Annotated in this window: 49 protein-coding genes, 1 tRNA gene and 1 other RNA gene (1 of these 51 running past the window's edge); 35 read left to right on the top strand and 16 right to left on the bottom strand. The window is 73.2% G+C overall.

Annotation, left to right across the window (positions count from 1 at the left end; all coding sequences use genetic code 11):
- Together dhaL and dhaK are read right to left on the bottom strand one after the other, a co-directional pair.
- Positions 1-433, bottom strand: partial view of a dihydroxyacetone kinase subunit DhaL gene (gene dhaL / locus ACWXWW_RS14330; RefSeq protein ID WP_282980301.1) — the 5' portion only. The gene continues 200 nt to the left of window position 1, outside the view; only the first 433 of its 633 coding nucleotides appear in the window; it begins with the start codon at positions 431-433; the stop codon falls past the left edge of the window.
- Between the two features lie 4 nt (positions 434-437).
- Positions 438-1,424 (bottom strand): dihydroxyacetone kinase subunit DhaK, encoded by a 987-nt coding sequence (gene dhaK / locus ACWXWW_RS14325; protein ID WP_271174528.1) that lies wholly within the window; start codon positions 1,422-1,424, stop codon positions 438-440.
- A gap of 170 nt (positions 1,425-1,594) precedes the next feature.
- On the opposite strand from dhaK, the gene ACWXWW_RS14320 reads away from it, so the two are divergent.
- From ACWXWW_RS14320 to ACWXWW_RS14280, 9 genes are all read left to right on the top strand, one after another.
- Positions 1,595-2,047 carry a nitroreductase family deazaflavin-dependent oxidoreductase gene (locus ACWXWW_RS14320; protein ID WP_455970486.1) on the top strand — a complete coding sequence of 151 codons (453 nt, stop codon included), beginning with the start codon at positions 1,595-1,597 and terminating at the stop codon, positions 2,045-2,047.
- 58 nt (positions 2,048-2,105) lie between these two features.
- Positions 2,106-3,410, top strand: a complete 1,305-nt coding sequence (locus tag ACWXWW_RS14315; protein ID WP_455970484.1) for a cell division protein PerM — start codon at positions 2,106-2,108, stop codon at positions 3,408-3,410.
- A gap of 9 nt (positions 3,411-3,419) precedes the next feature.
- Complete coding sequence (purN, locus tag ACWXWW_RS14310) at positions 3,420-4,010, top strand: phosphoribosylglycinamide formyltransferase (RefSeq protein WP_271174525.1); 591 nt, start codon at positions 3,420-3,422, stop codon at positions 4,008-4,010.
- 31 nt (positions 4,011-4,041) lie between these two features.
- Positions 4,042-5,649, top strand: coding sequence for a bifunctional phosphoribosylaminoimidazolecarboxamide formyltransferase/IMP cyclohydrolase (purH, locus tag ACWXWW_RS14305; protein WP_271174524.1), 1,608 nt, complete (start codon positions 4,042-4,044; stop codon positions 5,647-5,649).
- A gap of 130 nt (positions 5,650-5,779) precedes the next feature.
- Positions 5,780-7,255: an AlkA N-terminal domain-containing protein gene (locus ACWXWW_RS14300; RefSeq protein ID WP_455970482.1), complete on the top strand. Its 1,476-nt coding sequence runs from the start codon at positions 5,780-5,782 to the stop codon at positions 7,253-7,255.
- Positions 7,252-7,794, top strand: coding sequence for a methylated-DNA--[protein]-cysteine S-methyltransferase (locus tag ACWXWW_RS14295; protein WP_455970480.1), 543 nt, complete (start codon positions 7,252-7,254; stop codon positions 7,792-7,794). Before ACWXWW_RS14300 ends, ACWXWW_RS14295 begins: the two co-directional genes overlap by 4 nt.
- Positions 7,795-7,827: 33 nt before the next feature.
- Complete coding sequence (locus ACWXWW_RS14290; protein ID WP_455970478.1) at positions 7,828-8,697, top strand: sulfurtransferase; 870 nt, start codon at positions 7,828-7,830, stop codon at positions 8,695-8,697.
- 94 nt (positions 8,698-8,791) lie between these two features.
- Entirely contained in the window at positions 8,792-10,702 is a 1,911-nt protein-coding gene (locus ACWXWW_RS14285) for an ABC transporter ATP-binding protein (protein WP_282980292.1), read from the top strand.
- Entirely contained in the window at positions 10,699-12,513 is a 1,815-nt protein-coding gene (locus tag ACWXWW_RS14280) for an ABC transporter ATP-binding protein (RefSeq protein WP_271174519.1), read from the top strand. The genes ACWXWW_RS14285 and ACWXWW_RS14280 overlap by 4 nt, the downstream gene beginning before the upstream one ends.
- A 183-nt stretch (positions 12,514-12,696) precedes the next feature.
- Here ACWXWW_RS14280 and ACWXWW_RS14275 read toward each other — a convergent pair whose 3' ends face one another.
- The 3 genes from ACWXWW_RS14275 to ACWXWW_RS14265 form a co-directional block, all read right to left on the bottom strand.
- Positions 12,697-13,149: a GNAT family N-acetyltransferase gene (locus ACWXWW_RS14275; RefSeq protein WP_271174518.1), complete on the bottom strand. Its 453-nt coding sequence runs from the start codon at positions 13,147-13,149 to the stop codon at positions 12,697-12,699.
- Positions 13,150-13,169: 20 nt separating this feature from the next.
- Positions 13,170-14,648, bottom strand: a complete 1,479-nt coding sequence (locus ACWXWW_RS14270; protein ID WP_455970475.1) for a L,D-transpeptidase family protein — start codon at positions 14,646-14,648, stop codon at positions 13,170-13,172.
- 88 nt (positions 14,649-14,736) lie between these two features.
- Positions 14,737-16,164: a family 20 glycosylhydrolase gene (locus ACWXWW_RS14265; protein ID WP_455970473.1), complete on the bottom strand. Its 1,428-nt coding sequence runs from the start codon at positions 16,162-16,164 to the stop codon at positions 14,737-14,739.
- Between the two features lie 121 nt (positions 16,165-16,285).
- Between ACWXWW_RS14265 and ACWXWW_RS14260 the strand changes: the two genes are divergently transcribed.
- From ACWXWW_RS14260 to ACWXWW_RS14230, 7 genes are read left to right on the top strand one after another with little or no spacing between them, the layout of a single operon-like run.
- Entirely contained in the window at positions 16,286-17,419 is a 1,134-nt protein-coding gene (locus tag ACWXWW_RS14260) for an ROK family transcriptional regulator (RefSeq protein ID WP_324014174.1), read from the top strand.
- 35 nt (positions 17,420-17,454) lie between these two features.
- Positions 17,455-18,726, top strand: coding sequence for an extracellular solute-binding protein (locus tag ACWXWW_RS14255; RefSeq protein WP_324014175.1), 1,272 nt, complete (start codon positions 17,455-17,457; stop codon positions 18,724-18,726).
- A 7-nt stretch (positions 18,727-18,733) separates the two neighbouring features.
- Positions 18,734-19,699 (top strand): carbohydrate ABC transporter permease, encoded by a 966-nt coding sequence (locus ACWXWW_RS14250; RefSeq protein WP_455970471.1) that lies wholly within the window; start codon positions 18,734-18,736, stop codon positions 19,697-19,699.
- The gene (locus tag ACWXWW_RS14245) at positions 19,696-20,550 is read left to right on the top strand and encodes a carbohydrate ABC transporter permease (RefSeq protein ID WP_455970469.1); all 855 of its coding nucleotides are present in this window, start codon (positions 19,696-19,698) and stop codon (positions 20,548-20,550) included. Before ACWXWW_RS14250 ends, ACWXWW_RS14245 begins: the two co-directional genes overlap by 4 nt.
- On the top strand, positions 20,547-21,449 hold the full coding sequence (locus tag ACWXWW_RS14240; RefSeq protein WP_455970467.1) for an ROK family protein: 903 nt from the start codon (positions 20,547-20,549) through the stop codon (positions 21,447-21,449). The genes ACWXWW_RS14245 and ACWXWW_RS14240 overlap by 4 nt, the downstream gene beginning before the upstream one ends.
- Before the next feature lie 14 nt (positions 21,450-21,463).
- Entirely contained in the window at positions 21,464-22,243 is a 780-nt protein-coding gene (locus ACWXWW_RS14235; RefSeq protein ID WP_271174511.1) for a glucosamine-6-phosphate deaminase, read from the top strand.
- A gap of 2 nt (positions 22,244-22,245) precedes the next feature.
- Positions 22,246-22,965 carry a copper homeostasis protein CutC gene (locus ACWXWW_RS14230; protein WP_455970465.1) on the top strand — a complete coding sequence of 240 codons (720 nt, stop codon included), beginning with the start codon at positions 22,246-22,248 and terminating at the stop codon, positions 22,963-22,965.
- 14 nt (positions 22,966-22,979) lie between these two features.
- Here ACWXWW_RS14230 and ACWXWW_RS14225 read toward each other — a convergent pair whose 3' ends face one another.
- Genes ACWXWW_RS14225 through ACWXWW_RS14210 form a run of 4 tightly spaced genes read right to left on the bottom strand, consistent with a single transcriptional unit; the run spans position 22,980 to position 25,439 of the window.
- Positions 22,980-24,341, bottom strand: a complete 1,362-nt coding sequence (locus ACWXWW_RS14225; protein WP_455970463.1) for an FAD-binding oxidoreductase — start codon at positions 24,339-24,341, stop codon at positions 22,980-22,982.
- A complete protein-coding gene (locus ACWXWW_RS14220; protein ID WP_271174508.1) occupies positions 24,341-24,712 on the bottom strand; it encodes a YrdB family protein in 372 nt (123 codons plus the stop codon). Before ACWXWW_RS14220 ends, ACWXWW_RS14225 begins: the two co-directional genes overlap by 1 nt.
- A 35-nt stretch (positions 24,713-24,747) precedes the next feature.
- Positions 24,748-25,179 carry a hypothetical protein gene (locus ACWXWW_RS14215; RefSeq protein ID WP_455970461.1) on the bottom strand — a complete coding sequence of 144 codons (432 nt, stop codon included), beginning with the start codon at positions 25,177-25,179 and terminating at the stop codon, positions 24,748-24,750.
- Positions 25,176-25,439, bottom strand: coding sequence for a hypothetical protein (locus ACWXWW_RS14210; protein ID WP_271174506.1), 264 nt, complete (start codon positions 25,437-25,439; stop codon positions 25,176-25,178). Before ACWXWW_RS14210 ends, ACWXWW_RS14215 begins: the two co-directional genes overlap by 4 nt.
- A gap of 167 nt (positions 25,440-25,606) precedes the next feature.
- On the opposite strand from ACWXWW_RS14210, the gene ACWXWW_RS14205 reads away from it, so the two are divergent.
- Positions 25,607-27,121, top strand: coding sequence for an FAD-dependent oxidoreductase (locus ACWXWW_RS14205; protein ID WP_455970459.1), 1,515 nt, complete (start codon positions 25,607-25,609; stop codon positions 27,119-27,121).
- 72 nt (positions 27,122-27,193) lie between these two features.
- Positions 27,194-28,669, top strand: coding sequence for an SPFH domain-containing protein (locus ACWXWW_RS14200; RefSeq protein WP_421076119.1), 1,476 nt, complete (start codon positions 27,194-27,196; stop codon positions 28,667-28,669).
- Between the two features lie 65 nt (positions 28,670-28,734).
- Here ACWXWW_RS14200 and ACWXWW_RS14195 read toward each other — a convergent pair whose 3' ends face one another.
- Positions 28,735-29,823, bottom strand: a complete 1,089-nt coding sequence (locus ACWXWW_RS14195; RefSeq protein WP_282980275.1) for a fatty acid desaturase family protein — start codon at positions 29,821-29,823, stop codon at positions 28,735-28,737.
- Positions 29,824-30,073: 250 nt separating this feature from the next.
- Here ACWXWW_RS14195 and ACWXWW_RS14190 point away from each other — a divergent pair, with 250 nt between their 5' ends.
- The 6 genes from ACWXWW_RS14190 to ACWXWW_RS14165 all read left to right on the top strand — a co-directional run bounded on the left by ACWXWW_RS14190 (position 30,074) and on the right by ACWXWW_RS14165 (position 35,269).
- Positions 30,074-31,756, top strand: a complete 1,683-nt coding sequence (locus ACWXWW_RS14190) for a Na+/H+ antiporter (RefSeq protein ID WP_455970457.1) — start codon at positions 30,074-30,076, stop codon at positions 31,754-31,756.
- Between the two features lie 89 nt (positions 31,757-31,845).
- Positions 31,846-32,202 carry a hypothetical protein gene (locus tag ACWXWW_RS14185; protein ID WP_455970455.1) on the top strand — a complete coding sequence of 119 codons (357 nt, stop codon included), beginning with the start codon at positions 31,846-31,848 and terminating at the stop codon, positions 32,200-32,202.
- A complete protein-coding gene (locus ACWXWW_RS14180) occupies positions 32,199-32,720 on the top strand; it encodes an O-acetyl-ADP-ribose deacetylase (protein WP_455970453.1) in 522 nt (173 codons plus the stop codon). Before ACWXWW_RS14185 ends, ACWXWW_RS14180 begins: the two co-directional genes overlap by 4 nt.
- 148 nt (positions 32,721-32,868) lie before the next feature.
- Complete coding sequence (locus ACWXWW_RS14175; RefSeq protein WP_455970451.1) at positions 32,869-33,846, top strand: phosphodiesterase; 978 nt, start codon at positions 32,869-32,871, stop codon at positions 33,844-33,846.
- A 67-nt stretch (positions 33,847-33,913) separates the two neighbouring features.
- Complete coding sequence (locus ACWXWW_RS14170) at positions 33,914-34,393, top strand: hypothetical protein (RefSeq protein ID WP_271174498.1); 480 nt, start codon at positions 33,914-33,916, stop codon at positions 34,391-34,393.
- A gap of 102 nt (positions 34,394-34,495) precedes the next feature.
- A complete protein-coding gene (locus ACWXWW_RS14165) occupies positions 34,496-35,269 on the top strand; it encodes an alpha/beta fold hydrolase (protein WP_421076125.1) in 774 nt (257 codons plus the stop codon).
- A gap of 46 nt (positions 35,270-35,315) precedes the next feature.
- On the opposite strand, the gene ACWXWW_RS14160 is transcribed toward ACWXWW_RS14165, so the two are convergent.
- Positions 35,316-36,041: an AAA family ATPase gene (locus ACWXWW_RS14160; protein ID WP_455970449.1), complete on the bottom strand. Its 726-nt coding sequence runs from the start codon at positions 36,039-36,041 to the stop codon at positions 35,316-35,318.
- 194 nt (positions 36,042-36,235) lie between these two features.
- Here ACWXWW_RS14160 and ACWXWW_RS14155 point away from each other — a divergent pair.
- Positions 36,236-36,324 (top strand) — tRNA-Ser (locus tag ACWXWW_RS14155).
- Positions 36,325-36,378: 54 nt separating this feature from the next.
- Here the strand turns inward: ACWXWW_RS14155 and glgA are convergent.
- Complete coding sequence (gene glgA / locus ACWXWW_RS14150) at positions 36,379-37,566, bottom strand: glycogen synthase (protein ID WP_455970447.1); 1,188 nt, start codon at positions 37,564-37,566, stop codon at positions 36,379-36,381.
- A gap of 111 nt (positions 37,567-37,677) precedes the next feature.
- On the opposite strand from glgA, the gene glgC reads away from it, so the two are divergent.
- Positions 37,678-38,916, top strand: coding sequence for a glucose-1-phosphate adenylyltransferase (glgC, locus tag ACWXWW_RS14145; protein ID WP_282980264.1), 1,239 nt, complete (start codon positions 37,678-37,680; stop codon positions 38,914-38,916).
- A gap of 12 nt (positions 38,917-38,928) precedes the next feature.
- On the opposite strand, the gene ACWXWW_RS14140 is transcribed toward glgC, so the two are convergent.
- The 3 genes from ACWXWW_RS14140 to ACWXWW_RS14130 are packed head-to-tail and all read right to left on the bottom strand — an operon-like array spanning position 38,929 to position 43,344.
- A complete protein-coding gene (locus tag ACWXWW_RS14140; RefSeq protein ID WP_455970445.1) occupies positions 38,929-41,151 on the bottom strand; it encodes a transglutaminase TgpA family protein in 2,223 nt (740 codons plus the stop codon).
- Positions 41,138-42,376 carry a DUF58 domain-containing protein gene (locus tag ACWXWW_RS14135; RefSeq protein ID WP_271174493.1) on the bottom strand — a complete coding sequence of 413 codons (1,239 nt, stop codon included), beginning with the start codon at positions 42,374-42,376 and terminating at the stop codon, positions 41,138-41,140. The genes ACWXWW_RS14140 and ACWXWW_RS14135 overlap by 14 nt, the downstream gene beginning before the upstream one ends.
- A gap of 5 nt (positions 42,377-42,381) precedes the next feature.
- Complete coding sequence (locus ACWXWW_RS14130; RefSeq protein ID WP_271174492.1) at positions 42,382-43,344, bottom strand: AAA family ATPase; 963 nt, start codon at positions 43,342-43,344, stop codon at positions 42,382-42,384.
- Positions 43,345-43,386: 42 nt separating this feature from the next.
- Between ACWXWW_RS14130 and ffs the strand changes: the two genes are divergently transcribed.
- The 6 genes from ffs (at position 43,387) to ACWXWW_RS14100 (ending at position 51,027) form a co-directional block, all read left to right on the top strand.
- Positions 43,387-43,483, top strand: an RNA gene (gene ffs / locus ACWXWW_RS14125) — signal recognition particle sRNA small type.
- Between the two features lie 64 nt (positions 43,484-43,547).
- The gene (gene pta / locus ACWXWW_RS14120) at positions 43,548-45,659 is read left to right on the top strand and encodes a phosphate acetyltransferase (protein ID WP_421076130.1); all 2,112 of its coding nucleotides are present in this window, start codon (positions 43,548-43,550) and stop codon (positions 45,657-45,659) included.
- Complete coding sequence (locus ACWXWW_RS14115; RefSeq protein WP_455970443.1) at positions 45,656-46,891, top strand: acetate kinase; 1,236 nt, start codon at positions 45,656-45,658, stop codon at positions 46,889-46,891. Before pta ends, ACWXWW_RS14115 begins: the two co-directional genes overlap by 4 nt.
- Positions 46,892-46,948: 57 nt before the next feature.
- Complete coding sequence (locus tag ACWXWW_RS14110; protein ID WP_271174543.1) at positions 46,949-47,692, top strand: HAD family hydrolase; 744 nt, start codon at positions 46,949-46,951, stop codon at positions 47,690-47,692.
- A gap of 46 nt (positions 47,693-47,738) precedes the next feature.
- Complete coding sequence (locus ACWXWW_RS14105; RefSeq protein ID WP_455970441.1) at positions 47,739-50,258, top strand: glycoside hydrolase family 65 protein; 2,520 nt, start codon at positions 47,739-47,741, stop codon at positions 50,256-50,258.
- Between the two features lie 64 nt (positions 50,259-50,322).
- Positions 50,323-51,027, top strand: a complete 705-nt coding sequence (locus ACWXWW_RS14100) for a FadR/GntR family transcriptional regulator (protein ID WP_282980256.1) — start codon at positions 50,323-50,325, stop codon at positions 51,025-51,027.
- Here the strand turns inward: ACWXWW_RS14100 and ACWXWW_RS14095 are convergent.
- Positions 50,993-52,390, bottom strand: a complete 1,398-nt coding sequence (locus ACWXWW_RS14095) for an aspartate ammonia-lyase (RefSeq protein WP_455970439.1) — start codon at positions 52,388-52,390, stop codon at positions 50,993-50,995. The genes ACWXWW_RS14100 and ACWXWW_RS14095 overlap by 35 nt on opposite strands.
- Before the next feature lie 93 nt (positions 52,391-52,483).
- On the opposite strand from ACWXWW_RS14095, the gene ACWXWW_RS14090 reads away from it, so the two are divergent.
- The 3 genes from ACWXWW_RS14090 to ACWXWW_RS14080 form a co-directional block, all read left to right on the top strand.
- The gene (locus ACWXWW_RS14090) at positions 52,484-54,046 is read left to right on the top strand and encodes an amino acid permease (RefSeq protein WP_455970437.1); all 1,563 of its coding nucleotides are present in this window, start codon (positions 52,484-52,486) and stop codon (positions 54,044-54,046) included.
- Complete coding sequence (locus tag ACWXWW_RS14085; RefSeq protein WP_455970435.1) at positions 54,043-55,017, top strand: asparaginase domain-containing protein; 975 nt, start codon at positions 54,043-54,045, stop codon at positions 55,015-55,017. Before ACWXWW_RS14090 ends, ACWXWW_RS14085 begins: the two co-directional genes overlap by 4 nt.
- Before the next feature lie 53 nt (positions 55,018-55,070).
- A partial coding sequence (locus ACWXWW_RS14080) for a DNA polymerase III subunit gamma and tau (RefSeq protein ID WP_455970433.1) occupies positions 55,071-56,252 on the top strand: 1,182 nt, incomplete at its 3' end.

Raw genomic sequence — 56,252 nt, 5'->3', positions numbered from 1 at the left:
CGTCGGCCTCGAACGCGTCGACCGCCGGGGTCATCGCGTCGATCATCGTCTTGTCGCCCGGCTCCGCCTTGCCCCGTGACACGACGCCCTCGAGGCCCGCGCGCAGCGCGGCGGCGAGCGCGGGGCCATCGAGCTCGGCGCCGTCGCCGCCGCTCGCGCCGAAGCGCAGGAAGAAGGTGCCGTACAGCGGGCCGCTCGCACCGCCCACGGTCGAGACGAGCGCCATCCCCACCGCCTTCCCGAACTCGCCGACGGTCGTGGGCGTGGCCGACTCGAGCTTCGCGACGGCCGCCGCGGTGCCGCGCGCCATGTTCGCACCGTGGTCGGCGTCGCCGATCGCGGAGTCGAGCGCCGTCAGCCGCTCCTGCTCGTCCGAGACGCGATCGCGGAAGAGCGCGACCCAGCGTCCGAGCGCTGCGATGTCGAACGCCATCCGATCACCGCCCCCAGCGCAGGCCGGGCGTCTCGACGGGCGCGTCCCACAGACGCAGCATCTCGTCGTCGGCGCGCAGGAGCGTGAGCGAGCATCCCGCCATGTCGAGCGACGTGATGTAGTCGCCCACGAGGGTGCGTGCGACGCGCACGCCCGCCTTCTCGAGCAGCTTCGCGACCTCGCCGTACATGAGGTAGAGCTCGAGAAGCGGGGAGCCGCCCATGCCGTTCAGCATCGCGATCACCGGCCCGCCCGCCGCGTCGAAGTCGTGGAGGATCGGGTCGACGAGCATCTCGGCGATCTCCGGTGCGGGCGCGACCTTCACGCGGCGTCGCCCGGGCTCGCCGTGGATGCCGATGCCGATCTCCATCTCGTCGTCGGGCAGGTCGAACGTGGGCTTGCCCGCCGCGGGCACCGTGCAGCTCGTGAGCGCCATGCCCATCGAGCGTCCCTGCGCCGACACCGCCTCCGCGATCCGCACGACCTCGTCGAGCGGCGCGCCCTCCTCGGCGGCAGCGCCCACGATCTTCTCGAGGAGCACCGTGAGGCCGACCCCACGGCGCCCGGCGGTGTAGAGCGAGTCCTCCACCGCGACGTCATCGTGCACGAGGACCGACGCGACCTCCGCCTCCGCGAGCTCGGCCGCCATCTCGAAGTTCATGACGTCGCCGGTGTAGTTCTTCACGATGTGCAGCACGCCCGCGCCGCGATCGACCGCGCTCGTGGCCGCCAGCACCTGGTCGGGGGTGGGGGAGGTGAACACCTCGCCCGCGCACGCCGCGTCGAGCATCCCGTAGCCGACGTAGCCGCCGTGCAGCGGCTCATGTCCTGATCCGCCACCCGAGACGAGCGCCACCTTGCCCGCGTCCTTGGGCGTCGCGCGGAGGACGACCCGGTTCTCGTGGTCCACGCGGAGCTGCGGCAGGGCCGCCTCCATGCCGACCAGGGCATCTGTGACGACCGCCGCGGTGTCGCCGATCAGCTTCTTCATCGCCTGCTCCTCCGAGCCCATCCGGACATCCCTGCTCCCTCGCGTCGATGCCAGCGCCAGCCGTGTACGCCTCACTATCGGCAGGACGATCGCGGGGTGTCAAGGGGAGGGGACGGATGTGCATGCGGATGGCCGGAGCCGATGGCCCGACGGGATCGTAGGCTCGGAGCATGCCGCTTCAGGGAGAGTACGCACCGAGCACATCCGAATGGGCACGTCAGCAGGCCGAGGCCTACGAGGCGTCGAACGGCGCCGAGGCCTCCGTCCTGCCGGGCACGTCCTGGCCGATCGTCGTCGTGACGAACGTCGGCGCCCGCAGCGGGAAGCTGCACAAGACGGCCCTCATGCGCGTCGAGCACAAGGGCGTCTACGCGCTCGTCGCCTCGAAGGGCGGGGCGCCGAAGCCGCCCGCGTGGTACTTCAACATCGCCGCGCACCCGCACGTCGAGCTGCAGGACGGCGCCGTGAAGCGCGACTACCTCGCGCGCGAGCTCGACGTCGACAGCGACGAGTACGCCCAGTGGTGGGAGCGCGCCGTCGCGGCGTACCCGCCGTACGCCGAGTACCAGGAGCGCACGGAGCGCCGGATCGCGGTCTTCGTCCTCGAGCCGATCGCGGCGTAGGGCGGCCCCGGCGCGGGTCCGGGGATCTCCCGGGGCCCGCGGGTAGGGTCGTGACGCCATGCATCGGATCCTCATCGCCCTGCTCGCCGCGTTCGACGCGCTCGTGGCGGCGCTGGTCGGCCTCGCCGTCGTCCTCGCGCCGCTGACGCTCCTGTGGACGTTCACGTTCGGCCTGACGGCCGACTGGGCCGGCCTGTGGCCGACGACGGCGCGGATCTGGCAGCTCGGCAACCTCGTCCCGCTGTCGCTCGGATTCGACGAGGACGCCGTCGTCGCGCTCGGCCTGCCCGACGAGGCGTCCTCCTTCACGCTGACCCTCGCTCCGCTCGCGTTCGCGGTCTTCGCGGCGTTCTTCGCGGCCCGATCCGGCCGGCGCGCGGTCCGCTCGGGCGCCGGAGCGGTGGGCGTCCTCGCGGGCATCGCGATGACCGCGATCATCGCGGTGGTCGTCCTCGCGACCTCGGGGAGCGAGCTCGCACGCGTCGAGGCCTGGCAGGCTGTGCTCCTGCCGACCGCCGTCTACGCGGTCGGGGCGGTCGCCGGCGCGTGGGCCGAGGGCTGGAGCGAGGGCGACGGCGGCCTCGCGGACCTCGTGCACGAGCGGGTCGACGGATGGTCGTCGAAGTGGCGCGAGGTCCCCACGCTCGCGGTGCGCGGCGGCGCCGTCGCCCTCGCTGCCGTCGTCGGCGCGGCCGCGCTCGCGGTCGTCGTCGCCGTGCTCGTCCGCGCGGACGCCGTCGTCGCCCTCTTCGAGCAGGCGCAGGTCGACGCGCTCGGCGCGACCGCCGTCGCGCTCGCGCAGGTCGCGTACCTGCCGACGCTCATCGGCTGGGGGGTGTCCTGGATCGCGGGGCCGGGCTTCGCGGTCGGCGCGGCGACCACGGTCTCGCCGGCCGGCACGCAGCTCGGCGTCGTGCCCGGCATCCCGATGCTCGGCCTCCTCCCTGAGCAGGGCTCGGGATGGCTGCTGCTCGTCGCGCTCCTGCCCGTCGCGGCGGGCGCGCTGGCCGGGTGGCACGTGCGCTCGGCGCTCGCGGCGGAGTGGGAGATCGAACGCCCCGAGGACGACGACCATCCCTCACCGCACGAGCCCGTGTCGCCTCGCGTCGTGCTCGCGATCGCGATCGCCGTCATCGCGGGAGCCGGGGCGGCCGGCATCGCGGCCCTCTCATCGGGATCCATCGGCCCGGGTCGGCTCGCGACCGTCGGCCCCGATCCCGGTCCCGTCGCCCTCGCGGTGGGCCTCGAGGTGCTCGTCGGCGCGGCCATCCTGCTCCTCTCGCCCCGCCCGCACGGGCATGCCGCCGCGACAGCGGACGGGGCGGCCGCGCTCGCCGACGGGGACGAACTCGCGCGCCGGTAGACTGGCCGCGTGCTCTCGGTCGCCGTCCTCATCTCTGGCACCGGTTCGAATCTCCGCGCCCTCCTCGAAGCCGCGAGCGAACCCGGATTCCCCGCTCGGATCGTCGCCGTCGGCGCCGACCGCGACGCGGCGGGCCTCGCCCACGCCGAGGAGTTCGGCATCCCGACCTTCACGGTCCCGTATCGCGACCATCCGTCGCGCGAGGCCTGGGGCGCCGCGCTGGCCGAGGAGCTGCGCCGCATCGGCGCGGATCTCATCGTGCTGAGCGGCCTCATGCGCCTGCTGCCCTCCGCGCTCGTCGACGAGTTCGCGCCGCGCATGATCAACACGCACCCCGCCTTCCTCCCCGAGTTCCCGGGCGCGCACGGCGTGCGCGACGCGCTCGCCGCGGGCGTCGAGGAGACCGGGGCGAGCGTCATCATCGTCGACAACGGCGTGGACAGCGGGCCGATCCTCGCGCAGGAGCGCGTGCCCGTGCTCCCGGGCGACGACGAGGCCGCGCTGCACGAGCGCATCAAGCCCGTCGAGCGCCGCCTGCTCATCGACGTCGTCCGCGGGATCGCCGCGGGCGAGATCGATCTCGAGAACCCCTCGCGCTGACCCGAACCCCGAACCCCGACAAGGAGTCCTCATGGCCGGCCCCCGCCACGACCACTCGCTCTACCGCGACCGCGATGTCGTCCCGATCCGGCGCGCGCTCGTGTCGGTCAGCGACAAGACCGATCTCCTGAAGCTCGCCGAGGCGCTCGCGGCCGCGGGCGTCGAGATCGTCTCGACGGGCTCGACCGCGTCGACCATCCGCGACGCGGGCTTCGACGTGACCGACGTCGCGAGCGTGACGGGCTTCCCCGAGTCGCTCGACGGACGCGTGAAGACGCTGCACCCGGGCGTGCACGCGGGCCTCCTCGCCGACCTCCGCCTCGAGCACCACGAGCAGCAGCTCGGCGATCTCGGCATCTCGCCGTTCGAGCTCGTCGTGGTGAACCTCTACCCGTTCGTGGAGACCGTCCGCTCGGGCGCCGCGGGCGACGACGTCGTCGAGCAGATCGACATCGGAGGGCCCGCGATGGTCCGCGCGTCGGCGAAGAACTTCGCGAACGTCGCGATCGTCGTCTCGCCGGAGTCGTACCCGGCGATCATCGACGCGGTCGCCGCGGGCGGCACGACGCTCGGACAGCGCCGGGAGCTCGCGGCGCGCGCCTTCGCGCACACCGCCGGCTACGACGCCGCCGTGGCGGCATGGTTCGCCGAGGGCACGCTCGGCGAGGGCGCCGACCTGCCGGAGCACCTCACGATCAAGGCCGAGAAGCTCGGCGACCTGCGCTACGGCGAGAACTCCCACCAGCGCGCCGCCATCTACTCGCGCGTGGACGGCCACGGGATCGCGCAGGCGACGCAGCTCCAGGGCAAGGAGATGTCGTACAACAACTACGTCGACGCCGATGCCGCCCTCCGCGCCGCGTACGACTACGTGAACCCCGCGGTCGCGATCATCAAGCACGCGAACCCGTGCGGCATCGCGCTGTCGGCGCCGAACGCGCTCGACCCGATCGCGAGCGCCCACCTGCGCGCGCACGAGTGCGACCCGCTCTCGGCGTTCGGCGGCGTCATCGCCGCGAACCGACCGGTCACGCTCAAGATGGCCGAGAACCTCCGCGACATCTTCACGGAGGTCATCGTCGCCCCCGACTTCGAGCCCGCCGCGCTCGAGGTGTTCAAGACGAAGAAGAACCTGCGCCTCCTCAAGCTGCCCGCCGACTGGCGCCAGGAGACGATGGACGTGCGCCTCGTCTCGGGTGGCCTGCTCCTGCAGGACTCCGACCGGTTCCCCGACGACATCCAGTCCGTCGCGCAGAGCTGGCAGCTCGTGTCGGGCGAGCGCCCGTCCGACGAGGAGATGAGCGACTTCATCTTCGCGTGGAAGACGTGCCGCGCCGTGAAGTCGAACGCGATCGTGCTCGCCAAGGACGCCGCGACGGTCGGCGTGGGCATGGGCCAGGTCAACCGGGTGGACTCGTGCAAGCTCGCCGTCGAGCGCGCGGGCGGGCGCGCGGCGGGATCGATCGCCGCGTCGGACGCGTTCTTCCCGTTCTCGGACGGACCCGAGGTGCTCATCAACGCCGGTGTGCGCGCGATCATCCAGCCCGGAGGCTCGGTGCGCGACGACGAGACGATCGAGCTCGCCCGCGCCAACGGCGTGACGATGTTCTTCACCGGCGAGCGTCACTTCTTCCACTGACACGCGGCTTCCGGCCCTAGCGAGCCGACCTCGGCACCATCCCGAGGTCGGCTCGCGCCGTTCTCGCCGTCCCCACCGCCGTGTCCGAAAACCGCCAGCCCGCGCCCTCGGAGCGTGACAGGCTGTAGCCATGACGACGAGCATGACCTTCGACGAGCGGTACCGCGCGATCTCGTCGCGCGACACCCGCTTCGACGGCCAGTTCGTCACCGCCGTCCGCTCGACCGGGATCTACTGCCGGCCGAGCTGCCCCGCGCGGACGCCGAAGCCGGCGAACGTCACCTTCTTCGCGACGAGCGCCGCCGCGCACGAGGCCGGCTACCGCGCGTGCAAGCGCTGCCTCCCGGAGGCGGCGCCCGGATCGCCGGACTGGAATCTGCGGGGCGACGTCGTCGCCCGCGCGATGCGCCTCATCGCCGACGGGGTCGTCGAGCGCGAGGGCGTCACGGGCCTCGCGGGGCGGCTCGGGTACTCGTCGCGCCACCTGTCGCGGCTGCTCGCCGACGAGCTGGGCGCCGGCCCGCTCGCGCTCGCACGCGCCCAGCGCGCCCACACCGCGCGGCTGCTGCTCGTCGGCACCGATCTGCCGGCCGCCGACGTCGCCTTCTCCGCGGGGTTCGCGAGCGTGCGCCAGTTCAACGAGACCGTGCGCGAGGTGTTCGGGCTGACGCCGACCGAGCTGCGCGCGACGCGGCGCGGTCGCACGGCCTCGGCCGGCATCTCGCTCGCCCTGCCGGTCCGCGAGCCCTTCGACCACGCCGGGCTGTTCGCCTGGATGTCCGTGCGCGCGCTCCCCGGCGTCGAGGCCGGCGACGGGGCGTCGTTCGCGCGCACCGTGCGCCTGCCCGCCGGGGCCGGATGGTTCCGGCTGCGCCTCGACGGTCGTCTGCGGCTCGACGCGCAGCTGCAGAGCCTCGCGGACCTCGCGACGCTCGTCGCGCGCGTGCGGCGTCTGTTCGACCTCGACGCGGACCCGCTCGCGATCGACGCGGCGCTCGGCGCGCACCCCGAGCTCGCGGGGCTCGTGGCGGCGACCCCGGGCATCCGCCTGCCCGGCGCCGCCGACCCGCACGAGATGCTCATCCGCGCGATGATCGGCCAGCAGATCTCCGTGTCGGCCGCGCGCACCCATCTCACGCGTCTCGTCGAGGCGCTCGGCGAGGACGTCGAGATCGCGGGGGAGCGGCGGCGTCTCTTCCCGCGGATGGCGACGATCGCGGAGCGCGGAGCCGACGTGCTCCGCGGCCCCGCGGCCCGCATCCGCGCGATCACCGAGGCGGCTGCCGCGCTCGCGTCGGGCGACCTCGCCCTCAGCGCGGGCGATGACGCCCACGCCCAGCGGGAGCGCCTCCTCGCGCTGCGGGGCGTGGGGGAGTGGACGGCCGACTACGTGCGGATGCGCGTGCTCGCCGACTCCGACATCATCCTGCCCGGCGACGTCGCGCTCCGCGCGGGTGCGGCCGCCGCGGGACTGCCCGCCGCACCGCGCGAGCTCGTCGCGTGGGCGGCGCGCGTCGCGCCCTGGCGCTCCTACCTCTCGATGCACCTGTGGCGCGCGGCCCTCGCCACGCAGCCCGCCCGATCCCGCAAGGAGACCCCGTCATGACCGCTCGCCTCCAGACCGTCGCGACGCCCGACGGCCCGTTCACCCTGATCGCCGACGCCGACGGCGCCGTGCTCGGCTCGGGCTGGACGGCGGACGCCTCGCTCGTGCTCGCGCGCATCCACCCGCGCCTGCGTCCCGCCGAGCTGCGCGAGGAGCCCACCGCGGCAGGCGACGCCGTCGCCGCGTACTACGAGGGCGACCTCGCGGCCATCCGCGCGGTGGCCGTGCGGCAGCAGGGCACCGTGCTCCAGCAGGCGGGCTGGGCGGCGCTGCGCGACATCGCGCCCGGGGAGCCGCTCACGTACACGGGCTTCGCCGCGGCGCTCGGCTCGCCGCGCGCCGTGCGGGCCGCCGCGTCGATCTGCGCGCGCAACGCCCCCGCGCTGTTCGTCCCGTGTCACCGGGTGCTCCGCGGCGACGGCTCCCTGGGCGGCTTCGCGTGGGGCGTCGACGTCAAGCGGTCACTCCTCGCGCGCGAGCGCGCGGGCGCGGCTGCGGGCGCACCCGCAGCCGATGTCGAAGCGTTACCCGTGCCGTGACGGGCGTCGGGGGCGCCGCGTAGCGTGGCGGTCATGGGCTCCGAGATCCTCATCACCCCCGACGAGCTGGCCGAGCTGACCGCGCGCGACGAGCGCGTCCGCATCCTCGATGTGCGCTGGCGCCTCGACCGGCCGGACGGTCGCCCCGAGTACCTCGAGGGGCACATCCCCGGCGCGGTCTACGTCGATCTCGAGAGCGAGCTGTCGGGGAACGGGGCGGCGTCGGACGGACGCCACCCTCTGCCCGACACCCCCGCACTCGAGCGGGCCGCCCGACGCTGGGGGCTGGACGACGGCGACACGGTCGTCGTGTACGACGATCTCAAGTCGCTGTCCGCTGCGCGTGCGTGGTGGCTGCTGACCGACGCGGGCGTGCAGGACGTGCGGATCCTCGACGGCGCCCTGCGCGGGTGGGTCGCGTCGGGTCACGCGCTCGAGCGCGGCGACGTCGTGCCCGCTCCCGGCTCGATCACGCTCACGGCGGGGCGGCTGCCGCAGCTCTCGATCGATGCGGCCGCCGTGCTCGCGCGCGATGGCGTGCTCATCGACGTGCGCGCGCCCGAGCGCTACCGGGGCGAGGTCGAGCCGATCGATCCGCGCGCGGGGCACGTGCCGGGCGCGCGGAACCTGTTCGCGGGCGACACGGTCGGCGAGAGCGGGCGTCTCCTGCCTCCCGACGCACTGCGCGCGCGGTTCGAGGCCGTCGGCGCGCGGCCTGATCAGCCCGTCGGCGTGTACTGCGGCTCGGGGGTCACGGCCTCGCACGCCTTCGTCGCGCTCACGGTCGCGGGCTTCGCGCCGCGCCTCTTCGCGGGGTCCTGGAGTGCATGGAGCAACACCGCGCGCCCCGTCGCGATCGGTTCCGATCGATTTGGCGGGGAAGACGCGAAATCCCTTTCCTGAAGGCCGAGGTGTGGATAGGCTGAAAGGCTGACCCCCGCTCGGGTGGTCGGAAAGCCATCTCCCGGCCCGCTCTCCCGCGGGCCCCTCGAGGATCATGTCTCGCCCCACCACATCTCCCCAGAATCCGTCGACCCTCCGCTCCCTCCTCCGTCTCCTCCCGTTCGCGAAGCCGGTTCTCCCGCGCCTCGTGCTCGGCGGGCTCAGCGCGCTCACCGCGGCGGTGCTGGCCCTGCTCATCCCGATCGTGCTCGAGTGGGTCGTCGGCGGCCCGATCGCCTCCGGCGTCGTCTCCGCGATCGTCTGGGGCGCCGCCGCCGTGCTCGCGCTCGGCCTCGCCGAGGCCGCGATGGTGTGGCTGCGTCGGTGGTTCATCCTCGGCCCGGCCACGAGCGTCGAGTACGACATCCGCACGCGCTTCTACAACCGCCTCCAGCGTCTCCCCGTCGAGTTCCACGACCGCTGGCAGGGCGGCCAGCTCCTGAGCCGCATGATGCAGGACATCGGCCTCATCCGACGCTGGATGGCGTTCGGCCTCGTCATGCTCGTCGTGAACGTCCTCACCATCCTCATCGGCGCCGTGCTGCTGTTCCAGTGGCACTGGGCGCTCGCGGTCGTGTTCATCGCGTCGGGTGTGCCGGTGTGGTACCAGGGGTTCCGGTTCGAGCAGACCTACGGCGTGCTCAGCCGGCAGAGCCAGGACCAGCAGGGCGACCTCGCCACGAGTGTTGAGGAGAGCGTGCACGGCATCCGCGTGCTCAAGGCCTTCGGCCGCGGTCCGCACGCCCTGCGCCGCTTCACGCGCCAGGCGGAGAACCTCCGCGAGACCGAGATGCGCAAGGCCGGGGCGATCGCGCGCATCGACTTCTGGCTCGTCGCGGCGCCCGAGCTCGCCTTCGCGATCTCGCTCGTGCTCGGCATCTGGCTGGCCTCGACGGATCAGATCTCGGTCTCGCAGCTGTTCGCGTACTTCGCGATGGCGACCGTGCTGCGCTGGCCGCTCGAGTCGATCGGCTTCCTCTTCTCGTTCCTCCTCGACGCGCGCACCGCGGCGGATCGCGTGTTCGAGGTGTTCGACGCGGTCGACACGATCGCCGATCCCGATGCGCCGACGACTCTCGCCGACCCCCAGGGCGCCCTCGTGTTCGAGGACGCGCACTTCCGCTACCAGGACGCGGGGGCCGACGAGCCCGACCTGCTGAACGGCATCGACCTCGCGCTGCGGCCGGGGGAGACCATGGCGCTCGTCGGGCTCACCGGCTCGGGGAAGACGACGCTCACAACGCTGCCGACGCGGCTCTACGACGTCACCGGCGGCCGGGTCACGCTCGACGGCGTCGATGTGCGCGACCTCTCGCTCGTCGAGCTGCGCACGCACATCGCGACCGCGTTCGAAGACGCGACGCTCTTCTCGGCATCGGTGCGCGAGAACGTCCTCCTCGGGCGCGACGACCTCGACATCCACTCGCCCGAGGCCGACCGCGTCCTCCAGGAGGCGCTCGACGTCGCGCAGGCGGAGTTCGTGGCGCACCTGCCAGAGGGGGCAGAGACGATGATCGGCGAGGAGGGCATGAGCCTGTCGGGCGGCCAGCGGCAGCGCCTCGCGCTCGCGCGCGCCGTCGCCGCGCGCCCGACCGTCATCGTCATGGACGACCCCCTGTCGGCGCTCGACGTCGACACGGAGGAGCGCGTGCAGGTGGGCCTGCGCCGTGTGCTCCAGGGCACGACGGCGCTCATCGTCGCGCACCGTCCGTCGACGGTCGCGCTCGCCGACCGCGTCGCCCTGCTCGAGGGCGGGCGCATCACGGCGGTCGGCGCCCACACCGAGCTCATGGCGACGTCCGCGCACTACCGCAGCGTCATCTCGAGCTTCGAGAAGGAGGACTCGGAGGACAGCGCGCGGCGCATGGATCCCGAGCACGGATTCGACGTCGTCACCGGCGCCATCCCGATCGTCGGGGGCGCCGCGGGCGAGCACGACCAGAACGACGAGGGGGCGCTCCGATGAGCAGCACGGTCCACGGCACAGCGGGAGAGGACCGCTCCGAGTTCACGCGCGAGGAGAACCGCGCGATCCGTCGGCGCTCGTGGCGGCTCCTCCTGTCGCTGCTCGCGCCGCTGAAGTGGCAGGTCGTGCTCGTCGCGTCGGTCGTCGTCGCGCAGACGGGAGTGCGCGTGCTCGGCCCGGCGCTCATCGGCCTCGGCATCGACAGCGCGCTGCCCGCCGTGCTGGACCGCGCCGACTGGGGCCCGGCGTGGTTCGTCGGCACGGCCTACATCGTCACGGCGCTCGGCGGGGCGGCGCTGCTCGCCTGGTACGACATGCTCGCCGCCCGGGTGACCCAGAACGTGCTGCTCGACCTGCGCACGCGGGTCTTCCGGCACACCCAGCGCCTGAGCCTCGAGTTCCACGAGACCTACACGTCGGGCCGCATCATCTCCCGGCAGACGAGCGACCTCGACACGATCCGCGAGCTGCTGAACGGCGGGCTCAACCAGCTCGTGCACGGCGTCCTCTACGGGGCGTTCACGTTCATCGCCCTCGCGCTCGTCGACTGGCGGTCGTCGCTCGTGCTCGTCGCGGCATTCGTCCCGCTCGCGCTGCTCATGCGCTGGTTCTACGTGAACTCGCAGCGCGCGTACCGCGTCTCGCGGGTCGTCAGCGCGAAGCTCATCGTCAAGTTCGTCGAGACGATGACCGGCATCCGGGCCGGCAAGGCCTTCCGCACCGAGCCGCGCAACGAGGTGGAGTTCGGCGGCCTCGCGAAGGAGTACCGCGAGGTCAACATGCGCTCGATCCGCCTGTTCGGCACGTTCGAGCCCGGGCTCATGGCGATCTCGGCGTGCGCCATCGGCGCGGTCGTCCTGTGGGGCGGGGTGCGCGTGACGACAGGCGAGTTCACCGCGGGCCTGCTGCTGAGCGCGGTGCTCTACGTGCGCAACTTCTTCAGCCCGCTGCAGGAGGTCGCGATGTTCCTGAACTCGTTCCAGGCGGCATCCGCGGCGCTCGAGAAGGTCTCGGGCGTGCTGGAGGAGGAGCTGACGGTTCCCGACCCGGTGCGTCCGGTCCGACTCGAGGAGGCGCGGGGCCACCTCCGCTTCGACCGCGTGACGTTCGGCTACGCGAGCGGGCGGACCATCCTGCCCTCGTTCGACCTCGACATCCCCGCCGGGCAGACCGTCGCCCTCGTCGGGACGACCGGCGCCGGCAAGTCGACCCTCGCGAAGCTGCTGTCGCGCTTCTACGACCCGACCGCGGGCAGCGTGACGCTCGACGGGATCGACCTGCGCGAGCTCGACGGACGCGACCTGCGCCGCGCGATCGTCATGGTGACGCAGGAGGCGTACCTCTTCAGCGGCACGGTCGCCGACAACATCGCGCTCGGGCGGCCCGACGCGACGCTCGACGAGATCAAGGAGGCGGCGCGGGCCGTGGGCGCCGACGCGTTCATCGAGACGCTCCCCGACGGCTACGACACCGACGTCAACAAGCGCGGCGGGCGCGTGTCGGCCGGGCAGCGCCAGCTCATCTCGTTCGCGCGCGCCTTCCTCGCCGACCCGGCCGTGCTCATCCTCGACGAGGCGACGGCGTCTCTCGACATCCCGTCGGAGCGGATGATCCAGGACGCGCTGCAGACGCTGCTCGCCGACCGGACGGCGATCATCATCGCGCACCGGCTGTCGACCGTCGCGATCGCCGATCGCGTGCTCGTCATGGAGCAGGGCCGCATCGTCGAGGACGACACCCCCGACGCCCTCATCGCCGGCACGGGCCGCTTCGCGCAGCTCCATGCCGCGTGGAAGGGCTCGCTCGTCTGACGCGGGTCTGCGCGAAAGGGAATCGCCCCGGACGGATGTCCGGGGCGATTCTCATGAGGAGGGCGACGGGGTCTCGATGGGGGAGGGGTATTCGAGGCCCCGCCGCCGGCCAGGTGTCGGCACCGCGGCGGGTGACGCGGTGCTGAGGTTCTCGGGTTCGTCCGCGGCAGGGCCGCGGGGCGCCTAGAGGCGGATCTCTGCGATCACTTCACCGTACTCGGTCTCGCCCACGGGCGTGAAGCCGACACGGTGGAAGAACGCCTCGGGGCCGCCTTCGCCCGCCTCGTAGATCACGTTGAGGCGGTCGAACTCGCGCTTGCGGGCCTCGTCGAGGAGACCCTCGACCGCGAACCGCCCCACGCCGCGGCCCTGGTCGTCGGCGTCGACGTTGATGCGCCACAGCACCGACTGGAAGTACTCGGGCTTGGCGTCGCGGTCGAAGTTGGCGCTGACGAAGCCGACCACGTCGGAGTCGTCGAGCACCACGCGCTGCCAGGTCGTCTTCGGGTTGAGGACGGAGGCGGCGATGCCGTACGAGACGGGCGCGAGGAACTGCTCCTGTCCCGGCTTGAGCGACAGGTTGTTCACCTGGACGATGGTGTCGGCCGAGAGCTCGACGAGGCGCAGTTCGGTCATATCGACAGGCTAGCGCGCAATCAGGCGTGCACCCACACCTCGGTGCCCGTCTGCGCGAAGTAGTACACGCGCTCGGCGGCGGCGATCGTCATGTTCACGCAGCCGTGGCTCATGTACGCGCCCGACCCGAAGTTGCTGTGCCAGTAGGTGCCGTGGAAGCCCTGGTCGCCGTTGAAGTAGGTGACCCAGGGGACGTCGGCCGTGCAGTAGTCGAAGCTCCCGCCGGGCACGTAGTTGCCCTCGGCGTCGCACGAGCCCATGTCCTGGATGGTGAGCTGCCCGTAGACCGTGAACCGGCCCTCCTGGGTATCGTGCCCGGGCTTGCCCAGCGCGATCGCGTAGGTGTCGACGACCTTGTCGTTCTCGTAGAGGATGGTCGTCCCGGCGCTCTTGTCGACCTCGATCCAGCGGTGGAGGAGCGTCGTCTCGAACGGGATCTCCTTGACCGGCAGCTGGTACACGCCGTTGCCGCCGGCGAGCTGCTCGGCGAACTTCTCCGCGATGCCGTCGGTCGACTCGAGGCCCCAGCCGTTCTGGCCCTCCTGGATCGTGCGGAGGTGGTCTCCCGCGGAGTTCGTGACGATCTCCTCGTTCACGACCTCGCGGTTCACCTTCTCGGGCAGAGAGGCGACCGTCTCGGCGACGGCGGCCGCGACCGCCTGCTGGTCCACGGAGAGGGAGATCTCCTCGCCCTCGCTGCTCACCTGCACCCACGAGGCCGCCTGCGCGGGGTCGATGCCGACGACCTTCTCGTCCTCGACGTAGAAGCCCGCATCGTGGATGAGCCCGTTCAGGGCCTCGGCCTGGGCCTGCGCCTCGGCGGTCGTGATGTCGGCCTCGACCTCGCTGGCCTGCGCCTCGACCGAGACGTCGCCGCCCGCGCTGAGCGCGCGCGAGATGTCGGCCGCGAGCGCGTCCACGTCGATCCCGGAGCCCGCCTTCGCGTCCACGACCGAGTAGGTGCCGGCGCCCTCGTCGTACGTGACCTCGGCGTTCACGGGCGCGGTGAAGATGCCGGGGATCTCGGCCTCGACGGCCGCGAGCGCGGTGTCGACGTCGACGGCCACGTCGACCGGGACGGCGCCGGGGTTCCAGGCGCCCACGTTCCAGAGCGGATGGTCGCCGAACGCCTTCTCGGCGACCGCCTGCGCGTCGACGGAGGCGCCGAGCTCCGCGCCCGTGAAGGTCGCCTCGCCCGCCGCGGTCGTGATCGTGACCTCGGTGTCGGCGATGCCCGCGGCGATCGCCTCGCTGGCCGCGCCGGGGGTCTGCCAGCCGATGTCGGCGCCGGCGGCTTCCACCCCGGGGGCGATGAGGATGGCCGAGCACGCGCCCGCACCCGCGAGCAGCAGGGCGGCGGGGATGCCGATCCAGAGGCCGAGGCGGCGCTTGCGCGGCTCGGGCTCCGCGGGCGCCCACTCGACGGGTGCGGCAGCGGCCGCGGCGGCGTCGCCGGCGTCGTCTGCCCCCGGTGCGGGCTTGGTCGCGAGATCGGTCATCTTCTACCCCCAGATGCGCGCCGATGTGCACGGCGTGGTCCGAATCTTCATCGTAAGGGCGAGAACCCTACCTCAGGGCACATCGGAATCACGATGTGGGCACGATCGCGCCGACCCGGATGCCGTCATCCTCCCAGCGACTCACCAGCTCCGCGAGGCGTGCGCGGTACGCCAGCCAGGTCCGCTCGGGATCGCGGGCCGTCGACCACGCGATCTCGGCGGCCGACGCGATGCGGGGGAAGACCAGCCGCTCGATGTCCTCCCGGTCGCGCACGGTCTCCGTCCACAGGGGCACCTCCACGCCGCGGATGGCGCGGGCGGGCAGACCGGGCACGACGTCGTCGGGCTCCCACCGGTACGAGCGCTCGATGCTCGTGGGGCCGTTGGCCCACGTGAGCCCGATCGGGGTGCGCTCGTCGTACTTCATGTCGAGATAGACCGCGTCGGCGGGCGAGAGGATGAGGCCGCCGCGGTCGGCGAAGGCGCGCGCCTTCGCGTCGTGCCCGTCCGTCGGCACGAGGAAGCCCCAGTACTGCCCGATCGCGTCGTCCGGAAGCGGAGCGCTCGCCGCCTCGTGCCACGCGATGGGCGTCTTGCCGGCGTCGGCGACGATGCGCGCCGCGCGCGCGGTGAGCGCCGCGTAGTCGTCCGGCGCCGTCCCGAGGGCCTCGTCTCCGCCGATGTGGACGAACGGGCCCGGCGTGATCGCGCAGAGCTCGCCGAGCACGTCGACGAGGAACGCGTCGACCTCGGCGTCGAGCGGCCGCAGGGAGGAGAACCCGACCGCGAGGCCCGTGTACGGGACGCCCGGCTCGGGGAGCGCGCCGCCGAGCCGACGCGTGGTCTCCCGGACCTCGTCGCTCACGACGGGCGGCGCCATGAGCTCGGGATGCGCGAGCCCGACCGCGTGGGTGTGTCCGGGGAGGTCGATCTCGGGCACGACCGTCACGTGGCGTGCCACGGCGTGGGCGAGGATCGCCTGCCAGTCGTCCTGCGTGTAGAACCCGCCCGCGTCGCCTCCCGTCGCGGTCGCGGAGCCGCGTGCGACGAGGTCGGGCCGTGACCGCAGGGCGATCCGCCATCCCTGATCGTCGGTCAGGTGGAGGTGGAGGTGGTTGAGCTTCAGGTCGGCGAGCCGGTCGATGAACCAGGCGACGGTCGGCACGGGATGGAAGTGACGCGCGACATCGAGCATGGCCCCGCGGTAGGGGAAGCGCGGGGCGTCCTCGATCTCGACGGCGCGGATGACCCAGCTCCCCGTGTCGTCGCACTCGACGAGCTGGGCGAGCGTGGCCGCGGCGTAGGCGGCGCCCGCCGCGTCGCTCGAGCGCACGGCGATGCCGTCCGCGTCGACGCGGAGCGCGTAGCCCTCCCGCGGGATGGTCGGATCGCCGGCGCGCCGGATGGCGGAGCGCGCGCGGCTGATCGCCTCGGCCCGCGTCCGTGCCGCGAGCTGCAGGGGAGACCCGGGGCCCGGTGTCACACGTCGCGGCCAGGGGATGAGCGGGAGCGGCATGAGGGGACGGTAGCAGGGAGCCGCGCTTCCGCGTGCGTGGCGTAACGAATATGTAAACTTCCCTGCGTAAATCGATCGCAGGGCTTGCGCCGCGTCGTATTCGTAAATACAACTTACAAATGTGAGCGAGCCGCAGACCGTCCCCGCACCGCGCCGCGCCGTCCGCGCGAAGGTGCTGCCCGAGCACGCGCGGGCGCACAACCGCGCGCTCGTCCTGCAGGCGCTCTTCCACGAGGGGGCGATGAGCCGTGCGGATCTCGCGCGCGCCACGGGCCTCACGCGCGTCACGACGTCCGACCTCGCGGGTGAGCTCATCGGGGAGGGCGTCGTCGTCGAGCAGGGCGTGCAGACGCGGACGGGCCCCGGCAAGCCGGCCACGCTCGTCGACATCGACCGCGAGGGCCTGCAGATCGTCGCGATCGACCTCTCCGCCGCGGACGAGTACCGCGGGGCCCTCCTCGACCTCACGGGCGCCGTCGTCGCGCGCGCCGCCGTGCCGCGACCGGCCGACGGCGAGGCCGACGCCGCGCGCGCGGCCGTGCTCGAGCTCGCGTCGGCGGTGGCGCGCGAGGCGACCTCCCGCCTTCTCGGCGTCGGCGTGGGCGCCCCGGGCGTCATCACGTCGGACGGCGTCGTGCTGACGGCGCCGAACGTCGGCTGGGCGGGCATGCCCCTGCGGGCGCTGCTCGCCGAGGAGCTCGGCATCCCCGTCGTCGTCGCGAACGACGCGAACGCCGCCGCGCTCGCCGAGTACACCCTCGGCGGCGCGAGCGACGACCTCATGCTCGTGCGGATCGGCCGCGGTGTCGGCTCGGGGCTGCTCGTGCGCGGCGAGCTGACGCGCGGGAGCCGGGACGCCGCCGGCGAGATCGGGCACGTCACGGTGGGCACCGACGGCGGCCCGCGCTGCGCATGCGGACGCGACGGCTGCCTCGAGGCGTGGCTCGCCGTGCCGGCGCTGCAGGCCCGCATCGCCGAGGGCGACCGCGACAGCGTGCTCCGGGACGCGGGGGAGCGGCTCGGCATCGCGCTCGCGCCCGTCGTCGGCACCCTCGACATCGACGACATCGTCCTGTCGGGGCCGGCCGACCTCCTCGACGGCCCGCTGCGCGACGCGGCGGTCGAGACCCTGCGCGCGCGCACGCTCGAGCCCTTCACGACGCACGCGCGCGTGCGCCTGTCCGCCCAGGGCGACGACGTCGTGCTGCGCGGCGCCTTCGCCATGGTCCTGGATGCCCGACTCGGCATCCGCTGACCCCCACCCCACCCATCCGAGTGAAGGAAACCCCCATGAACAGGAAGCTCATCGGCGCGAGCGCCGTCCTCGGCGCCCTCGCCCTCGCGGGCTGCTCCGGCAATGCCGCCGGCGGCGACGCGGCCGGCGGCGGCGCAGCCGACGGCGCTGAGCTGCGCGTCTGGCTCGTCGGCGAGGACACGCCACAGGAGGCGCGTGACTATCTCGTCGAGACGTTCGAGGCCGAGAACGAGGGCGCGACCCTCGTCATCGAGGAGCAGCAGTGGACCGGCATCGTCGACCTGCTGACCACCGCGATGTCGGGCTCCGACAGCCCCGACATCGTCGAGATGGGCAACACGCAGGCCGCGGCGTTCACGTCGGCCGGCGCGTTCGCCGATCTCACCGACATGTACGAGGAGCTCGGCGGCGACGACCTGCTGCCCGGCTTCGTCGAGGCCGGCTCGTTCGACGGCGCGTTCTACGCGGCGCCGTACTACTCGGGCTCGCGCGTCGTCTTCTACAACACGGCCATGTTCGAGGAGGCGGGCATCGAGGTGCCGACCACGCTCGACGAGTACGTCGCGGCGGCCGAGCGGCTCGCCGAGACGACGGGCGTCTCGGGCGTCTGGTACCCCGGCAAGGACTGGTACAACGCGCTCCCGTTCATCTGGGAGAACGGCGGCGAGATCGCCGTGCTCGAGGGGGAGCAGTGGGACGCGCAGCTCTCGAGCCCCGAGTCCATCGCGGGCCTCGAGCAGGTGCAGGCGCTCATGGCGACCTCGCAGGCGCCGAAGGACGGCGACGAGACCGACGCCTGGGTGCCGTTCCGCGAGGAGCAGGCCGCCATGCTGTCGGCGCCGAGCTGGGCCTACTGGTCGATCGTGGCCGACGAGGATCAGGCGGAGACGGCGCTCGCGGACTCCCTCGGCTCGTTCGCGCTGCCTGGGAAGGACGGCGGAGCCGCCCAGGTCTTCGCAGGCGGGTCGAACATCGCGATCCCCGCGGCCTCCGACAACCAGGAGCTCGCGAAGAGCGCGCTGCGGATCATGCTCAGCGAGGAGTACCAGTCGATCCTCGCGGAGGCGGGCCTCGTGCCGGCTCTGCAGTCGCTCGGGGGCGATGTCGCGGCCGCGACGCCTGAGCTCGCCGCCGTGATCGCGGAGGCCGCGGCGAACGCGAAGCTCACCCCGGCCTCGCCCAAGTGGGCCGATGTCGAGGCCGCGCAGCTGCTGCAGGACTTCTTCGTCCAGATCGCGAGCGGCGGCGACATCCCGTCGCTCGCGGAGGAGCTCGACGCCGACATCGAGGCCATCCTCAACGGCTGACCCGCACATGGCCACCCTCACCGCGCCGCGCGCGCACGACCTCGCGCCGCCGCCGTCGCCCCCGCGACGGCGGCGCCGCGAGACGTTCCTGCGCGGACCCGCCCTGCTGCTCGTGCCCGCTGGCGCCGTCATCGCGGCGCTCACGGCCTGGCCGCTCGTCCAGCTCATCGTCATGTCGTTCCAGGAGTTCGGGCGCGCGCAGATCTTCGGCGCACCGCCCGAGTTCGTGGGGCTGGACAACTACGTCCGCGTGCTCTCCGACCCCGGATTCTGGGCGGTCCTCGCCCGGAGCGTCGCCTTCTGCGCGGTCAACGTCGTCCTCACGATGATGCTCGGGGTCGGTGTGGCCCTGCTCATGACGCGCCTCGGCCGCTTCCTGAAGGGGCTCGTCTCGATCGGCCTCCTCCTCGCCTGGGCGATGCCGCCGATCTCGGCGACGACGGTGTGGGGATGGATCTTCGACACCCGCGCGGGCCTCGTGAACCACGTCCTCACGGCGCTCACGCCGCTGGACATGCGAGGGCACTCGTGGCTCATCGAGCCGATCGGGTTCTTCTTCGTCGCGACCGTCATCGTGACGTGGATGGCCGTGCCCTTCGTCGCGTTCACGACGTTCGCCGCGCTCACCCAGGTGCCGGGCGAGGTGCTCGAGGCTGCGAGCCTCGACGGGGCCACGGGCGCGCAGCGGTTCCGCCTCGTCACGGTCCCGTACATCCGCAGCGTGCTCGTCGTGCTGCTCATCCTGCAGGTGATCTGGGACATGCGCGTGTTCACCCAGATCTACGCGCTGCAGACGATCGGCGGCCTCCGCGCGGAGACCGACACGATCGGCGTCTACATCTACGCGACCGCGACGGCCGGCGGCGATCAGGGTGCGGCCGGGGCGATCTCGGTCATCCTCGTCGTCTTCATGATGGCGGTCGCGGGGTACTACGTCGTCGCGACGCTGCGCGAGGAGGAGTCGAGAGCATGAGCAGCCGTCCCCGCTCGCGCGTCGCCCGCGCGGGCCTGAACGCCCTCGCGGTCGTCGTCTTCCTCGCGAGCGCGTTCCCCGTGTACTGGATGGTGAACTCGGCGCTGCTGCCGAACGCCGTCGTGACCTCGTCCGAGCCGCACTGGTGGCCCGACCGGTTCACGCTCGCGAACTTCGTCGAGGTCGTCACGGAGCCCAGCGGCAGCATCGCCTTCCTCCCCGCGCTCGCGATGAGCGTCGGCGTGACGCTCGCGGCGGTCGCCTTCGCGCTCCTGTTCGCGTTCCTCGCGGCCCTCGCGCTCAGCCGCTTCCGCTTCCGCAGCCGACGCGCCCTCATCGTCGCGGTGCTCGCGATCCAGATGATCCCCGCAGAGGCGCTCATCATCTCGACCTACCGCGTGCTCGACGGGTGGCAGCTGCTCAACTCGGCCGTGGGGCTCGCGCTCGTCTACATCGCGATGGTGCTGCCGTTCACGATCTGGACGCTCCGCGGGTTCGTGAACGGCGTGCCGATCGAGCTCGAGGAGGCCGCGCGCGTCGACGGCTGCACGCGGATGGGCGCCTTCTGGCGGGTGACCTTCCCGCTGCTCGGCCCCGGCCTCGCCGCGACGGGCGTGTTCGCCTTCATCCAGGCATGGAACGAGTTCGTCTACGCCCTCGTCATCATGACGCGCCCCGAGGCGCGCACGCTGCCCGTCTGGCTGCGCGCCTTCGTGCAGGCCACCAAGGAGACCGACTGGGCCGCCATCATGGCGGGCTCGACCCTGTGCGCGATCCCCGTGGTCGTCTTCTTCCTCATCGTGCAGGGGCGGATGGCCCAGGGCATGGTCGCGGGGGCGGTCAAGGGATGACCGGGGTGCGGATCGGTCTCGACGTGGGCGGGTCGAAGACCGACGCCGTGGCGGTCGCCGCGGACGGCTCGATCCTCGCGCGCCGGCGCAGCGCGACCGAGCGCGGCGACGTCGGCGTGGTCGATTCGATCGTCGCGGCCGTGGAGACCGTGTCGACTCGGGCCGGGGCCTCATCGATCACCGCGATCGGGATCGGCATCCCCGGTCAGACCGACGGCCGGACCGTGCGGCACGCCGTGAACCTCGACGTCCAGGAGCTGCCCCTCGCCGACGCGGTGGAGGCGCGGTGCGGGGCTCCGGTGGCGGTCGAGAACGACGTCAAGGCCGCGGCTCTCGGCGCGCATGCGCTCGCGCCCGCCGCCGGCCCGCTCGCGCTGCTCAACCTCGGCACCGGCATCGCCGCGGGCGTCGTCGTCGACGGCCGCCTCTGGCGCGGCGCGGGCGGCGCGGCCGGCGAGATCGGCCACGTGCCGATCGATCCGGCCGGCCCTGTGTGCGCGTGCGGGCAGACTGGCTGCATCGAGGCGCTCGCGGGCGGCCGCGCCCTCGCCGCCCGCTGGGCGCGGCCCGGCGCGTTCCCCGTCCGCGACCTGCTCGATGCCGCCGACGAGGGCCATGCGCTCGCGCTGCGTCTGCGGGCGGACTTCGTGCGCGGCGCCGCCGCGGCCATCCGCCTGCTCGCGCTCGCGGTCGACCCGCGCCGCATCGTGCTCGCGGGCGGACTCGCGGCGCTCGGCGACCGGATGGCCGACATCGTGTCGGAGGAGCTGCGGCGGTCGTCGGCCGCATCGGGCTTCCTCCGCTCCCTGCACCTGGGTGAGAGGATCGAGGTGCTGCCGGCAGGGTCGCCGGCCGCGGCGCTCGGCGCCTCGCTCATCGACGCCCCCGTCCCCGTCTGAGAGAAGGTCACCGCATGGCCGAAGTCATCATCGTCCCCGACGCCCCCGCGGGCGGCGCCATCGTCGCCGACGAGATCGCGCGACTCATCCGCCGGCGGCCCGACGCCGTGCTCGGTCTCGCGACCGGATCGACGCCGCTGCCCGTCTACGAGGCGCTCCGCACGCGCCTGTCGGGCGTCGACGTCTCGCAGGTGCGCGGCTTCGCGCTCGACGAGTACGTCGGCATCGACCCGGCGCACCCCGAGTCGTACCGGTCGGTGATCTCGCGCGAGGTCGTCGAGCCGCTCGGATTCGACCCCGCGCGGATCCGCACACCCGACGGGTCGCTCGAGGGCATCGAGCACGCGGGCGATGCGTACGAGGCGGCGATCGAGGAGGCCGGGGGCGTCGACCTGCAGATCCTCGGCATCGGCACCGACGGCCATATCGGCTTCAACGAGCCGGGATCGTCGTTCGCGTCGCGGACGCGCGTGAAGACCCTCACACGGCAGACGCGCGAGGACAACGCGCGGTTCTTCGACTCGATCGACGACGTCCCCATGCACTGCATCACGCAGGGGCTCGGCACGATCCTGCGGGCGCGCCACCTCGTGCTCCTCGCGTTCGGCGCGGGCAAGGCCGAGGCGGTCGCGGGCGCCGTCGAGGGCCCCGTCAGCGCCTCGCTGCCGGGGTCGGCGATCCAGCTCCACCCGCACGTCACGGTCGTCGTCGACGAGGCGGCGGCGTCGCGGCTGCGCGATGCCGACTACTACCGCTACGCGTGGGACAACAAGCCCGACTGGCAGGGCATCTGACGATGACGGCGTTCGAGCTCGCGGTGCAGGACGCCGCGGGTGTGACCGTCGCGGCGCACGTGAGGGCCGACCGCATCGAGCTCGCGACCGCGCTCGCGCTGGGCGGGCTCACGCCGTCCGCCGGGCTCATCGAGCTCGCGGTCGCGTCGGGCATTCCCGTGCACGTCCTCGTCCGTCCGCGCGCGGGCGGCTTCGCCTATGACGCCGACGACCGCGCCCTCATGACGGCGGACGTGCGCGCGGCGATCCGAGCGGGCGCCGCGGGCGTCGTCGTCGGGGGCCTCGTCCAGGGCCGCGTCGACGCCGACCTCGTGCGGGCGGCGCGCGACGCGGCCGAGGGCAGGGAGGTGACGTTCCACCGCGCGTTCGATGCGCTCGGCGACAGGGCGCGCGCCGTGGACGAGCTCGCCGAGCTCGGCGTCACCCGCGTGCTCACGTCGGGAGGCGCGTCGCGCGCCTCGGACGCCCTCGACGAGCTCCGCGCGCTCGTGCGCCGCGCGGACGGCGCCATCCAGATCATGGCGGGCGGCGGTGTCGATGCCGGCAACGCGGCGGACGTCGCCGCGACGGGCGTCGACGCGGTCCACGCGTCCGCCAAGCGCACCGTCGTCGACGCCGTGCCGGTCGCTCTGGGATCCGGCGCTGGCGCGGGCGCCGTCGCCTACGAGACCGCCGACGAGAGCGCGGCCCTGGCCATCCGCTCAGCCCTCGGCCGGGTCTGACCGGCCGAGGGGGATCACGGCGCGAAGACCTTGCCGGGGTTGAGGATCCCGCGCGGGTCGAACACCCGGGCGATGTCGCGCTGCAGGCGCCACTGGTCGTCGCCGAGCTCGTCGGCGAGCCAGCGGCGCTTGAGGAGACCCACGCCGTGCTCGCCCGTGAGCGTGCCGCCGAGGCGCAGAGCCGAGCGGAAGAGGTCGTCGGCGGCGGCCCACACGTGCGCGGGGACCTCGTCGCCGTCGAAGACGAAGTTCGGATGCAGGTTCCCGTCGCCCGCGTGCGCCACCGTGGGGACCACGACGCCGTGTTCGCGCTCGACGCGGGCGATCTCGTCGAACATCTCGGGCAGACGGCTGCGCGGCACCGAGACGTCCTCGATGAGCGAGGTGCCGAGGGCCGCCATCGCGGGGTGCATCGCGCGGCGGAAGGCGAGGAGGCGCTCGCCCTCGTCGGCGTCGTCGGTCATCGCGACCTCGCCGCCCGCGTCGCGCAGCACGCGCGCGATCGCCTCGGCCTCCGCGCGGGCGCCCGGGCCATCCGTCTGGATCGTGAGCTGCGCCGAGCCCGGCGCCGCCTCGGCGACCCGCAGCAGCGCGCTGATCGCGGCGACCGCGGCGGCGTCGAGGAGCTCCATGATCGCCGGCTGCACGCCGGCCGCGGTGACCGCGGCAGACGCCCGCGCGGCGGCGCGCACGGACGGGAAGAACGCCGAGAGCGTGCACACCTCGCCGGGCACGAGGCGGCGCAGCTTGAGCGTCGCCCCCACCACGACGCCGAGCGTGCCCTCCGACCCGATGAGGAGCGACGTGAGGTCGTAGCCCGTCACGCCCTTCACGCTGCGGTGCCCGGTGCGGATGAGCCGACCGTCGGCGAGGACGACGTCGAGGCCCAGGACCGCGTCCCGGACGACGCCGTACTTCGCGCAGAGCAGGCCGCCCGCACCCGTGGCGATGTTGCCCCCGACGGTCGAGATCGCGCGGCTCGCCGGATCAGGTGCCCACCACAGCCCGTGCGGGGCGAGCGCCGCGCCGAGGTCGCCGTTGAGGATGCCGGGCTCGACCACGGCGAGCAGATCGTCGGGGGAGATCTCGAGGATCCGGGTCATCCGCCGCACGGACAGGGCGATCTCGCCCGGCCCCGCGTTCGCCGCACCCGCGAGACCGGTGCCGGCGCCGCGCGTGACGACGGGCGTGCGGGTCTCGTGCGCGATGCGCAGCACCGTCTGCACGTCGGCGACGGACTCGGCGTGGACGACCGCGAGCGGCGGGCCGTCGGAGCGGAAGCCCGAGCGGTCGGCGCGCGCTTCCTCGAGGGACGCTGCGTGCATGTCGACCCGCTCGCCGAGGGCATCCTGCAGCCGGGCGAGCGCGTCAGCCATCACAGCTCGCGGCGGTTGTGGAGGAGGCCGATCACGACCGCGGCCACGCCGAACGCGATGCCGCCCCACGCGAGGCCGAGATCCCACAGCGCGATGGTCGCCGCGAGGAAGACCGCGAGCTCGACGACCGCGCGCACGAAGGGGTGCACGGCGAACACGGCCTTCGGCGAGACGAACAGGGCCCACACGAGGATCGCGAGCGCGGGAGCCGCGATGCCGACCACGATGCTCCACGGGAACGCCCACGCGACGAACCCCCAGACCGCGAGGGCCGCGATCGCCAGCAGCTCCGAGAGGAAGCGGAGCGCGTCGAGGACCGTGATGCGGCGCGGCGAGACGCCGGGGGTCGCGGGGGCAGCGGAGTCGGGCATGGACTCCAGTCTAGAACCGCCCGCGCCCGCGGCTCTCAGGCGTCGGCGCCGGGCTCGGCGCCCTCGATCGTCGTGTCGGGCTCGCCGGAGACGGCCTCGCGGATGAGACAGTCGAACTGCTCGTCCCCCAGCTCGATTCCCGCGTCGTCGAGGCGCCGGCGGAGCATCCGCCGCAACTCCTCCTCCGACGCGCGGCCGGTCGCGAGGTCGCCCTGCACCTGCACGAGGATGCCGCGCACGCGCTCGTCGGAGGTCGTGTCGTGCGTGTCCTCGCGCGGCTCGGTCTGCAGGCCCCTGTCGTCCTCGGGGCCCGCGGGCCCGACACCCGCGATGTCGTTCTGGTCGCCCTCCTCGGGCGACGCGGGCGCCGTGCCCTCGACGTCGACGAGGCCTGCGGCCCCGCTGTCGGCGCCGCCGCGCCCTGCCGGCACCTCGTGCGCCGCGCGGTCGTGCTGGTCGGAGGTCATCGGATGCCCTCCTCGTCGTCCGCGATGAAGACATCCTCTTCGCCCAGGTACCCGTCGTCGACCTCGCGCTCGTCGTCCGGGAGCACGGGATGATCGGCCGCGGTCTCGGGCAGCGGTCCTCGGTCGTCCGCGAGGTCGGCCGGGTCGCGGTCGTCCTCGAGCGCATCGAGGTCTGCATCCGCCGGGACCTCGTGCCGCGTGGGCGCCGGCTCGATGGGCCGGGTCTGGATGTCGGGGTCGGTTCCTTCGACGTGAGCCATGTCGTCCTCCTCGCTCGGTGTCTCCAGAGTGCCGCGCGGCGCGTCCGCCCGCCAGGGGTTGACAGCGTCTCGGCCCTGGCCGATAGGGCGCGTGCCGGAGGGTGTCAACCCGCTGGCCCTGTCGCGCGCAGACAGGGGAGGGTGGGGCCATCGAGAGAGGACACCCGATGACGCCCGTCGCGCCCGAGCCGCTGTGGATCCGCACCGGTCCGCCCATCCCCGTCGACCGCGAGCACGTGCTCCACCCGGACGTCGTCGTGGCGGGTGCGGGGCTGACCGGACTCGCGACCGCGGTGGCGCTCGCGCGCGCCGGGCGGCGCGTCGCGGTGTGCGAGGCGCGCACGGTCGGCGCCGTCGCGACGGGCAACACGACCGCGAAGCTGTCGCTCCTGCAGGGCTCGGTGTACGGAGAGATCCGCGCGCACGCCGGCGTCGAGGCGCTGCGCGCCTACGCCGCCGCTCAGCGCGCGGGAGCCGACTGGCTGCGTGCGATCGCGGACTCCGTCGACGGCGCCCTGCGCGACGAGCCGGCGTTCACCTTCTCGACCACCGACGACGGCGATGCGGCGCTCGAGCGCGAGGCCGAGGCGCTCGAGGCCTCCGGCGTCGACGCGGTCTGGGGGCCCACCGAGCAGACCGGCCTGCCCTTCGCCATCTCGCGCGCGCTGCGCATGGAGGGGCAGGCGGCCCTGCACCCGCGCCGCGTCCTCGCGGCGCTCGCGGCCGAGCTGCGCAGCCGCGGCGGCACGATCGTCGAGGGATGCCGCGTCACGGGCCTCGAGGACGCTCCCGACGGCGTGGGCGTCGCGACGACGCGCGGCGTGCTCGCCGCGGCTCATCTCGTCGTCGCGACGGGTTCGCCCGCGATCGACCGCGCCGGGTTCTTCGCGCGGCTCGAGCCGTCGCGCTCGGTCGTCGGCGCCTACGCCGTGGACGGCGCCCTGCCGGACGGCATGCACCTCTCGGTCGACCCGCAGGCCCGATCGCTGCGCACCGCCGACGACGGAGCGGGCGGGCGCCTCCTGCTCGTCGGCGGTGGCGGGTTCCGCACCGGCCGCGGCGACGCGGGCGCCATGCTCGCCGACATCGACGCGTGGACCGCCGAGGCCTTCCCCGGGGCCCGCCGCGTCACGTGGTGGGCGGCGCAGGACTACCGCACGATCACCCGGCTGCCCTTCGCGGGCGCCGAGCCCGGAACGGACGGGCGGGTCCTCACTGCGACCGGATACGACAAGTGGGGCATGGCGAACGGGGCGGCGGCCGCGCTCGCGATGGCGGGCGAGATCCTCGGCGAGCGCCCGAGCTGGGTCGACGGGCTGCGCTCGCCGCAGGTGGGCGTGCGGGACGCCGCGACCGCGGTCGGCGCGAACGCACGCGTGGCGAAGGAGATGGCGAGCGGATGGACGAAGGCGCTCGTGAGCCGCGATGCCGAGCCGCCCGCGGAGGGCGAGGGGCGCGTGGAGACCCGGGGCGCGCATCCCGTCGCGGTCTCGCGCGTGGACGGGCGACTGTGCGCGGTCTCGGGCGTCTGCACCCACCTCGGCGGCATCCTGCAGTGGAACCCGGCCGAGCGCTCGTGGGACTGCCCGCTGCACGCATCGCGCTTCGATCCCGAGGGCCGCGTGCTCGAGGGCCCCGCGACGCAGGACCTCGCCCGGATGGACGACGCGCCGGCTCGATAGGGTGGCCCCGAGACCGTCCGCGTCCGACGCGCCCGCACCCGGCGCGCCGCGGTCGGCCGAAGGGGGTAGTGCATGGACGGAATCGTCGACACGGCCGGGAGCATCGGCATCGTCGTCGCCGTCGTGATCGTGGTCGTCGTCCTCGCGGTGGCGGCGCTCATCGGAACGCTCGTGCTGCGCGCGTGGTACAAGGTCGCGCGCGCCGACGAGGCGCTCATCATCGTCGGCAAGAAGCAGAAGGCGAAGGACGGCACCTCGTCGAACGTCGCGGTGATCCGCGGCGGCGGCGCGATCGTCAACCCGATCACGCAGCGTGCGGAGACGCTCTCGCTGCGGGCGCGGCAGATCATGGTCAAGCCGACCGCGCAGTCGATCCAGGGCGTGACGGTCGACGTCACGGGGGTCGCGCTCGTGAAGATCGGCTCCACGCCGGAGGCGATCGCGAGCGCCGCCGAGCGCTTCGTCTCGCAGGACGACGCGATCGAGGTCTTCACGACCGAGCAGCTCGAGGGCGCTCTGCGCGGCGTCGTCGCGACGCTCACGGTCGAGCAGCTCATGCGCGACCGCCAGGAGCTGTCCGACCAGATCGCGACGCTCATCAAGAGCGACCTGGAGGACCAGGGCCTCGTGCTCGACAGCTTCCAGATCCAGGGCATCACCGACCAGAACGGCTACATCGACGCCCTGGGCGCCGAGGAGGTCTCCAAGGTCAAGCGCCAGGCGGAGATCGCCCGGATCAACGCCGAGCGCGAGATCAAGGCGCGCGAGATCGCGACGAGCGAGGAGACGCTCATCGAGCAGACCGCGTTCGACCGCAACACCGCGTCGGCCGCGGCGGAGGTCGGCCAGGCGCGCGCCGAGGCCGAGCAGGCGGAGGCCCTCGCGCGGGCGAAGGCGCAGCAGGGCGTCCTCATGCAGGAGGCCGAGAACAAGCAGGCCGAGCTCGACGCCGACGTCAAGCGCGTCGCCGACGCGGCGCTCTACGAGCGGCAGAAGCGCGCCGACGCCGACGCGTACGCGCGGGTCAAGGAGGCCGAGGCCGAGGCTCTGATCGCCGAGCAGGAGGCGCGGGCCATCCGGATCAAGGCCGAGGCCGACGCCGAGGCCGTCCGCCTCGAAGGCGACGCGCGGGCGGCGGCCATCGAGGCCGAGGCGGCGGCGCTCGCGAAGAACCAGGACGCGTTCCTCGCCCAGCGCGCGCTCGACGCGCTCGTGCCGATGATGACGGAGTTCGCGAAGGGCTACGCGAACGTCGGCTCCGTCACGGTGCTCTCGGGCGGCGGTGCGGATGGCGCGAGCGCGCACCTCGCGGGGGAGACCGCGGCCGGGATGCGGTCGATGTTCGACAGCGTCCGCGCGGCGACCGGCGTCGACCTGTCGGCCGTCATCCAGGGACACGCGGTCGGACGCGGGATGGCCGCGGGCCAGCGCGCCGACGACGCCGCGTCGACTGAGCCCGCTGCGGCGCCCGCCGCGGAGCACACGGCCGCGTCGGCGACGTCGCCGGAGGCGGGAGGCGCCCCCGCGCCATCCGACGCTCCCGCCTGACCCGCTCATCGGACAGCAGAGCGGCCCGTCACCGCGGTGACGGGCCCCTCTGCTGTCCAGACGGCTCAGGCGCGCCGGTACTGCGACGCCATGGGACAGTCGAAGGGGTCGCGCGCGGCCAGGCCCACGCGGTTGAGGTAGGCGATGACGATGCCGTACGAGCGCAGCAGACTCGTCTCGGTGTACGGCACGTCGTTCGTCGCGCAGAAGTCGCGGACGATCTCGCGCGCCTTGGCGAGGTGGGGGCGCGGCATGCTCGGGAAGAGGTGGTGCTCGACCTGGTAGTTGAGCCCGCCCATGAGCCAGGTGGCCCACCATCCGCCCGCGATGTTGCGCGAGGTGCGGACCTGCTTCGAGAAGAAGTCGAGCTTCGCATCGGGCGCGATGACGGGCATGCCCTTGTGGTTCGGCGCGAAGGACGCGCCCATGTACACGCCGAAGACCGCGAGCTGCACGCCGAGGAAGGCGAAGGCCATCCCCACCGGGAGCAGGAGGAAGAGCGGCGTCAGGAGGAGCGCGAAGCGCAGCGCGATGATGCCGAGCTCCGTCCAGCGGCCCTTGACCGGGCCGCGCGACAGCAGGTGCTTCAGGCTCAGGTAGTGCAGATTGAGGCCCTCGAGCGTGAGGAGCGGGAAGAACAGCCAGCCCTGCCGCTGCGTGATGAGGCGGCGCAGGCCCCTCGCCCCGGCGGCGTCCTCCTCGACGAACGAGATCGTGTCGATCTCGATGTCGGGGTCCTTGCCGACGCGGTTCGGATTCGCGTGGTGACGGCTGTGCTTGGCGTCCCACCACGCGTAGCTCATGCCGATGCTGCCGGCGAGGATGCGGGCGAGGCGGTCGTTCGCGGGGCCGCTCGCGAGGATCTGGCGGTGCGCGGCCTCGTGCGCGAGGAACGCCACCTGCGTGAAGATGACGCCGAGCGCGCCCGCGATGAGCAGCTGGAACCAGCTGTCGCCGAGGAGCAGGAAACCGGCGATCGCGCCGCCGAGGGCGACGAGGATCCCGGCGCCGACGAGGGCGTAGAAGACGCGGGCGCGGCGCAGCAGCCCCGTCTCGCGCACGACCTGCGACACCTTCGTGTACGCCTTGGCCATCGGAGGGAACGTCTCTGTTCCGGAGTAGGTCTGGCGCACAGCGCCGAGACGGGAGGCCACGGGTGCGGTCTGGGTGAGGGAGATGGACTTCTCCTGTCGTGTCGGCAGCCCTTCGGCTCCTGGAGCCAAGGGCGGATGCCGATCGCTGGTCTCAGGCTAGCCCTCGCCGTATGCGGCATCGCGCATACGGAGGGAGGTGCGGGGGTACGCCGGAGATGCCCAGGGGCGGTCCGCCGGAATGCGCGGGCGCCGCGCGTCGTTGCGCACGTCATCCCCTCGGCGTGGGCCGCGCCAGGGAGAGAGGACACCGATGGACGGACTCGAGATCACCGTGCTCCTGGGCGCCGCCGTGCCCGTCGGAGCGCTGGTCGCTCCGCGGCTGCGCGTCGCGGTTCCCCTGCTGCTGCTCGCGTTCGGACTCGTGCTGGGGTTCGTGCCCGAGCTGCGCGAGGTGCAGCTGCCGCCCGAGACGGTGCTCCTGCTCTTCCTGCCGGTCATGCTCTTCTGGGAGAGCCTCACGACCTCGCTCAGGGCCATCCGGCGCGACCTGCGCGGCATCGTGCTGATGAGCACGCTCCTCGTCGTCGCGACCGCGTTCGCGGTCGCCGGCGCCGCGCACCTGATGGGCCTGCCGTGGGAGATCGCCCTCATCCTCGGCGCCGCGGTCGCCCCTCCCGACGCGACGGCGGTCGCCGCGCTCGGGCGGACCCTGCCGCACCGGAACTTCATGGTGCTGAAGGCCGAGAGCCTCACGAACGACGGCACCGCCCTCGTCATCTCGTCGGTCGCCGTCGGCGTCGCGGTCGGAGGCCAGTACACGCCGTGGACCATCACGGGCCTCGTCGTGCTGTCGTACGCGGGCGGGGTCGTGGCGGGCCTCGCGGTCGCGGGCGTCGCCTATCTGCTCATGCGCCGCCTGCGCGACGCGCTGACGATCAACATCGCGCTCCTCCTCACGCCGTTCGCGGCCTTCCTCGTCGCCGAGCTCGTCCACGCGTCGGGCGTGCTCGCGGTCGTCGTGGCGGGGCTCATCGCGGCCTGGGTCGCGCCGCGCACGACGACAGCCGCCTCACGACGCCAGACCGAGGCCGCGTGGCCGCTCGGGACGTTCCTCCTCAACGGCGCGCTGTTCGTGCTCATCGGGCTCGAGGTGCAGCACGTCGCGCACACGATCGACGCGCGCGAGGTCGGCCGGCTTCTGGGCGTCACGGTCGTCGTGTGGCTCGTGACGCTCGTCGTCCGGTTCGCGTTCCAGATGACCACGGTCACGATGATCCGCCTGCTCGATCGCCGTCCGTCGCAGCGCGAGCGGCGGATGAGCCATCGCGCGCGGGTGGTGAGCACGGTCGCGGGCTTCCGGGGCGCCGTCTCGCTCGCGATCGCGCTGTCCGTTCCGCTCGCGACCGCGGACGGCTCCGCGCTCACGGGGCGCGAGGACATCGTGTTCGTCACGGCGGGCGTCATCGTGCTCACCCTCCTCGTGCAGGGGCCGCTCCTCCCCGTCGTCGTGCGCTGGGCGCGCCTTCCGGAGGACCGGGCGAGCGACGAGGAGTACGAGCTCGCGCAGCGGGCCATCACGGGTGCGGCGCTCGCGTCGCTCGACGAGCTCGCGGCCGCGCACGCGGTGAGCGACGAGGTGCGCGACCGCATCCGCGACGACGTCTCGGAGACGCTCGAGCTCGCGAACGCGCAACGTCAGGCGCGTGAGCAGGAGCGCGTCGACCGCGAGGTGGCCGTGCTCGAGGGGATGCTCGGCCCGTCCGACGACGCCGAGCGCGCCGCCGAGGCTGCGGCGATCGAGGTGCTCACGATGTCGCCGATCACGCGGCACGAGGAGCACACGCGTCTCCGGCTCGCGCTGCTCGCGCGCAAGCGGGAGGTGCTCTACGGTCTCCGGGCCGACGGCTCGGTCGACGACGGCGTCGTGAACCGCATCCAGGCGCGGCTCGACCTCGAGGAGCTGCGGCTCACGGGCATCGAGCCCGTCGCCTGACCCCGGTCGCGCCATCGAGAGCTGATCCCCTCGACGCGGAGGCGATGCGGGAGCATCCTGGTCGCATCCGACGCAGTCAGGAGGCGGGCATGATCATCTCGACGCCCCATGAGGACGACCCCGACCCGCAGGTCGCGGCCATGTACGCGCACGACCTCGAGGCGGACGGCCTCGTGTTCAGCCATACCCGCGCGATGGCGGTGAACCCCGCGGCGCGTCTCTCGCAGGACGCGGCCTCGATGACGGACGACGACTCGGCGCGGCTGCGGGCCGTCGGCTTCTCCGACCGGCAGATCGTCGACATCGCGCTCGCCGCAGGGGCGCGCAACCTCTTCAGCCGCACGCTCCAGGCGCTCGCGGTGCCGATCGAGGACGTGCCGCGGCTGAGCCCGCAGCTGTCGCAGGCCCTGCGCGAGGCCGCCGAGAGACGCGGGGCCGCCGCATGACGACCATCACCGCTGTGCTGGGCGACATCACGGAGCAGGAGGTGGACGTCGTCGTCAACGCGGCGAGCAGGGCGATGCGCGGAGGCGGCGGTGTCGACGGCGCCATCCACCGCGCGGGCGGCCCCGAGATCCTCCGCGCGTGCATCGCGCGGTTCCCGCACGGGCTCGCGACGGGCGACGCGGGGTGGACGACCGCCGGTCGCCTGCCTGCGCGGTGGGTCGTGCACACCGTCGGCCCGAACCATGCGGCGGGCGAGCGCGACCGCACGCTCCTGGAGTCCTGCTATCGGCGAGCGCTCGCGGTCGCGGACGAGCTCGGTGCGCGCAGTGTCGCCTTCCCGCTCATCAGCGCGGGCATCTACGGATGGCCTCTGGACGATGCGATCGCGGCTGCCGTGGAGACGGTCGCGGCGGCGCGCACGCGGGTCGAGGAGGTGCGCATCGTCGCGCGCGACGCGGAGACGCACGCGCGGGTCGCCGCGGCGATCGAGACGCTCGGCCGGCCTCCGCGCGGCTGAGCGTCTCGTTCGCCGGGCGGCGACGCCCCGTTCACCGGCGCGTCGCCGCCGCGCCAGCCGAGCGTCATCCCAGGAAGGCACCCTGCGGGCGAGGCGGAGCCGGCCCCGAGAGCCCTGCCGGTGCCCGCCGCCGACGAGAGGGAACCCCGTGCCCATCCGCCAGTCCGAGCATCCGCTGCCCGATCACTTCCTCGTCCACATCTCGGACACGCATCTCGTCATGCCGGGGGAGCGCCTGTGCGGCGTCGCCGAGGCGAGCGAGCGCCTGCGCGAGCTGCTCGGCTCGCTGGCCGGGACGGGCATCCGCCCCGAGGCGCTCGTGTTCACGGGCGATCTGGCCGACCAGGGCGAGCCCGAGGCGTACGTCGAGCTGCGCGACATCGTGGAGCGCGCGGCCGCGGAGATGGACGCGCGGATCGTGTGGGTCATGGGCAATCACGACGACCGCGCGACGCTGCGGCGCACGCTCCTCGACGCCGCGCCGACGACCGAGCCGCTGGACCGCGTCGAGTGGCTCGGCGGGCTGCGGCTCGTCGTCCTGGACTCGACCGTGCCGGGGCACGCGCACGGCGAGCTCGAGCCGGGACAGCTCGCCTGGCTCGCCGACGTGCTCGCGACGCCCGCGCCCGAGGGGACGATCCTCGCGATGCACCACCCGCCCGTCCCGTGTCTGCAGGACCTCGCCGTCACGGTCGAGCTGCGCGACCAGGCGGCCCTCGCCGACGTCCTGCGCGGCACGGATGTGCGGGCCATCCTCGCGGGCCACCTGCACTACAGCACGACCGCGGGGTTCGAGGGCATCCCCGTGTCGGTCGCCTCGTCGACCTGCTACACGCAGGACCTCTTCACGCCCGGCCGCGGGACGCGCGGAAGGGATGCGGCACAGAGCGTCAACTTCGTCCACGTCTACGAGCGCACGGTGATGCACACGGTGGTGCCGGCCGCCGGCGCGGCGACGGTGGGGCGCTTCGTCGACCAGGCCGCGACCGCGCGTCGCCTCGAGGAGGAGGGCGTGGTGATCCCGCCGTCCGCGAACCCGGACGCGCCCGAGTGGGCGCGGCGCGCCATCCCGTCGCCGGTCGGGAGCGAGCCCGCGGCGGCGCTCCCGCTGCCCGTGGCCCGGTGACGCGACACGCGTTCCTGTCGAGCGCCCGGCGCGGGTACCGTCGGAGGGTGGGGAGAAGGAGCGCATCGTGAGCCAATCGCCGGAGACCAGCGTGGACCAGGGCCGGGAGGGGCGCGCGAAACGGTACGCGACGCTCGACGAGGCCTTCCAGAAGCACGGGACGCCGCCCGAGAACCAGGCGGTCATCCGCCGCATCGTGGACGGCTCCGACGTCACGGGCTTCGTCGGGTACCGCACGTACTTCAAGATCGAGCGCCGCGGCAGCGCCGCACTCGAGGTGCACGCGGGCTACACGAACGGCTTCCGATCTGAGTCCGACGCCGCCCGCCTCGCGGGCGACCTCGAGCGCTGGCCGAGCCGCCGCTTCCACGGTTCGTGGGGTGTCACGCACCCTGTGACGCACGCCGTGCGCGTCGCGCCGGCGCGCTCGAGCGCGCCGCGCCGCGAGACGGTCCGCAAGCCCGTCGTGCCCGAGCGCGTGGCCGACGTCTGCCCGACCTGCTTCATGGAGATGCCGCTCACGGGCGTCTGCCCGAACTGCGGCTGAGGCGGACCACTTGCCGCTTCCGGCCGCTTGACGGCGGCGGATGGCGGCCGTTCGCGACCAGGACCGGTTCCGGATGTCGGCGGTGCATGGTTCGCTGGGGCCATGGACACGGTCACCTCCGCAGACGGCACCCCCATCGCGTTCCGCACCCTCGGCGACGGGCCCACGGTCGTCATCGTCAACGGCGCGCTCTCGACCGCGGCGGACGCCTCGGGCCTCGCCGAGGCGCTCGCGGCCTCCGGCCTGCGGGCCGTCACCTGGGACCGACGCGCGCGCGGTGACAGCGGCGACGCACGCGACTCCGCCCCCGAGCGCGAGAGCGAGGACCTCGCGGCCGTGATCGAGGCCGCGGGCGGCGACGCCGCGGTGCTCGGGCACTCGTCGGGCGCCGTGCTCGCGCTGTTCGCTGCGTCGCTGGGGGTGCCCATCCGCCGGCTGTTCCTCTCGGAGCCCCCGCTCCACGCAGGAGAGCCGGCGCCGCACGACCTGCCCGATCGTCTCCAGGCGCTCGTCGACGACGGCGCCCTCGAGGACGCGGTCGCGACATTCCAGGTCGAGGGCGTCGGGCTTCCGCGCGAGATGGTCGAGGGGATGCGGGCGCGGGGCGCGCTCACGCTCCTCGCGCCCCTCGCGCAGTCGACCGTCTACGACGCGCGGCTCGTCCGGGATGCGGGAGGGCCGACCGCCGCGATGCTCGAGGTCGGGCAGCCGATCGTGATCCTGCGCGGGGAGCAGACGTTCCCCGTGCTCGTCGAGGCGGCCGACCGCCTCGCGGCCGCGCGCCCCGACGCCGAGCTCGTCGTGGTGCCGGAGTCCGTCATGCACCGCCCCGATCCCGCGGCGACCGCGCGCATCGTCGCCGAGCGGATGGGCTGACCGCCCCCCGCGCCCGGCTCAGCCGCCCGCGACGGGTTCGTCGCGTTCACTCCAGGTGACGCAGGAACCGGCCGGGGGAGTCGAGGAACGATCGCCACGTCCGCACGAGGTCGAGGTCGTCGTACGCGCATCGACGGATGCCCCACGAGCCGAGCTCGAGCAGGTCGGCTCCGGGGAATGCGGCGAGCACCGGCGAGTGCGTCGAGAGGACGATCTGCGAGCCGTCCGCGACGAGTTCGCGCAGCAGCCCGAGAAGCGCGAGGCAGCCGGAGACGGAGAGAGCGGATTCCGGCTCGTCGAGCACCCACAGCCCGCGGATGCGCAGGCGCTCGGAGACCACGTCGAGGAACGACTCGCCGTGGCTGCGCTCGTAAAGCGGGGCGCCCATCCCGATGTCCTCGAGGTACGTGTAGAACCCGTGCATGGTCTCCGCCCGCAGGAAGAAGCCCTTCCTCGGCGCACCGGCCCCGCGCACGAGCTGCAGGTGGTCGCCGAGGTCGGACTCCGACGCGCGCGTGGCGTGCTGGGCGCCGCTCGAGCCTCCCTCTGCGTTGAGGCCGTATGCCGTGGCGAGAGCCTCGACCAGGGTCGACTTGCCGACGCCGTTCTCGCCCGTGAGCACCGTCACGGCGCCGAGGTCCAGTCCCTCCTCGAGCACCTGCCGGACGGGACCGAGCGTGGCGGGCCAGCGCCGCAGATCGGCGGGCGCGAGCGGGTGCGCCTCGATTCTGCGCACGGGGAGGGCCCGGCGGGAGAGAGGGGGCGCATCCACACGGCGACCCTAGCCTGCCCCGCGCCCTGCGCCCTGCGCCCCGCGCCCCGCGCACTGCGCTCCGGACACGCGGCATGTCTCACTTGCGCAGCCTTACGGGCCGCGATTGCCTGCAAATCCGAGACATGCGAGGGAGCGGCCTACCGGGGGACTCGGCAGGAGAGGCGCGGGCTCGCGTGATAAGGTCTTCCTCTGGAAGCGTGTCCGAGAGGCCTAAGGAGCTTGGCTGGAATCCAAGTATGCGGGGTAACTCGCATCGCAGGTTCAAATCCTGTCGCTTCCGCAGAAGAGGCCCCGTCCGGTTCGCCGGACGGGGCCTCTGACATGCCAGCGGGAGCTACACGCCGCGGACGTCGGCGTACAGCGCGCGGGTGCGGTCGGCGATCGCGGTCCACGAGAACTCGCGCTCGGCGCGCTCGCGCCCTGCGGCCCCCAGCGCACGCGCGCGATCGGGGTCGGACACCATCTCGGTGAGCGCCGCCGCGAGGTCGCCGACGAAGCGCTCGGGGTCGATCGGGGTGCCCGTTCCGTCGTCCACCTGCTCGATCGGGACGATCGCTCCCGTCACGCCGTCCGCGACGACCTCGGGGATGCCGCCGGTGCCCGTGCCGACGACCGGTGCACCGCAGGCCATGGCCTCGAGGTTCACGATGCCGAGCGGCTCGTACACCGAGGGGCAGACGAACGTCGTGGCCGCGCTCAGCAGGGCGCACAGCTCGGGGCGGGGCAGGTGGCGGTCGATCCAGACGACGCCGTCGCGCTCGGCGCGCAGCTCGGCGACGAGGCCCTCGACCTCGGCCATGATCTCGGCCGTGTCGGGAGCGCCCGCGCACAGCACGAGCTGCACCTCGGGCGGCAGGGCGCGCGCCGCGCGGAGCAGGTACGGCAGCCCCTTCTGCCGCGTGATGCGGCCGACGAACACGATCGAGGGGCGGTCGGGGTCGACGCCCAGCGCGCGCACGGCGTCGGGGTCGTCGACGCGCTGCCAGCCGTCGAGGTCGATGCCGTTGTAGACGACCTTCACGCGCTCGGGCTCGAGCTCGGGGTACACCCGCAGCAGGTCGCGGCGCATGCCCTCGCTGACCGCGACGACGGCGTCGGCCGACGTGAGGGCCTCGCGCTCGATCCAGCTCGACAGGCGATAGCCGCCGCCGAGCTGCTCGGCCTTCCACGGGCGCAGCGGCTCGAGGCTGTGGGCGGTGGCCACGTGCGGGATGCCGTGGAGCATCTTCGCGACGTGGCCGGCGAAGTTCGCGTACCAGGTATGCGAGTGGACGAGGTCGGCGCCCTCGACATCGCGGGCGATGAGGAGGTCGGTGCCCATGGTCTGCAGGGCTCCGTTCGCGCCCGAGAGCTCGGCGGGCGTCCCGTACGAGAAGACGCCCTCCTCGTCGCGCGGAGCGCCGAACGCGCGCACGACGACGTCGAGATCTCGGCGGAGCGCTCTGACGAGCTCGGCGACGTGCACGCCGGCACCGCCGTACACCTCGGGCGGGTACTCGCGGGAGAGGAGATCGACTCGCATGCAGTCAACCTAGCGCCGCTGGAGGCCGCGCGGGGAACAGGTCGAGAATTGCACATTTCTCCCCGCGATTCGAGCCTGCCTTTCTCCTCCGGTTCTCACTAGGGTGAGGCCATGTCCAAGTACTTCGGCATCGTGCTCGCAGGCGGAGAAGGCAAGCGGCTGATGCCGCTCACGGAGGACCGGGCGAAACCGGCTGTGCCCTTCGGCGGACAGTACCGCCTCATCGACTTCGCGCTGTCGAACCTCATCAACTCGGGGCTGCGGCAGATCGTCGTGCTCACGCAGTACAAGTCGCACAGCCTCGACCGCCACATCTCGCAGCTGTGGCGCATGAACGGCCTGCTCGGCTCCTACATCGCGTCCGTGCCCGCGCAGCAGCGGCTCGGGAAGCGCTGGTACCAGGGCTCGGCCGACGCGATCCTGCAGAGCCTCAACCTCGTGTACGACGAGCGCCCGGACTACATCGTCGTGGTCGGCGCCGACCACGTCTACCGGATGGACTTCGACCAGATGATCGAGGCGCACATCGCCTCGGGCGCCGAGGCGACCGTCGCGGCCATCCGCCAGCCGATCTCGCTCGCCGACCAGTTCGGCGTCATCGACATCGACCCCGAGAACCCGAGCCGCATCCGCGAGTTCCTCGAGAAGCCGTCGAATCCGCAGGGCCTGCCCGACTCGCCGCGCGAGGTGCTCGCCTCGATGGGCAACTACGTCTTCACGGCCGAGGCGCTCATCGAGGAGGTGCTGCGCGACGGCGAGCGTGCCGACTCGAAGCACGACATGGGCGGCGACATCATCCCCGCCTTCGTCGAGCGCGGCACGGCCGGCGTGTACGACATGAAGCAGAACACCGTGCCGGGCGCCTCGGCGCGCGACCGCTACTACTGGCGCGACGTGGGGACGATCGACTCGTACTTCGAGGCGCACCAGGACCTCATCTCGGTGCTCCCGGTGTTCAACCTCTACAACCAGGAGTGGCCGATCTTCACGCAGCAGGTGAACCTGCCGCCGGCGAAGTTCACGCGCGACGCCCGGGGCACGCTGAGCACCGTGATCGACTCGATCGTCGCGGGCGGCACCGTGATCTCGGGCGCGCACATCGAGCGCAGCGTGCTCGGCTCGGGCGGCATCGTCGAGTCGGGCGCGCACGTGAGCGACTCGATCGTGTTCGAGAACGCGCGGATCAAGCCGGGGGCGACCGTCCGCCGCGCGATCCTCGACAAGAACGTCGTCGTCGAGGCGGGCGCGTCGATCGGCCTCTCGCGCGAGGCGGATGCCGCGCGCGGCTTCGCGATCACGCCGAGCGGCATCACCCTCGTCGGAAAGGGCGCGACGGTCACCGCGTCCTGACGGCGCGAGCGCTCAGAGCGCGTCCTCCACACGAGGGCGCACGACGAGCGATCGCGGCAGCGCGCTCGCGCGCGCACGCTCAGCCGCGCCCGGCAGGAGCGCGCGGCGGATGCGGCGCAGAGCGCCCGCGGCGGTCTCGGCGGGGAGCTCGTCGGATACCCGCGCATACGACGCACGCTCGACCGCGCCCACGAGCAGCGCGACATCCGCCTCGGGAGCTCCGCACTGCGTCACGAGGCGCCGGCCGAGCGCCCGGGGCGACTCGCTCGCGCGCACGTCGACGCCCGCGTCGATCGCGGTGTCGACGAGCTCGAGCCACACGGCGCGCGACCGGGCCGCTCCCGAGGCGTTCAGTCGCCGCGACCGCCGCGCGCTCCGCACGACGAAGGGGAGCGCGACGACGAGCAGAGCGAGGATGGCGATGCCGATCGCGCCGAGGGCGCCGCGCGGATCCCACGCGGCGACCTCGGCGCCGTCCGCGCCGCCCGCACCCGGATCCGCCGAGGGGCGCGCGCTCGCGGTCGGCGTGGGCGCGTCGCTCGGGCGCTCGTCCTCCTCGACCGGCGTCTGACCGCCGTCGCTCGTCTGCGGAAGGAAGTTCGTCGGCACGCCCAGGGAGGCCGTCGGCTCGAACGGCACCCAGCCGATGCCGTCGAGATGCGCCTCGGGCCACGCGTGGAGCTGCGCGCTCGTGACCGAGTACGTCACCGACCCGTCGTCCGCCGGCGGGCCCGTCGCCGTTCCCGGCAGGTAGCCGACCACGACGCGCGTGGGGATGCCGAGGGTGCGCGCCATGACGGCGAACGACGACGCGAAGTGCACGCAGTAGCCCGCGCGCACCTCGAGGAAGTCGGCGATCGCTTCGACCCCCGAGCCGTCGAAGCCCTCCGCGACGGGTGCCTCGAGCGAGTACCGGAACGCGCCGCCGCGGAACCAGCCCTGCAGGGCGCGCAGGGCGTCGTAGGGGGTCTGCGCGTCGGCCGTCACCTCCGCAGCGAGCTCGCCGATCACGGCGGGCAGCTCGGGCAGCGCGAGCGCCTGCTCCGGCGCCTCGCCGATCGCCGCGGCCTGCGCCTGCTCCCGCGTCGGGTCGGGCCGCTCCCACGTCACCGTGTACTCGGCACCGAGGGAGGACGCCGAGTTCGTCACGAGCGTGCGGTTCGCGGTGAGCATCGACCACGCGTCGTCGACGCCCTCGAGCTCGACGGCCGCGTAGGGCACCGGCAGGTAGCCGCCGGTGAGCCGCGTGATATCGACGGACGCCGTGCCGCGCTCGCGCTCGACCGCGATCTCCTCGACCGGTGGCAGCCCGCCCCCGACCGCGGAGAGCGCGCCGGTGTCGGGCGTCCACACCTCCCCGTCGAAGGACGACAGGGTCGCAACGCGCAGGTACGGAGCCGCGCCGGCCGCCGTCCTGACCTGCAGTACCTCGGTCTGGGCGGGCTGGCGCAGGCTGGCGCCGAGATCGAGGTCGGCGTCGATCGTCGTCGTGGGCCCGAAGCCGGATCCGGGTCGCGCGACCGGCTGCGGGAGCAGGGGCGGGATGGCCATGGCGGCGACGACCGCGACAGCGCCGACGATCGCGGCGACGACGGACGCGGATGCCGTGTGCCCGGCGCCCGTCCGCGGATCGCGCGCGCGGGTGTCGGCGCGCAGCATGAGGAGGATCGACAACGCGAGCGGGACGAAGAAGACCGCCTCCACGCGCTGCGGCACGACGAGCGACGGGATGAGCGACACCGTGATGAACCCCACCGCCGCGAGGAGGGGAAGCCGTGCGGTGAGGGCGACGTGCGACATGGCGATCGCGAGGAGGCCGACCGCGACGGTGATCACCCACGCGAGTCCGCTCGACGGCCGCAGCGGCGCGACGCCGTGGAGCACCTCATCCCACACGGCGCCGAGGAGCGCCTCGACCGCGCGCGGCGTCTGCGGCGAGGGGACGACGAGGTAGCGCGGCACCGAGGCGGGCAGGAGGATCATCGCGCACGCGATCCACACGGCCGCCTCGGCGAGGAACGCCCAGGCGCGGTGCCGCGTGCGGCGGACCGCGTAGCCGGCGGCGCACACGACCGCGACCGTGAACACCGTCTGGGGGAGCCAGATCGGGACGACGACCCTCGTCAGCGGGAGGGCGGACGCGAGGACGGCGATCGCCGTCCACAGGGCGAGCACGGGGTCGGCGGGGCGACGGCGGCGCTCGGCCCCACGCGCCCGCAGCTCAGCGGCGTCCATATCGCGCTCCCGGGTTCACGGCGCGCTGCCATGCGTCCTCGACGTCTGCCTCGAGCGCGACAGAGCGCCATCCGGCGCGACGGGCCTCGTCGAGCGCGTCGCGCTGCGGGGCGGATGCGAACAGGAGGGGGAGCGCGCCGCGATGCGCCGTGCGGGCGAGCACCGCGGCGTCGGATGGCTCGAGGCGCCCCGCGATGAGCACGAGCGGCCCCGTGGTCACGCCCGCGAGCACCTCGTCGAGGCGCGGCAGGGTGTCGGCGGAGCGCGTCCCGACCGTCGTGAAGGCGCGCAGGAGCTCGGCGCGCTCGTCGCCCTGGGCCGCGCCGCGCTGGCCGAGCGACGCGAGCGGCGCGCCGTCGCCGTCGATGACCCGGACGATGTAGCCGTCGGCCGCGAGGCGCCACGCGGCCGAGACGCACAGCGAGACCGCGGCCTCGAACGCGCTGTCGCCGCCGGGCGACGCGGCGGAGGGCGACCAGCGCGACGTGCCCCGGTCGAGCACGACGACTGCCTGCGGCGACGCCTCCTGCTCCTCCTCCCGCACCATGAACTCCCCGAGCCGCGCGGAGGCGCGCCAGTGGATGCGGCGCATCGAGTCCCCTGGCGCATACGGGCGGGGAATGAGGTTGTCGCTGCCCTGGCCGCGCCGCTCTGCGCTCGCGAGGGCGACGCCCGAGTCGCCCGCGAGGCGGGGCAGAGGCGAGAGCGGGACGATGCGCGGCGTCACGGTGACGGGCGTCATCCCGCCCAGACGTCGCGTGCGGCGCGCGATGCCGAACGGGTCGTGCTCGACGACCGTGAGCGGCCCGAGGGTCCACGCGCCCCGGCGGACTCCCGTGACCGCGTACGTCAGCTCGAGCGCTCCGGACGCGCCGCGGCTCGGCAGGAGCGACGCGGGCAGCGCGCCGGTCGCATCGCCCGCGAAGCCGCCCGGCAGCTCGTCGGCCCACGTCCCGCCCGGCGTGGGCAGCGGGGACCGCCCCGAGATCCGCAGCGCGACCGTGCTCTCCTCGCCGACCGCGACGGTCTCGGGGCGGAGCGTCCGGATCACGCGCTCGGGGCTCCGGCGCAGGTACAGCGAGAGCGCGCACGCCGCCACGAGCGCGAAGAGGAGCATCGCGTACGCGAGGGCCTCCGTCGACCCCACCGCGTGCGCCGCGACGAAGAGCGCGGCGCCGAGAGCGAGCGCCCCGGCGCCGCGCACGGTGAGCGGGTGGCGGCGCATCGCGCTCAGCGCGCCGTCGCGAGCGGGACCCGGACGGCGTGCACGATGCGCTCGAGGATCGCGGGGATCGCGTCCGCCTCGCCGCGGTGCGCGGCGGCCGCGCGCGTCGGGATGAGACGGTGCGCGAACACGGGCGTGAGCAGGGCCATGAGATCGTCCGGGATGACGTAGTCGCGCCCGTCGAGCGCGGCGCGCACCTTGGCCGCGCGGACCAGCTGGATGGTCGCCCGCGGGCTCGCGCCCAGACGGAGGTCGGGATGGCGGCGCGTGGCCTGCGCGAGCGCGACCGCGTACTGCTCGACGACGGGCGCGACGTGCACGGCGCGCGCCCACGCGATGAGCGCCGCGACCGTCTCGACGTCGACGACCGCCGTGAGCGCGTCGAGCGGATTCGCGGTGTCGCGCTGGCGCAGCATGAGCGCCTCGGCCTCGGCATCCGGGTAGCCCATCGAGATGCGCATCATGAAGCGGTCGCGCTGGGCCTCGGGGAGCGCGTACGTGCCCTCCATCTCGAGCGGGTTCTGGGTCGCGACCACGAGGAACGGGCGCGGCAGCCGATGGGTCCGCCCATCGACCGTGACCTGCGCCTCCTCCATCGCCTCGAGCAGGGCCGACTGCGTCTTGGGGGAGGAGCGGTTGATCTCATCGGCGATGACGACGTTGGCGAACACGGCGCCCGATTTGAACTCGAACTCGCGGCTCACCGGGTCGAAGACCGACACGCCCGTGACGTCGCTGGGCAGGAGATCCGGCGTGAACTGGATCCGTCGCACGCTCGCCGCGATCGAGGCGGCGAGGGCGCGCGCGAGCTGCGTCTTGCCGACGCCCGGCACATCCTCGATGAGCAGGTGACCCTCGGCCAGGAGCGAGATGAGGGCGCTGTCCACGGCCTCGGGCTTGCCGTCGATCACGCTCGAGATCGCGCGCGCGATCCCGTTCGCCGCCTCGAGGAATCTCTCGGCCGTCATGGTCTCTGGCACAGGCCACCTCGCATTCGGGGTTAGACTATCTGCAGCTCTCCGCGTGGCGGCATCCAGGCCAACTCCCCCAGGACGGAAACGTAGCAAGGGTAACCGGGCTCTGTCGGGTGCGCGGAGAGCCTTTTCATGCCCAGGCGGGAATCCGCCCGTCGTCCTGCCGCGTCGAAGGTGTTCGACCTAGGGTGGATGACGTGGCGAGAAGCATCTACATCACGTCGGCCGAGGGGCATTCCGGCAAGTCCACGGTGGCGCTCGGCGTCCTGGATGCGCTGAGCAGGGCGACCCCGCGCGTGGGGGTCTTCCGTCCGATCGCCCGGTCGTCCGCCGAGCGCGACTACGTCCTCGAGATGCTGCTCGACCACGACGGCGTCGACCTCGCGTACGAGGAGTGCGTCGCGGTCACCTACGACGACGTCCGCGCCGACCCCGACGCCGCGCTCGCGCGGATCGTCGAGCGCTTCAAGGCCGTCGAGGCGAAGTGCGACGCGGTCGTCGTCCTCGGGAGTGACTACACCGACGTCGGCAGCCCCGCGGAGCTCGCCTACAACGCGCGCGTCGCGGTGAACCTCGGCACGCCCGTTCTGCTCGTCCTCGGCGGACGCGCGCAGCAGGGCCACACCGAGCAGCTCGGCACGACGTCGCCGCGCACGCCAGAGGAGGTCGCGCAGATCGCCGCGCTCGCGGTGTCGGAGCTCGTGCGCGAGCGCGCCGAGCTGCTCGCGACGATCGTGAACAGGGCCGACGGCGCCCGCCGGGACGAGATCCTCGCAGCGGTCGGCGCGGTCACCCCGTCGGCTCCGGTCTGGGCGATCCCCGAGGACCGGATGCTCGTGGCCCCGTCGATGGGCGATGTGCTGCGCGCGGTCGACGGCCGGCTCGTGAACGGCGACGAGGCGCTGCTCACGCGCGAGGCGCTCGGCGTGGTCATCGCCGCGATGTCGATGGAGAACGTGCTCCCGCGGCTCACCGAGGGCGCCTGCCTCATCGTGCCCGGAGACCGGAGCGAGGTCCTCCTCGCGGCGCTCCTCGCGAACGCCTCGGGCACGTTCCCGTCGATCGCGGGGATCATCCTCAACGGGCCCTTCGAGGTGCCGGAGGCCGTGTCGCGCCTGCTCGAGGGCCTCGGCTCGCGCCTTCCCGTCATCCGCGCGGACGGCGACACCTACACCACCGCCGTGCGGGTCATGAGCGCCCGCGGGCGCCTCGCCGCAGGCTCGCCCCAGCGCTACAACCTCGCGCTGTCGCTGTTCGAGAGCAGCGTCGACGTCGAGGAGCTCACCCGCGTGCTCGGGGTCGCGCGGGCGACCGTCGTCACGCCGCTCATGTTCGAGTACACCCTGCTCGAGCGGGCCCGCGCCGACCGCCGACACATCGTCCTGCCCGAGGGCGACGACGACCGCGTGCTGCGCGCGGCGGGCATCCTGCTCCAGCGCGGCGTGGCCGAGCTCACCATCCTCGGCGAGCCGTTCGAGGTCCGCGCCCGCGCGATCGAGCTCGGCGTGGACATCCGCGAGGCGCACGTCCTGAGCCCGTTCGATCCCGTGCACGTGCACAAATTCGCGACCGAGTACGCGCGGCTGCGGGCGCACAAGGGCGTGACCTACGAGCGCGCGGCCGACACCGTCACCGACGTCAGCTACTTCGGCACGATGATGGTGCACATGGGGCTCGCCGACGGCATGGTCTCGGGCGCCGCGCACACGACGGCCCACACCATCCGCCCGGCATTCGAGGTCATCAAGACCGAGCCCGGCGTCTCGGTGGTCTCGAGCGTCTTCCTCATGGCGCTCGCCGACCGGGTGCTCGTCTACGGCGACTGCGCGGTGATCCCCGATCCGACGAGCGAGCAGCTCGCCGACATCGCGATCACCTCGGCGCAGACCGCGCGCCAGTTCGGCGTCGAGCCGCGCGTCGCGATGCTGTCGTACTCGACGGGGGAGTCGGGCACGGGCGCGGATGTCGACAAGGTGCGCGAGGCGACGCGGCTCGCGCGCGAGCGCGCGCCCGAGCTGCCGATCGAGGGCCCGATCCAGTACGACGCGGCGGCCGACGCCGCGGTCGCGAAGGCGAAGCTCCCGGGCTCGGAGGTCGCCGGGCGCGCGACGGTCTTCGTCTTCCCCGACCTCAACACGGGCAACAACACCTACAAGGCCGTGCAGCGGTCGGCGGGCGCCGTCGCGATCGGGCCGGTCCTGCAGGGCCTGAACAAGCCGATCAACGACCTGTCGCGCGGCGCGCTCGTCGAGGACATCGTCAACACCGTCGCGATCACGGCCATCCAGGCGCAGGGGGAGCAGCGATGACCGCGCGGAGCGTCCTCGTCGTCAACAGCGGGTCGTCGTCGTTCAAGTACCAGCTCATCGACATGGCCGCCGAGCGGGTGCTCGCCTCGGGGCTCGTCGAGCGGATCGGGCAGACGCAGGGCGCCGCAGCCCACACGGTCCGCTTCGCGGCCGGTCCCGGAGAGCCCGCGCCGGCGATCGCCGACGAGACGCACCGCCGTGAGACGGAGATCCCCGACCACACCGCCGGGTTCCGCGTGATGCTCGACGCGTTCGCCGCGCACGGCCCCGCGCTCGACGCCGACGCGCTCGCCGCCGTCGGGCACCGCGTCGTGCACGGCGGCGCGCGGTTCTTCGAGCCGACCGTCGTGAACGACCTCGTCGAGATCAACATCGACGAGCTCTCGGTGCTCGCCCCGCTGCACAACCCCGGCGCGCTGCAGGGCATCCGCGCCGCGCGCGCGGCGTTCCCGCACGTGCCGCACGTCGCGGTGTTCGACACGGCGTTCCACCAGACCCTTCCGCCCGCCGCGTACACCTACGCGATCGACCGCGAGATCGCGCAGGCGCATCGCGTCCGCCGCTACGGGTTCCACGGCACGAGCCACAAGTACGTCTCGGAGGCGGCGGCGCGCCATGTCGGACGACCGCTCGCGGAGCTGCGCCAGATCGTGTTCCACCTCGGCAACGGCGCGTCCGTCACCGCCGTCGACGGCGGCCGGTCGGTCGAGACCTCGATGGGCATGACGCCGCTCGAGGGCCTCGTGATGGGCACCCGGTCGGGCGACATCGACCCGGCGGTGCTCTTCCAGCTCGCGCGCAGGGCCGACCTGACGATCGCCGACCTCGACCGGCTCCTCAACACGCGAAGCGGTCTCAAGGGCCTCGCCGGGGTCTCGGACATGCGCGACGTGCAGGAGCGCAGGGCGGCGGGAGACGAGGCAGCCCAGCTCGCGTTCGACGTGTACGTCCACCGGCTCCGCGCGTACGCGGGCGCGTATCTCGCGCAGCTCGGCGGGGTCGACGTCATCTCGTTCACGGCCGGAGTGGGGGAGAACTCCCCGGATGTCCGCGCTGCGGCGCTCGCCACGCTCGGGTTCGCGGGGGTGGAGATCGACGCGGCGCGGAACGCCGCGGCTCCGCGCGGCGAGATCGCGGTCATCTCGACCGACGCGTCGCGCGTCACCGTGCTCGTCGTGCCGACTGACGAGGAGCTCGAGATCGCCCGCCAGTCCCTCGCCGCGGCGAGCTGACCGCCACTACGCTGGGGTGAACCGGCCATCCCGCGCGACGGAGGATCTGTGACCTCTCTGCCCGACTCGCCCCTTCCCGACCTGAGACGCTACGACGCCGTGCTGTTCGACCTCGACGGCGTGCTCACGCCGACGGCCGAGGTGCACATGCACGCGTGGCGGGCGATGTTCGAGGAGCTCTTCGCCCAGTGGGGCATCGAGCCCGCCTACACCGACGACGACTACTTCGCGCACCTCGACGGCAAGAAGCGCTACGACGGCGTCGCCGCCCTGCTGCGCAGCCGCGACGTCGAGATCCCGTGGGGCGACCCGTCCGACGATCCCTCGCTCGACACCGTGTGCGGCATCGGCAACCGCAAGAACGCCGTGTTCTCGCGCGTGCTCGCGGACGAGGGGATCGCGCCGTACCCGGGCTCGCTGGCCCTCCTCGACGCGCTCGCGGCGGTGGGAGCGCGCGTGGGCGTGGTCTCGAGCTCGAAGAACGCGAAGGACGTGCTGACCGCCGCCGGCATCCTCGACCGGTTCCCCGTGATCGTCGACGGTGCGGTGGCCGAGCGCGACGGGCTGCCGTCGAAGCCCGCGCCCGACATGTTCCTCGCGGGCGCCCGCCAGCTCGGCGCCGCCCCCGCCCGCTGCGCGGCCGTCGAGGACGCCCTCAGCGGAGTCGCATCGGCGGCCGCCGGCGGGTTCGCCCTCATCGTCGGCGTCGACCGCGGCGCCGGGGCGGCCACGCTCTCGGCCGCGGGCGCGCACGTCGTCGTGTCCGACCTCGCCGAGCTCGTCGGCCCGGCCACCCGCTGACCTCCGCCCTCCGTCCATCCGGCACCCGACCATCCGGAGCACACGCATGATCGATCGCGACCGCTTTCCCGTCGACCCCTGGCGCCTCGTCGAGACCCGCTACTCCGAGGAGGACGCGGGTGTCACCGAGACCCTGTTCGCCGTCGGGAACGGCTTCCTCGGACTGCGCGGGAACTACCCCGAGGGCCGCCACGCGCACGAGCACGGCACGTTCATCAACGGCTTCCACGAGACGTGGCCGATCCGTCACGCCGAGAGCGCCTACGGCTTCGCCGAGGTCGGGCAGACGATCGTCAACGTGCCCGACCCGAAGGTCATGCGCGTCTACGTCGACGACGAGCCCCTCTCGCTCGACCTCGCGGACGTGCGCGAGTACGAGCGCTCGCTCGACTTCCGCGACGGGGTCCTGCGGCGCCGTCTGCTGTGGGTCACGCCGTCGGGCAAGGAGGTGCTCCTCGAGTCGGAGCGCCTCGTGCCGTTCGAGGACCGGCACCTCGCGATCGAGCGGATGACCGTCACGGTCCGCAACGCGGACGCCCCGGTCGTCATCAACTGCCAGCTCATCAACCGGCAGGACGGGCAGGACGTGTACGGGGGCCACCCGCACGCGCCGGGCGCGACCGTCGACCCGCGCCGCGCCGAGCGCATCGAAGCGGAGCGCGTGCTCATGCCGCAGGAGCACTGGCAGGACGGCACGCGCACCGCGCTGTCGTATCGCACGGCGTCTTCCGGCATGTCGCTCGCGGTCGTCGCCGACCACGTCATCGAGACCGAGAACCCGCACGTGCACCGCGCGCTCATCGAGCCCGACATCGCGAAGAACGTCTTCCGCGTCGAGGCGAAGGCCGGCGTGCCCGTGACCGTCACCAAGACGATCAGCTACCACACGTCGCGCAGCGTGCCGACGGGCGAGCTCATCGACCGCTGCCGGCGCACGCTCGACCGCGTGCTCGCGGCGGGCACAGCCTCGGTCTTCGAGGCGCAGCGTCGCTGGATGACGGGGTTCTGGGAGCGGTCGGATGTCCGCATCGTCGGCCACGACGACCTGCAGCAGGCGACCCGCTGGTGCCTCATCCAGCTCGCCATGGCGGCGGCGCGCGCGGACGGATGGGGCGTGCCGGCCAAGGGCGTGACCGGCTCGGGCTACAGCGGCCACTACTTCTGGGACACGGAGATCTACATCCTCCCGTTCCTCGCCTACACGACGCCGCTCTGGGCGCGCAACGCCATGCGCATGCGCACGAAGATGCTCCCCGCGGCGCGTCGACGCGCCGCGAAGATGAGCGAGGCGGGCGCCCTCTACCCGTGGCGCACGATCAACGGCGAGGAGGCGTCGGCCTACTACGCGGCCGGCACCGCGCAGTACCACATCAACGCCGACATCGCCTTCGCGCTCGTGCGCTACGTCCGCGCGACGGGCGACGTCGACTTCATGGCGCGCGAGGGCGCGGATGTCCTCGTCGAGACCGCGCGGATGTGGACGACGCTCGGGTTCTGGCGGCAGAACGAGGGCGAGGAGAGCTTCCACATCCACGGCGTGACCGGGCCCGACGAGTACACGACCGTCGTGAACGACAACCTCTTCACGAACGTCATGGCCCGCTTCAACCTCCGTGCCGCGGCGAGGGTCGTCCGCACGATGGCCGAGAAGTCCGGGCGCGCGTACCGCGACCTCGTCGACCGCGTGCAGCTCGATCCGGGCGAGCCGGAGGCCTGGGAGCGCGCGGCCGACGCGATGTACATCCCGTACAACGAGAAGCTCGGCATCAACCCGCAGGACTCCCTGTTCCTCGAGCGCGAGGTGTGGGACCTCGAGCACACCCCGCGCGAGCAGCGCCCGCTGCTGCTGCACTTCCATCCGCTCGTCATCTACCGGTTCCAGGTGCTCAAGCAGGCGGACGTCGTGCTCGCCCTCTACCTGCAGGGCAACCACTTCACCGACGAGGAGAAGCTCGCCGACTTCGAGTACTACGACCCGCTCACGACGGGCGATTCGACGCTGTCGGCCGTCGTGCAGTCGATCCTCGCGGCCGAGGTCGGGTACCAGGACCTCGCGCTCGAGTACTTCGAGCACGCGCTGTTCGTCGACCTCGCCAACATGCACGGCAACACGTCCGACGGCGTGCATGTGGCGTCGGCGGGCGGCGTGTGGACGGCGCTCGTGGCGGGCTTCGGCGGCATGCGCGACCACGACGGCGAGCTCAGCTTCGACCCGCGCCTCCCGCGCGACTGGCCCGAGCTGCAGTACGCCCTCGCGTGGCAGGGCTCGCAGCTGGACGTCTCGATCCGGCGCGACGAGATGCGGGTGTCGGTCCGCTCGGGCGACCCCGTGACGTTCACGGTGCGCGGCGTGTCCCACACCGCGAGCGCGTCCGCGCCGGCCATCGTGGCGCTCGCCGATCAGGGGCCCGTGCGCCCCGGGCGCCCGACCATGCGCAAGTACTCGTCGATGCACCGCGAGGACGGCTCGCAGCTCGAGCCGACCCTGCCGCCGGTCACCACGGCCATCCCGATCGTGGCCGACGACCTCGTGGAGCGGTCGACCGACCCGCGCACGCTCGATTGAGCGTCGTCCGCGCCCGGCCGCGCACGGTTTGACTTTGCGCGGCCGGGCGCAGACAGTGGAGGGCATGCCCGACGAATGGACCTCGCGCCCCGCGCCCGTCGTGCGCCGCAGCGTCGCGGAGTCCGTGATCGAGGACCTGCGCGGCGCGATCACCTCGGGGGCGCTCGCTGTCGGCACGCGACTGCCGTCGGAGGCGCTGCTCGCGGAGCGGTACGCCGTGAGCCGGCCGGTCATCCGCGAGGCGCTGCGCTCGCTGCAGACCCTCGGGCTCACCCAGACGCGCACCGGCAGCGGCACGTACGTGACGGCGGACCGGATCGATCCGGCCACCGTGTACGGCGAGTTCTCCGCGCGCGACCTCATGGAGGCGCGCCCGCACATCGAGGTCCCCGCGGCGGGGCTCGCCGCCGAGCGCCGGACGGACGAGCAGCGCGACGAGCTCACCGCCCTGTGCGACGCGATGGACGCATGCGACGACCCGCAGGAATGGGTCGCGCTGGACACCCGCTTCCACTCCCTCGTCGCGCAGGCGTCGGGGAACGCGGTCTTCGCGAAGGCCGTCTCCGACATCCGCGACGCCCTCTCGCGTCAGTCGCAGGTCGTGAACCTCGTCGCGTCGCGCCAGGAGCCCTCCGGTCGCGAGCACCGGCGGATCGCCGAGGCGATCGCGGTCGGCTCGCCGATCGAGGCCCGCGAGGCCATGCGCGCGCACCTCGGCGAGGTCGAGCGCGTCGTCATCCCCCTGACACGACCAGCCGCTCGGGGCTGAGCGCCGCGCGCACCTCGTCAGGCGTGAGCAGCCCGCGCTCGAGCGCGACATCCGGAACCGATCGGCCCGTCCGCAGCGCCTCCTGCGCGATCTCCGTGGCCATCCGGTAGCCGATCAGTGGGTTGAGCGCGGTCGCGAGGCCGATCGACGACGCGACACGCTCCGCCATGATCTCGGGGTGCGCCTCGATGCCGTCGACGCAGCGGTCGGCGAGGAGCCGACACGCCGCCGTGAGATGCGCGAAGCTCTGCGAGAGGGCGCGCGCGATCACCGGCTCGAAGGCGTTGAGCTGCAGCTGGCCCGCCTCCGCGGCGAGCGTGACGGCGAGGTCGTCGGCGATCACGGTGTACGCCACCTGCGTGACCATCTCGGGGATGACCGGATTCACCTTGCCGGGCATGATGCTCGAGCCGGCCTGCACGGCAGGCAGCGAGATCTCGCCGAGCCCCGCGCGCGGACCGGACGACAGCAGGCGCAGGTCGTTGCAGGTCTTGGAGAGCTTGATCGCGATGCGCTTGAGCACCCCGGAGACGTGCACGAACGCGCCGGGATCCTGCGTGGCCTCGACGAGGTCGGCGGCGGTGACGAACGGGCGCCCCGTGAGCTCGGCGAGGTGCGCGCAGGCGCGGGCGGCGTAGCCTGCGGGGGCGTTGAGGCCCGTGCCGATCGCGGTGGCGCCGAGGTTCACCTCGAGCAGGAGCGCGGCCGACTCCCGCAGCCGCGCCCTGTCCTCGCCGAGCATGATGGCGAACGCCCCGAACTCCTGCCCGAGGGTCATGGGCACCGCGTCCTGCAGCTGCGTGCGGCCGACCTTGAGATGCGCGGCGAACTGCGCGGCCTTCCGCGCGAACGCCGCTTCGAGGTGCGCCATCGCCGCCTCGAGCTCCTCGACCGCCTCCGTGAGCGCCGCGTTGATCGCGGTGGGGTAGACGTCGTTTGTCGACTGGCTCATGTTGACGTGGTCGTTGGGGTGCAGGCGCGCGTAGTCGCCCTTCTCGTGCCCGAGCAGCTCGAGCGCGCGGTTGGCGATGACCTCGTTCGCATTCATGTTCGTCGACGTGCCGGCGCCGCCCTGGATGAGGTCGACGACGAACTGGTCGTGGAGAGCGCCCGCGCGGATCTCCGCGCACGCGGCCGTGATCGCGTCGCACCGGGCGGCGTCGAGCAGGCCGAGATCGCGGTTGGCGAGCGCCGCGGCCTGCTTGACGGCCGCGAGCCCGCGCACGAGGAACGGGAATCGTCCGATCGGCGTGCCCGTGACGGGGAAGTTGGCGACCGCCCGGGCCGTGTGGACGCCCCAGTAGGCGTCTGCCGGGACCTCGAGGTCGCCGAGGAGGTCGTGCTCGCTGCGCGTCTTCGTCATCACTGCTCTCTTCCTTGAGGCGGAACGTGCCTGTAAAGCTACCAGACAGATTTTCGGACTTCCGACTTGACATCTCACGGCTCGCGTGGTCGGATGTCGCAAGCTGTTTGGCAGCTAGCCAGATTCCGCGGCAACGTCGCCGCCCGACCGAAGGCAGACACCGTGTCGACCCAGACCCCCGATTCCGCCCCCTCGTCGCTCCCCGACGAGCAGTCCGGATTCCGCAAGGCGCTCCGTCCCCGCCAGATCCAGATGATCGCCATCGGCGGCGCGATCGGCACCGGACTGTTCATGGGAGCCGGCGGCCGGCTCGAGAGCGCCGGTCCGGCCCTCGTCGTCGTGTACGCCGTCTGCGCGTTCTTCGCGTTCCTCGTGCTGCGTGCCCTCGGCGAGCTCATCGTGCACCGTCCGTCGAGCGGCTCCTTCGTGTCGTACGCGCGCGAGTTCTACGGCGAGAAGATGGCGTTCTTCGCCGGCTGGATGTACTGGCTGAACTGGGCGATGACCTCGGTCGCCGACGTCACGGCCGTCGCCCTCTACATGAACTTCTTCAAGCAGTACGTCGCGTGGCTCGCGGCGATCGACCAGTGGGTGTTCGCGCTCGTGGCGCTTGTGCTCGTGCTCGGCATGAACCTGCTCTCTGTGAAGGTGTTCGGCGAGCTCGAGTTCTGGTTCGCGCTCGTGAAGGTGCTCGCGCTCGTCGCGTTCCTCGTCGTCGGCGTCTTCTTCGTCGTGACCGGCACGCCGGTCGACGGCGTCGCCCCGGGCTTCCACCTCATCGCCGACAACGGCGGCGTCTTCCCGAACGGCGTGCTCGCCGCGTTCATCGTCATCCAGGGCGTCGTCTTCGCGTATGCCTCGATCGAGCTCGTCGGCACCGCCGCGGGGGAGACCCAGGACGCCCGCACCGTCATGCCGAAGGCCATCCGCACGGTCGTGTTCCGCCTCGTCGTCTTCTACGTGGGCTCGGTGCTGCTGTTCACGCTGCTCATGCCGACCACGTCGTACGCCGCGGGCGAGAGCCCGTTCGTGACGTTCTTCGGCGCGATCGGCGTCGAGGGCGCGGACATCATCATGAACCTCGTCGTGCTCACGGCGGTGCTCTCGTCGCTCAACGCCGGTCTCTACTCGACCGGGCGCATCCTCCACTCGATGGCGGTCTCGGGCTCCGCTCCCGCCGCGCTCGCCCGCATGAACCGCGCGGGCGTGCCCTACATGGGGATCGCCGTCACGGCCGTCGTCACCGCGATCGGGGTGGCGCTCAACGCGGTCGTGCCCGAGCAGGCGTTCGAGATCGCGCTCAACGTCTCGGCGCTCGGAATCATCAGCGCGTGGGCGGTCATCGTCCTCTGCCAGCTGAAGCTGCGCAGCCTCGCCGAGCACGGCGCGTTCGAGCGCCCCGCGTTCCGGATGCCCGGCGCCCCCTACACGGGCCACGCGACGCTCGTCTTCCTCGGCGCCGTCGTCGTGCTCATGGCCCTCGACTACCCGATCGGCAGCGCCACCGTCGCGTCGCTCGTCCTCATCGTGCCGGCGCTCATCGCGGGCTGGTTCCTCTCGCGCGACCGCATCCGCGCGCTCACGGCCGAGCGGACGGGCACGCTCGCCGCGCTCGCGCACCGCGCGGCCGCGACCCGCTCGGGACGGGCCGAATGACGCCCGCCCCGGCCGTCGTCGTTGTCGCGACGGGCGGCACCATCGCGAGCCGCCCGTCAGCCGAGGGCGGCACGGCGCCCGCGCTCGGCGGCGACGCCATCACGGCGTCGGCCGGGGCGTCAGCGCCTGTCCGTGTGGTCGATCTGATGGCGGAGGACTCGGCCGCGCTCGACCTCGCGCGCATGCAGGAGATCGCCGACGCCGTGGCCGACGCGCTCGCCGATCCGCACACGACGGGTGTCGTCGTGCTCCACGGCACCGACTCGCTCGAGGAGACAGCGCTTCTCGTCGGCCTGCAGTGCGGAGCCGACCCGCGCCCGATCGTGCTGACCGGCGCGCAGTTCCTGCCCGACGATCCGCGGTCGGATGGCCCCGCGAACGTCGCGGCGGCCCTCGCGATCGCGTCGGGCGAGGCGGCCGCGCCGCGCCACCCTGCGACGGGCGGCGCCGTCATCGTGTTCGGCGGGCGCGTCCTCCCCGCGTGGGGCGCGTCTAAGGCGCGCACCGACGACGCCGATGCCTTCCGACGGGGCGGCGACGCCTCCGGCGCGCCCGCTCTCGCGACGCCCGCTCTTGCGACGGCGCGACGCGCGCACGACGGCGTCGCGCGTGTCCGCGTCGATGTCGTCGCGGTGGTCCCCGGCGGAGACGACGTGCACCTGCGCGCGAGCGCGGCGGCCGGCGCACGGGCCGTGGTGCTCGAGGCGCTCGGCTCGGGGAACGCGTCGCCGGCCATCGTCGAGGGCGTGCGCCGCTGCGTCGATCAGGGCGTGCGCGTCGCGGTCACGAGCCGTGTGCCGGAGGGGGCGCTCGCCGCGACCTACGGCGGGGGAGGCGGCGGTCACGACCTCGTCGTCGCGGGGGCCGCGATGGCGCGCACGCTCCGTGCGGGCCAGGCGCGCATCCTCCTCGCCGAGCTGCTCGCGCGCGGCATGGCCGACGACGCGATCGCGGCCGCCCTCGCGGCGTGAGCGCCGATCGAGGGTCACAGCGCGATGTCGGCGGGGAGCCGTAGGCTGGATCCGTGACCACCGCCTTGTATCGCCGCTACCGGCCGGAGACCTTCGGGGAGATGATCGGCCAGGCGCAGGTCACGGATCCGCTCATGACCGCGCTGCGCGGCGATCGCATCGGGCACGCGTACCTCTTCTCGGGGCCCCGCGGCTGCGGCAAGACGACCTCGGCGCGCATCCTCGCGCGCTGCTTCAACTGCGCAGAGGGTCCGACCGACACGCCGTGCGGCCGCTGCGACAGCTGCGTCGAGCTCTCGCGGACGGGCGGCGGCTCGCTCGACGTCGTCGAGATCGACGCCGCGAGCCACAACGGCGTCGACGACGCGCGCGACCTCCGCGAGCGCGCGATCTTCGCTCCCGCACGCGACCGGTTCAAGATCTTCATCCTCGACGAGGCCCACATGGTCACGCCGCAGGGCTTCAACGCGCTGCTCAAGCTCGTCGAGGAGCCGCCCGCGCACGTGAAGTTCATCTTCGCGACCACCGAGCCCGACAAGGTGATCGGCACCATCCGCTCGCGCACGCATCACTACCCCTTCCGGCTGGTGCCGCCGGCCGCGATGCTCGCGTATGTCGAGAAGCTGTGCGCCGAGGAGGGCGTGGCCGTGGCGCAGGGGGTGCTGCCCCTCGTCGTGCGCGCGGGCGGAGGCTCTCCCCGTGACACGCTGTCGATCCTCGATCAGCTGATCGCGGGGTCCGAGAACGACAGCGTGACCTACGAGCGCGCGGTCGCGCTGCTGGGCTACACGCATGCCGAGCTCCTCGACGAGGTCGTCGACGCGTTCGCGCTGGCCGACGCGGGCTCCGCGTTCGGCGCGGTCGATCGCGTCGTGCAGACGGGGCAGGATCCCCGCCGCTTCGTGGACGACCTGCTCGAGCGGCTTCGCGACCTCATCGTGATCGCGGCCACGGGCGCCGGCGCGTCCGCCGTGCTGCGCGGCATCCCGTCCGATGAGCTCGAGCGCATGGGGCAGCAGGCCGAGCGCTTCGGCGCGGAGCGCCTCTCGCGCACCGCCGACATCGTGAGCGCCGCCCTCGACGGCATGACCGGCGCGACGTCGCCTCGCCTCCAGCTCGAGCTCATGATCGCGCGCGTCCTCACACACGGTGCGGCCGCGGCTCCGGCCGGGGGCGCGCCCGCGGCCGGTTCCTCGCGCGGTCCGGCCGCGGGGCCTGCGGCTGGGGCCGCGGGC

The organism is Microbacterium sp. KNMS (genome assembly GCF_053851835.1).
The sequence above is the reverse complement of the archived record's forward strand: the minus strand, read 5'-3'. Positions and strand labels throughout refer to the sequence as shown.

What these genes read in the sequence shown, in the direction of transcription:
- dhaK (WP_271174528.1), bottom strand. Translation starts at nt 1,424, where the DNA reads ATGAAGAAGCTGATCGGCGACACCGCGGCGGTCGTCACAGATGCCCTG.
- ACWXWW_RS14320 (WP_455970486.1), top strand. Translation starts at nt 1,595, where the DNA reads ATGCCGCTTCAGGGAGAGTACGCACCGAGCACATCCGAATGGGCACGT.
- ACWXWW_RS14315 (WP_455970484.1), top strand. Translation starts at nt 2,106, where the DNA reads ATGCATCGGATCCTCATCGCCCTGCTCGCCGCGTTCGACGCGCTCGTG.
- purH (WP_271174524.1), top strand. Translation starts at nt 4,042, where the DNA reads ATGGCCGGCCCCCGCCACGACCACTCGCTCTACCGCGACCGCGATGTC.
- ACWXWW_RS14300 (WP_455970482.1), top strand. Translation starts at nt 5,780, where the DNA reads ATGACGACGAGCATGACCTTCGACGAGCGGTACCGCGCGATCTCGTCG.
- ACWXWW_RS14295 (WP_455970480.1), top strand. Translation starts at nt 7,252, where the DNA reads ATGACCGCTCGCCTCCAGACCGTCGCGACGCCCGACGGCCCGTTCACC.
- ACWXWW_RS14290 (WP_455970478.1), top strand. Translation starts at nt 7,828, where the DNA reads ATGGGCTCCGAGATCCTCATCACCCCCGACGAGCTGGCCGAGCTGACC.
- ACWXWW_RS14285 (WP_282980292.1), top strand. Translation starts at nt 8,792, where the DNA reads ATGTCTCGCCCCACCACATCTCCCCAGAATCCGTCGACCCTCCGCTCC.
- ACWXWW_RS14280 (WP_271174519.1), top strand. Translation starts at nt 10,699, where the DNA reads ATGAGCAGCACGGTCCACGGCACAGCGGGAGAGGACCGCTCCGAGTTC.
- ACWXWW_RS14275 (WP_271174518.1), bottom strand. Translation starts at nt 13,149, where the DNA reads ATGACCGAACTGCGCCTCGTCGAGCTCTCGGCCGACACCATCGTCCAG.
- ACWXWW_RS14270 (WP_455970475.1), bottom strand. Translation starts at nt 14,648, where the DNA reads ATGACCGATCTCGCGACCAAGCCCGCACCGGGGGCAGACGACGCCGGC.
- ACWXWW_RS14265 (WP_455970473.1), bottom strand. Translation starts at nt 16,164, where the DNA reads ATGCCGCTCCCGCTCATCCCCTGGCCGCGACGTGTGACACCGGGCCCC.
- ACWXWW_RS14255 (WP_324014175.1), top strand. Translation starts at nt 17,455, where the DNA reads ATGAACAGGAAGCTCATCGGCGCGAGCGCCGTCCTCGGCGCCCTCGCC.
- ACWXWW_RS14250 (WP_455970471.1), top strand. Translation starts at nt 18,734, where the DNA reads ATGGCCACCCTCACCGCGCCGCGCGCGCACGACCTCGCGCCGCCGCCG.
- ACWXWW_RS14245 (WP_455970469.1), top strand. Translation starts at nt 19,696, where the DNA reads ATGAGCAGCCGTCCCCGCTCGCGCGTCGCCCGCGCGGGCCTGAACGCC.
- ACWXWW_RS14240 (WP_455970467.1), top strand. Translation starts at nt 20,547, where the DNA reads ATGACCGGGGTGCGGATCGGTCTCGACGTGGGCGGGTCGAAGACCGAC.
- ACWXWW_RS14235 (WP_271174511.1), top strand. Translation starts at nt 21,464, where the DNA reads ATGGCCGAAGTCATCATCGTCCCCGACGCCCCCGCGGGCGGCGCCATC.
- ACWXWW_RS14230 (WP_455970465.1), top strand. Translation starts at nt 22,246, where the DNA reads ATGACGGCGTTCGAGCTCGCGGTGCAGGACGCCGCGGGTGTGACCGTC.
- ACWXWW_RS14225 (WP_455970463.1), bottom strand. Translation starts at nt 24,341, where the DNA reads ATGGCTGACGCGCTCGCCCGGCTGCAGGATGCCCTCGGCGAGCGGGTC.
- ACWXWW_RS14220 (WP_271174508.1), bottom strand. Translation starts at nt 24,712, where the DNA reads ATGCCCGACTCCGCTGCCCCCGCGACCCCCGGCGTCTCGCCGCGCCGC.
- ACWXWW_RS14215 (WP_455970461.1), bottom strand. Translation starts at nt 25,179, where the DNA reads ATGACCTCCGACCAGCACGACCGCGCGGCGCACGAGGTGCCGGCAGGG.
- ACWXWW_RS14210 (WP_271174506.1), bottom strand. Translation starts at nt 25,439, where the DNA reads ATGGCTCACGTCGAAGGAACCGACCCCGACATCCAGACCCGGCCCATC.
- ACWXWW_RS14205 (WP_455970459.1), top strand. Translation starts at nt 25,607, where the DNA reads ATGACGCCCGTCGCGCCCGAGCCGCTGTGGATCCGCACCGGTCCGCCC.
- ACWXWW_RS14200 (WP_421076119.1), top strand. Translation starts at nt 27,194, where the DNA reads ATGGACGGAATCGTCGACACGGCCGGGAGCATCGGCATCGTCGTCGCC.
- ACWXWW_RS14190 (WP_455970457.1), top strand. Translation starts at nt 30,074, where the DNA reads ATGGACGGACTCGAGATCACCGTGCTCCTGGGCGCCGCCGTGCCCGTC.
- ACWXWW_RS14185 (WP_455970455.1), top strand. Translation starts at nt 31,846, where the DNA reads ATGATCATCTCGACGCCCCATGAGGACGACCCCGACCCGCAGGTCGCG.
- ACWXWW_RS14180 (WP_455970453.1), top strand. Translation starts at nt 32,199, where the DNA reads ATGACGACCATCACCGCTGTGCTGGGCGACATCACGGAGCAGGAGGTG.
- ACWXWW_RS14165 (WP_421076125.1), top strand. Translation starts at nt 34,496, where the DNA reads ATGGACACGGTCACCTCCGCAGACGGCACCCCCATCGCGTTCCGCACC.
- glgA (WP_455970447.1), bottom strand. Translation starts at nt 37,566, where the DNA reads ATGCGAGTCGATCTCCTCTCCCGCGAGTACCCGCCCGAGGTGTACGGC.
- glgC (WP_282980264.1), top strand. Translation starts at nt 37,678, where the DNA reads ATGTCCAAGTACTTCGGCATCGTGCTCGCAGGCGGAGAAGGCAAGCGG.
- ACWXWW_RS14140 (WP_455970445.1), bottom strand. Translation starts at nt 41,151, where the DNA reads ATGGACGCCGCTGAGCTGCGGGCGCGTGGGGCCGAGCGCCGCCGTCGC.
- ACWXWW_RS14135 (WP_271174493.1), bottom strand. Translation starts at nt 42,376, where the DNA reads ATGCGCCGCCACCCGCTCACCGTGCGCGGCGCCGGGGCGCTCGCTCTC.
- ACWXWW_RS14130 (WP_271174492.1), bottom strand. Translation starts at nt 43,344, where the DNA reads ATGACGGCCGAGAGATTCCTCGAGGCGGCGAACGGGATCGCGCGCGCG.
- ACWXWW_RS14115 (WP_455970443.1), top strand. Translation starts at nt 45,656, where the DNA reads ATGACCGCGCGGAGCGTCCTCGTCGTCAACAGCGGGTCGTCGTCGTTC.
- ACWXWW_RS14105 (WP_455970441.1), top strand. Translation starts at nt 47,739, where the DNA reads ATGATCGATCGCGACCGCTTTCCCGTCGACCCCTGGCGCCTCGTCGAG.
- ACWXWW_RS14100 (WP_282980256.1), top strand. Translation starts at nt 50,323, where the DNA reads ATGCCCGACGAATGGACCTCGCGCCCCGCGCCCGTCGTGCGCCGCAGC.
- ACWXWW_RS14095 (WP_455970439.1), bottom strand. Translation starts at nt 52,390, where the DNA reads ATGACGAAGACGCGCAGCGAGCACGACCTCCTCGGCGACCTCGAGGTC.
- ACWXWW_RS14090 (WP_455970437.1), top strand. Translation starts at nt 52,484, where the DNA reads ATGTCGCAAGCTGTTTGGCAGCTAGCCAGATTCCGCGGCAACGTCGCC.
- ACWXWW_RS14085 (WP_455970435.1), top strand. Translation starts at nt 54,043, where the DNA reads ATGACGCCCGCCCCGGCCGTCGTCGTTGTCGCGACGGGCGGCACCATC.